General features: G+C 69.6%; 53 protein-coding genes, 3 tRNA genes and 1 pseudogene (2 of these 57 only partly in view). 29 read left to right on the top strand and 28 right to left on the bottom strand.

The genetic code is table 11. From position 1 onward, the window contains the following. Positions 1–606, bottom strand: partial view of a lipoxygenase family protein gene (locus HD594_RS03185; protein WP_184749583.1) — the beginning only. 900 nt of this gene lie to the left of the window's left edge; 606 of the gene's 1,506 nt are visible here — the first part of the coding sequence; the start codon lies at positions 604–606; its stop codon lies off the left edge, out of view. A gap of 228 nt (positions 607–834) precedes the next feature. On the opposite strand from HD594_RS03185, the gene HD594_RS03180 reads away from it, so the two are divergent. After that, positions 835–1,815 carry a hypothetical protein gene (locus tag HD594_RS03180; RefSeq protein ID WP_184749582.1) on the top strand — a complete coding sequence of 327 codons (981 nt, stop codon included), beginning with the start codon at positions 835–837 and terminating at the stop codon, positions 1,813–1,815. 147 nt (positions 1,816–1,962) lie between these two features. Further along, the gene (locus HD594_RS03175; protein ID WP_184749581.1) at positions 1,963–3,348 is read left to right on the top strand and encodes an aspartate aminotransferase family protein; all 1,386 of its coding nucleotides are present in this window, start codon (positions 1,963–1,965) and stop codon (positions 3,346–3,348) included. A gap of 52 nt (positions 3,349–3,400) precedes the next feature. Here HD594_RS03175 and HD594_RS03170 read toward each other — a convergent pair whose 3' ends face one another. Then, positions 3,401–4,828: a CCA tRNA nucleotidyltransferase gene (locus HD594_RS03170; RefSeq protein WP_184749580.1), complete on the bottom strand. Its 1,428-nt coding sequence runs from the start codon at positions 4,826–4,828 to the stop codon at positions 3,401–3,403. Between the two features lie 10 nt (positions 4,829–4,838). Then, positions 4,839–6,383 (bottom strand): DUF7059 domain-containing protein, encoded by a 1,545-nt coding sequence (locus HD594_RS03165; RefSeq protein ID WP_271171283.1) that lies wholly within the window; start codon positions 6,381–6,383, stop codon positions 4,839–4,841. Between the two features lie 108 nt (positions 6,384–6,491). Here HD594_RS03165 and HD594_RS03160 point away from each other — a divergent pair, with 108 nt between their 5' ends. The 4 genes from HD594_RS03160 (at position 6,492) to trxA (ending at position 11,809) form a co-directional block, all read left to right on the top strand. Further along, a complete protein-coding gene (locus HD594_RS03160; protein WP_184749579.1) occupies positions 6,492–8,753 on the top strand; it encodes a DUF6049 family protein in 2,262 nt (753 codons plus the stop codon). After that, complete coding sequence (gene murJ, locus HD594_RS03155) at positions 8,750–10,354, top strand: murein biosynthesis integral membrane protein MurJ (protein ID WP_184749578.1); 1,605 nt, start codon at positions 8,750–8,752, stop codon at positions 10,352–10,354. Before HD594_RS03160 ends, murJ begins: the two co-directional genes overlap by 4 nt. A gap of 70 nt (positions 10,355–10,424) precedes the next feature. Next, the gene (gene trxB, locus HD594_RS03150) at positions 10,425–11,408 is read left to right on the top strand and encodes a thioredoxin-disulfide reductase (protein ID WP_184749577.1); all 984 of its coding nucleotides are present in this window, start codon (positions 10,425–10,427) and stop codon (positions 11,406–11,408) included. Between the two features lie 77 nt (positions 11,409–11,485). Next, entirely contained in the window at positions 11,486–11,809 is a 324-nt protein-coding gene (trxA, locus tag HD594_RS03145) for a thioredoxin (RefSeq protein ID WP_184749576.1), read from the top strand. Between the two features lie 87 nt (positions 11,810–11,896). Here the strand turns inward: trxA and HD594_RS03140 are convergent, their stop codons facing one another. From HD594_RS03140 to rpmH, 9 genes are all read right to left on the bottom strand, one after another. Beyond that, the gene (locus HD594_RS03140; protein ID WP_184749575.1) at positions 11,897–12,241 is read right to left on the bottom strand and encodes a tryptophan synthase subunit alpha; all 345 of its coding nucleotides are present in this window, start codon (positions 12,239–12,241) and stop codon (positions 11,897–11,899) included. Between the two features lie 30 nt (positions 12,242–12,271). After that, on the bottom strand, positions 12,272–13,258 hold the full coding sequence (locus tag HD594_RS03135) for a ParB/RepB/Spo0J family partition protein (protein WP_184749574.1): 987 nt from the start codon (positions 13,256–13,258) through the stop codon (positions 12,272–12,274). After that, positions 13,258–14,190 (bottom strand): ParA family protein, encoded by a 933-nt coding sequence (locus HD594_RS03130; RefSeq protein WP_373877202.1) that lies wholly within the window; start codon positions 14,188–14,190, stop codon positions 13,258–13,260. The genes HD594_RS03135 and HD594_RS03130 overlap by 1 nt, the downstream gene beginning before the upstream one ends. 2,649 nt (positions 14,191–16,839) lie before the next feature. Next, on the bottom strand, positions 16,840–17,463 hold the full coding sequence (gene rsmG, locus HD594_RS03125) for a 16S rRNA (guanine(527)-N(7))-methyltransferase RsmG (RefSeq protein ID WP_184749572.1): 624 nt from the start codon (positions 17,461–17,463) through the stop codon (positions 16,840–16,842). A gap of 28 nt (positions 17,464–17,491) precedes the next feature. Continuing rightward, positions 17,492–18,007 carry a Jag family protein gene (locus tag HD594_RS03120; protein ID WP_184749571.1) on the bottom strand — a complete coding sequence of 172 codons (516 nt, stop codon included), beginning with the start codon at positions 18,005–18,007 and terminating at the stop codon, positions 17,492–17,494. A gap of 25 nt (positions 18,008–18,032) precedes the next feature. Beyond that, positions 18,033–19,139, bottom strand: a complete 1,107-nt coding sequence (gene yidC, locus HD594_RS03115; RefSeq protein ID WP_184749570.1) for a membrane protein insertase YidC — start codon at positions 19,137–19,139, stop codon at positions 18,033–18,035. 8 nt (positions 19,140–19,147) lie between these two features. After that, positions 19,148–19,504 (bottom strand): membrane protein insertion efficiency factor YidD, encoded by a 357-nt coding sequence (yidD, locus tag HD594_RS03110; protein WP_184749569.1) that lies wholly within the window; start codon positions 19,502–19,504, stop codon positions 19,148–19,150. After that, positions 19,501–19,836, bottom strand: coding sequence for a ribonuclease P protein component (rnpA, locus tag HD594_RS03105; RefSeq protein WP_184749568.1), 336 nt, complete (start codon positions 19,834–19,836; stop codon positions 19,501–19,503). Before rnpA ends, yidD begins: the two co-directional genes overlap by 4 nt. An 8-nt stretch (positions 19,837–19,844) precedes the next feature. After that, complete coding sequence (rpmH, locus tag HD594_RS03100; protein ID WP_005054680.1) at positions 19,845–19,982, bottom strand: 50S ribosomal protein L34; 138 nt, start codon at positions 19,980–19,982, stop codon at positions 19,845–19,847. Between the two features lie 311 nt (positions 19,983–20,293). Between rpmH and dnaA the strand changes: the two genes are divergently transcribed. From dnaA to HD594_RS03065, 7 genes are all read left to right on the top strand, one after another. Continuing rightward, complete coding sequence (gene dnaA, locus HD594_RS03095; RefSeq protein WP_184749567.1) at positions 20,294–21,757, top strand: chromosomal replication initiator protein DnaA; 1,464 nt, start codon at positions 20,294–20,296, stop codon at positions 21,755–21,757. Between the two features lie 424 nt (positions 21,758–22,181). Then, a complete protein-coding gene (dnaN, locus tag HD594_RS03090) occupies positions 22,182–23,330 on the top strand; it encodes a DNA polymerase III subunit beta (protein ID WP_184749566.1) in 1,149 nt (382 codons plus the stop codon). A 44-nt stretch (positions 23,331–23,374) separates the two neighbouring features. Beyond that, positions 23,375–24,532, top strand: a complete 1,158-nt coding sequence (gene recF / locus HD594_RS03085) for a DNA replication/repair protein RecF (RefSeq protein WP_184749565.1) — start codon at positions 23,375–23,377, stop codon at positions 24,530–24,532. Then, positions 24,525–25,049 (top strand): DciA family protein, encoded by a 525-nt coding sequence (locus HD594_RS03080; protein WP_184749564.1) that lies wholly within the window; start codon positions 24,525–24,527, stop codon positions 25,047–25,049. The genes recF and HD594_RS03080 overlap by 8 nt, the downstream gene beginning before the upstream one ends. Before the next feature lie 121 nt (positions 25,050–25,170). Further along, the gene (gyrB, locus tag HD594_RS03075; protein ID WP_184749563.1) at positions 25,171–27,204 is read left to right on the top strand and encodes a DNA topoisomerase (ATP-hydrolyzing) subunit B; all 2,034 of its coding nucleotides are present in this window, start codon (positions 25,171–25,173) and stop codon (positions 27,202–27,204) included. A gap of 32 nt (positions 27,205–27,236) precedes the next feature. Then, the gene (gene gyrA, locus HD594_RS03070) at positions 27,237–29,792 is read left to right on the top strand and encodes a DNA gyrase subunit A (RefSeq protein WP_184749562.1); all 2,556 of its coding nucleotides are present in this window, start codon (positions 27,237–27,239) and stop codon (positions 29,790–29,792) included. Beyond that, positions 29,789–30,190 carry a DUF3566 domain-containing protein gene (locus HD594_RS03065; protein ID WP_184749561.1) on the top strand — a complete coding sequence of 134 codons (402 nt, stop codon included), beginning with the start codon at positions 29,789–29,791 and terminating at the stop codon, positions 30,188–30,190. Before gyrA ends, HD594_RS03065 begins: the two co-directional genes overlap by 4 nt. A gap of 12 nt (positions 30,191–30,202) precedes the next feature. Here the strand turns inward: HD594_RS03065 and HD594_RS03060 are convergent, their stop codons facing one another. Further along, on the bottom strand, positions 30,203–30,922 hold the full coding sequence (locus HD594_RS03060; RefSeq protein WP_184749560.1) for a VIT1/CCC1 transporter family protein: 720 nt from the start codon (positions 30,920–30,922) through the stop codon (positions 30,203–30,205). 133 nt (positions 30,923–31,055) lie between these two features. Between HD594_RS03060 and HD594_RS03055 the strand changes: the two genes are divergently transcribed. Together HD594_RS03055 and HD594_RS03050 are read left to right on the top strand one after the other, a co-directional pair. Then, a tRNA-Ile gene (locus HD594_RS03055) sits at positions 31,056–31,129 on the top strand. A 12-nt stretch (positions 31,130–31,141) separates the two neighbouring features. Next, a tRNA-Ala gene (locus HD594_RS03050) sits at positions 31,142–31,214 on the top strand. A gap of 70 nt (positions 31,215–31,284) precedes the next feature. On the opposite strand, the pseudogene HD594_RS17900 reads toward HD594_RS03050, so the two are convergent. After that, positions 31,285–31,377 (bottom strand): annotated as a pseudogene (locus tag HD594_RS17900) (hypothetical protein); the annotation flags it as partial. A 74-nt stretch (positions 31,378–31,451) separates the two neighbouring features. Here HD594_RS17900 and HD594_RS03045 point away from each other — a divergent pair. Next, entirely contained in the window at positions 31,452–31,880 is a 429-nt protein-coding gene (locus tag HD594_RS03045; protein ID WP_184749559.1) for an NUDIX hydrolase, read from the top strand. A gap of 7 nt (positions 31,881–31,887) precedes the next feature. On the opposite strand, the gene HD594_RS03040 is transcribed toward HD594_RS03045, so the two are convergent. Both HD594_RS03040 and HD594_RS03035 read right to left on the bottom strand, forming a co-directional pair. Continuing rightward, entirely contained in the window at positions 31,888–32,361 is a 474-nt protein-coding gene (locus HD594_RS03040) for an aminoacyl-tRNA deacylase (RefSeq protein ID WP_184749558.1), read from the bottom strand. Beyond that, complete coding sequence (locus HD594_RS03035) at positions 32,354–32,944, bottom strand: DNA helicase (protein WP_184749557.1); 591 nt, start codon at positions 32,942–32,944, stop codon at positions 32,354–32,356. Before HD594_RS03035 ends, HD594_RS03040 begins: the two co-directional genes overlap by 8 nt. A gap of 96 nt (positions 32,945–33,040) precedes the next feature. Between HD594_RS03035 and HD594_RS03030 the strand changes: the two genes are divergently transcribed. Together HD594_RS03030 and HD594_RS03025 are read left to right on the top strand one after the other, a co-directional pair. Beyond that, positions 33,041–33,613, top strand: coding sequence for a peptidylprolyl isomerase (locus HD594_RS03030; protein ID WP_184749556.1), 573 nt, complete (start codon positions 33,041–33,043; stop codon positions 33,611–33,613). Positions 33,614–33,626: 13 nt separating this feature from the next. Next, entirely contained in the window at positions 33,627–34,505 is an 879-nt protein-coding gene (locus HD594_RS03025; protein WP_184749555.1) for a rhomboid family intramembrane serine protease, read from the top strand. Between the two features lie 143 nt (positions 34,506–34,648). Here HD594_RS03025 and HD594_RS03020 read toward each other — a convergent pair whose 3' ends face one another. Then, positions 34,649–34,885: a cell division protein CrgA gene (locus HD594_RS03020; RefSeq protein ID WP_184749554.1), complete on the bottom strand. Its 237-nt coding sequence runs from the start codon at positions 34,883–34,885 to the stop codon at positions 34,649–34,651. A gap of 101 nt (positions 34,886–34,986) precedes the next feature. On the opposite strand from HD594_RS03020, the gene HD594_RS03015 reads away from it, so the two are divergent. Genes HD594_RS03015 through HD594_RS03005 form a run of 3 tightly spaced genes read left to right on the top strand, consistent with a single transcriptional unit; the run spans position 34,987 to position 36,559 of the window. Continuing rightward, positions 34,987–35,769: a class E sortase gene (locus HD594_RS03015; protein WP_271171282.1), complete on the top strand. Its 783-nt coding sequence runs from the start codon at positions 34,987–34,989 to the stop codon at positions 35,767–35,769. After that, complete coding sequence (locus HD594_RS03010; protein ID WP_184753010.1) at positions 35,766–35,924, top strand: hypothetical protein; 159 nt, start codon at positions 35,766–35,768, stop codon at positions 35,922–35,924. The genes HD594_RS03015 and HD594_RS03010 overlap by 4 nt, the downstream gene beginning before the upstream one ends. After that, positions 35,924–36,559, top strand: a complete 636-nt coding sequence (locus tag HD594_RS03005) for an anthranilate synthase component II (protein ID WP_221446539.1) — start codon at positions 35,924–35,926, stop codon at positions 36,557–36,559. Before HD594_RS03010 ends, HD594_RS03005 begins: the two co-directional genes overlap by 1 nt. 10 nt (positions 36,560–36,569) lie before the next feature. Here the strand turns inward: HD594_RS03005 and pknB are convergent, their stop codons facing one another. From pknB to HD594_RS02970, 7 genes are all read right to left on the bottom strand, one after another. Continuing rightward, positions 36,570–38,267: a Stk1 family PASTA domain-containing Ser/Thr kinase gene (pknB, locus tag HD594_RS03000; RefSeq protein ID WP_184752488.1), complete on the bottom strand. Its 1,698-nt coding sequence runs from the start codon at positions 38,265–38,267 to the stop codon at positions 36,570–36,572. A gap of 73 nt (positions 38,268–38,340) precedes the next feature. After that, positions 38,341–40,074: a serine/threonine protein kinase gene (locus tag HD594_RS02995; protein WP_184749552.1), complete on the bottom strand. Its 1,734-nt coding sequence runs from the start codon at positions 40,072–40,074 to the stop codon at positions 38,341–38,343. Next, entirely contained in the window at positions 40,071–41,528 is a 1,458-nt protein-coding gene (locus HD594_RS02990; protein ID WP_184749551.1) for a peptidoglycan D,D-transpeptidase FtsI family protein, read from the bottom strand. Before HD594_RS02990 ends, HD594_RS02995 begins: the two co-directional genes overlap by 4 nt. Position 41,529: 1 nt before the next feature. Then, entirely contained in the window at positions 41,530–42,915 is a 1,386-nt protein-coding gene (locus HD594_RS02985; RefSeq protein ID WP_184749550.1) for an FtsW/RodA/SpoVE family cell cycle protein, read from the bottom strand. After that, the gene (locus tag HD594_RS02980) at positions 42,915–44,150 is read right to left on the bottom strand and encodes a PP2C family protein-serine/threonine phosphatase (RefSeq protein WP_184749549.1); all 1,236 of its coding nucleotides are present in this window, start codon (positions 44,148–44,150) and stop codon (positions 42,915–42,917) included. Before HD594_RS02980 ends, HD594_RS02985 begins: the two co-directional genes overlap by 1 nt. Positions 44,151–44,167: 17 nt before the next feature. Next, positions 44,168–44,686, bottom strand: a complete 519-nt coding sequence (locus HD594_RS02975) for an FHA domain-containing protein FhaB/FipA (protein ID WP_184749548.1) — start codon at positions 44,684–44,686, stop codon at positions 44,168–44,170. Further along, positions 44,683–45,417, bottom strand: coding sequence for an FhaA domain-containing protein (locus tag HD594_RS02970; protein ID WP_184749547.1), 735 nt, complete (start codon positions 45,415–45,417; stop codon positions 44,683–44,685). Before HD594_RS02970 ends, HD594_RS02975 begins: the two co-directional genes overlap by 4 nt. A gap of 159 nt (positions 45,418–45,576) precedes the next feature. On the opposite strand from HD594_RS02970, the gene HD594_RS02965 reads away from it, so the two are divergent. Beyond that, positions 45,577–45,660 (top strand) — tRNA-Leu (locus HD594_RS02965). Positions 45,661–45,733: 73 nt separating this feature from the next. Here the strand turns inward: HD594_RS02965 and HD594_RS02960 are convergent. Beyond that, entirely contained in the window at positions 45,734–46,225 is a 492-nt protein-coding gene (locus tag HD594_RS02960) for a GNAT family N-acetyltransferase (RefSeq protein ID WP_184749546.1), read from the bottom strand. Between the two features lie 28 nt (positions 46,226–46,253). Then, positions 46,254–46,895 (bottom strand): GntR family transcriptional regulator, encoded by a 642-nt coding sequence (locus HD594_RS17645; protein WP_184749545.1) that lies wholly within the window; start codon positions 46,893–46,895, stop codon positions 46,254–46,256. A 354-nt stretch (positions 46,896–47,249) separates the two neighbouring features. Here HD594_RS17645 and HD594_RS02950 point away from each other — a divergent pair, with 354 nt between their 5' ends. The 7 genes from HD594_RS02950 (at position 47,250) to HD594_RS02920 (ending at position 54,455) form a co-directional block, all read left to right on the top strand. Next, positions 47,250–47,456 carry a cold-shock protein gene (locus HD594_RS02950; RefSeq protein ID WP_184749544.1) on the top strand — a complete coding sequence of 69 codons (207 nt, stop codon included), beginning with the start codon at positions 47,250–47,252 and terminating at the stop codon, positions 47,454–47,456. Between the two features lie 143 nt (positions 47,457–47,599). Beyond that, positions 47,600–48,832, top strand: coding sequence for a hypothetical protein (locus HD594_RS02945; protein ID WP_184749543.1), 1,233 nt, complete (start codon positions 47,600–47,602; stop codon positions 48,830–48,832). 2 nt (positions 48,833–48,834) lie between these two features. Then, positions 48,835–50,067 (top strand): polysaccharide pyruvyl transferase family protein, encoded by a 1,233-nt coding sequence (locus tag HD594_RS02940; protein WP_184749542.1) that lies wholly within the window; start codon positions 48,835–48,837, stop codon positions 50,065–50,067. Beyond that, positions 50,064–50,624 (top strand): acyltransferase, encoded by a 561-nt coding sequence (locus HD594_RS17640; RefSeq protein ID WP_184749541.1) that lies wholly within the window; start codon positions 50,064–50,066, stop codon positions 50,622–50,624. The genes HD594_RS02940 and HD594_RS17640 overlap by 4 nt, the downstream gene beginning before the upstream one ends. Beyond that, positions 50,621–51,802 carry a glycosyltransferase gene (locus HD594_RS02930; protein WP_184749540.1) on the top strand — a complete coding sequence of 394 codons (1,182 nt, stop codon included), beginning with the start codon at positions 50,621–50,623 and terminating at the stop codon, positions 51,800–51,802. Before HD594_RS17640 ends, HD594_RS02930 begins: the two co-directional genes overlap by 4 nt. A gap of 185 nt (positions 51,803–51,987) precedes the next feature. Continuing rightward, on the top strand, positions 51,988–53,496 hold the full coding sequence (locus tag HD594_RS02925) for a sugar transferase (protein ID WP_184749539.1): 1,509 nt from the start codon (positions 51,988–51,990) through the stop codon (positions 53,494–53,496). 11 nt (positions 53,497–53,507) lie between these two features. After that, positions 53,508–54,455, top strand: a complete 948-nt coding sequence (locus HD594_RS02920; RefSeq protein ID WP_184749538.1) for a glycosyltransferase — start codon at positions 53,508–53,510, stop codon at positions 54,453–54,455. A gap of 3 nt (positions 54,456–54,458) precedes the next feature. Here HD594_RS02920 and HD594_RS02915 read toward each other — a convergent pair whose 3' ends face one another. Next, positions 54,459–55,331 carry an SGNH/GDSL hydrolase family protein gene (locus HD594_RS02915; protein ID WP_184749537.1) on the bottom strand — a complete coding sequence of 291 codons (873 nt, stop codon included), beginning with the start codon at positions 55,329–55,331 and terminating at the stop codon, positions 54,459–54,461. Further along, on the bottom strand, positions 55,328–56,781 hold the 3' portion of the coding sequence (locus HD594_RS02910; protein WP_184749536.1) for an oligosaccharide flippase family protein. 205 nt of this gene lie beyond the right edge of the window; only the last 1,454 of its 1,659 coding nucleotides appear in the window; the start codon falls outside the window, past its right edge — the gene reads right to left on this strand; its stop codon occupies positions 55,328–55,330. The genes HD594_RS02915 and HD594_RS02910 overlap by 4 nt, the downstream gene beginning before the upstream one ends.

Genomic DNA, 56,781 nt, shown 5'->3' with positions numbered 1-56,781 from the left:
GCGGTCCCAGTCGGCGTCCTCGGGTGTGACGGTGCCGAGCGCACTGTCGATCTCGACGGCGCGCAGTCGGTCGCCGTCCTGCACGAAGCTCACGTGCACGCCGAGGCGCACGAGACCCGGGTGCACGTCGTACTCGGCGAGCGAGCGCAGATCCCATTCGTACGTGTCGGGCCCCGTCGCGGTGACGTAGTGGGCGTAGGGGCTGGTGGTCGCCAGCAGACCGAGGTCGGGATCGCGGAACTCGTCGGGGAACTCCGGCGCCGGGAACAGCGCGCGGTGCGCCTCGGTGTACGCGCGGTCGAGGGCGGCACCGCGGTCGGCATCGACCGACGGGAGACCCGGGGCATTCGGTCCGAAGATGCGGAACAGTCGCTCCATCACGCTGTAGAAGCGCTGCGCCCGCAGGTCGTGCTCGTCTGTGGGGATGCGGTCGGCCACGAGGATCTCGTTGATCCCGATCCGCGGGAACCGGGTCGACAGCGGGACCCCGCGAACGACGGCCTCATCGCCACCCGGAACCGGGATGTCGACGACCTTCGCTCCGGCGAACTTGAGGGTCGCCAGTCGATTCCACATCCACCGTCGTGCTGTCCACATCTTCACCATGGACGGCATGCTATTGACGCTGTCGCCCGGGCGCCATGGTCAGGGCACACGACGGCAGCTGCGTCGGCCGGGTTGCGCGGTCGAACGACCCGCGAGCGTTCGTACGAGCGAAGGGGACTGTGACAGACTCGGGCGATGGCGACCGACCCGACGCGCGCCGAGCCGAGCCTGCCCCCGACGCGAAGGCGATCCGGCGGGGCTATCGGGCCGGGCGAGCCGGGGTCTGCCATGCGGTTCGCGTTCGCATGGCTTGCGCGTCGCACGACCGTCGCGACGTGGATCTTCGTCGCCGGTGCGATCGCCGGCTATGCATTCGGACTTGCCGTCGCCGCGCTCCAGCCCCCTCTGGCGACGCTCCTCGGGCTCGCCACGGGGGCGGCGGTCGCAGCCGTGTTCGCGGTGTGGGGCTTCGTCGAATCGTGGCGCACGCACCGTCGCTGGCGCCGTCTCGCCGAGTGGGCGGACGATCGCGGGTGGAGGGCCGCCTTCGCCGTCGCCAAGCGGCCGGCATCCGACATCATCGGGCTGCGCGGGGCTCGGGGCCGATCCACGCACCTCGTGGACCCCGACACGGGGATCCGGGTCGGCGATTGGGAGTACGCGCGCGAGTGGTCCACCCGGGGCGGCTGGACGGCTCACACATGGGGGTACATCGAGATCCCGCTCAAGGCGCCTGTGCCTCACATCGTCGTGGATTCCCGCCGCAATCGACGCTCTCTGGCCGTTCGCGCGGGCGCCGACCTGGTACCGGATCAGGTTCTCTCGCTCGAGGGAGACTTCGACGACCACTTCACGGTCTACTGCCCCGCCGGCTATGAGACGGACGCACTCTACTTCCTGAGTCCCGAGGTGATGGCCACGCTCATTGACACGGCGGCCGACTGGGACATCGAGTTCAACGACGACGCCATCGTGTTCTTCCGGCCCGGTTCCGTCCTCGCCGCGTCCGTGCACGGTCTCGACGATCTCGCCGCTCAGGCGGCCTTGTGGGAGCAGCGATCACGCCGGTGGGAGCACTGGCGCGACCACCGGCTCGGTGCTGTCCCGGTCATGGGCACGGACGGCACGCTCTCCCGTCCGCGAACACCTGTCGCCGAACCGGGGCGCACGCTCGAATCCAATCGCTGGTGGTGGGTGCTCCCGCTCGCGTTCGGTGGACTCATCGTCCTGCTCTACGCCTCTGTCGTGTCGGACATGATCACCGAATAGTCCCTGACCGGGGATTCACGGCTCTATCGGACTTGGTAGGATGTCCCCGTCATATTGACCGCCTCCGGCGCCAGGCCGACCGGAGGACCGTGCTTTCCGCAACCCGTCGATGCCAGGCCGATCGGCAGACATCATGCGGGAGGAAGCATGAGCACCCCTACGACAACACGCATCGATCGCGCTCGCATCGCCGAGCTGACCGCCCGCGAGGCCGCCCGCCTCGACGCCCGCACCGGGGCATCCGGTGAGATGTACAAGCGCGCCAGCGCGCACCTCGCCGGCGGTGTCGCGTCCAGCTACCAGCTGCGCGACCCGTGGCCGATCTACATCTCGCGCGGCTCGGGCCCCAAGGTCTGGGACGTCGACGGCAACGAGATGTGGGATTTCCACAACGGCTTCGGCTCGATGGTCCAGGGCCACGCGCACCCGGCCATCGGCGCCGCGATCGCCGAGCGCTACCCGATGGGCACGCACTTCGGGTGCCCGACCGAGGACGACGTCTTCGTCGCCGATGAGCTCGCCCGCCGCTTCGGCCTGCCCAAGTGGCGCTACACCAACTCGGGGTCCGAGGCGACGATGGACGCCATCCGCATCGCCCGCGCCCTCACCGGCCGCGACACCGTCATGAAGATCTTCGGCTCGTACCACGGCCACCACGACACCGTCATGGTGTCGATCGGCGTCGAGTACGACAAGATCGGCGACCGCGAGAACCTCGCGTCGCTCGCCTACGGCGCCGGCATCCCGCAGTCGGTCGTCGACATGACTGTCGCGGTGCCCTTCAACGACGCCGGCGCCATGGAGCGCCGCATCGAGCGCCTCGCCGCCGAGGGCCGCAAGCCCGCGTGCGTCATCATGGAGGCCGCCATGATGAACCTGGGCGTCGTCCTGCCCGAGCCCGGCTATCTCGAGGCCGTCCGCGAGATCACCCGCAAGCACGGCATCGTGCTCATCTTCGACGAGGTCAAGACGGGCCTCGCGATCGCCGCGGGCGGCGCGACCGAGAAGTTCGGCGTCACGCCCGACATGGTCACCATGGCCAAGGTGCTCGGCGGCGGCCTGCCCTCGGGCGCCATCGGCGGCACCGAAGAGGTCATGTCGGTCGTCGAGGACGGCTCGGTCTACCAGGTCGGCACCTACAACGGGAACCCGCTGTCGATGGTCGCCGCGCGGGCTTCGCTCGAGCAGGTGCTCACGCCCGAGGCGTACGCACACCTCGGCCACCTGAACGACCGCATCGTGAGCGGCTGCCAGGACGTCGTCGACCGCTACGAGCTGCCCGGCTACGCGCTCGGCATCGGCTCGAAGGGCTGCGTGACGTTCTCGACCACCAAGGTCGTCGACTACGAGTCGTTCAAGGAGAACCAGGATGCCGACCTCGCGAACCTCGCGTGGCTGTTCAACCTCAACCGCGGCATCTTCATGACGCCCGGTCGCGAGGAGGAGTGGACGCTGTCGGTCACCCACACCGACGAGGCGATCGACGCCTACGTCGCGGTGTTCGAGGAGCTGGCTTCGGAGCTCACGAAGTAGTCGCATCCGAACGGACCGCGGTCGCCCTCCGGGGCGGCCGCGGTTCATCGTCTCAGGCGCGGGCGGCCCACCACTCCCTCAGGCGTCGCTCGGCCTCGTCCGCTCCGACGATGCCTTCGTCGAGGCGGATGTCGAGGAGGAACCGGTAGGCCTCGCCCACCTCGCGGCCGGGAGCGATACCGAGGACCTCCTGGATGCGGTTGCCGTCGAGCTCGGGACGCATGGCGTCGAGCTGCTCCTGGGCGTCGAGCTCGGCGATGCGCGCTTCGATGTCGTCGTACGCCTTGCGCAGCCGGTTCGCCTTGCGCTTGTTGCGCGTGGTGACGTCGGCGCGGGTCAGGATGTGCAGGCGCTCGAGTTCGTCGCCGGCGTCTCGCACGTACCGCCGCACCGCCGAATCCGTCCACGCGCCCTCGGCGTAGCCGAAGAAGCGCAGGTGCAGTTCGATCAGTCGCGCGACGACCTTGGTCGTGTCGGCGTCGAACCGCAGCGCGTTCAGGCGCTTGCGCGCCATGCGGGCGCCCTTGATGTCGTGGTGGTGGAAGGTCACGCCGCCGCCGGGCTCGAGCCGTCGCGTCGCGGGCTTGCCGATGTCGTGCAGCAGCGCCGCGAGCCGAAGCGGAACGTCGGGCGCCTCGCCCGGATGCCGCGAGTGCTCCAGTTCGATGGCCTGGTTCAGGACCGTGAGCGAGTGCTCGTAGACGTCCTTGTGGTGGTGGTGCTCGTCGACTTCGAGCCGGAGCGCGGGAACCTCGGGGAGGAACTCCTCGGCGAGGCCCGTCTCGACGAGGATGCGGATGCCGCGCACCGGGGCGGCGGTCTGCAGCATCCTCACCAGCTCGCCCTGGATCCGCTCGGGGCTCACGATGTCGAGCGTCCTGCGCAGCTCGATCATCGCCGCGAACGTGGCCTCGTCGATTTCGAAGCCCAGCTGCGATGTGAAGCGGGCGGCGCGCAGCATCCGCAGCGGATCGTCGCCGAAGCTCACGTGGGGGTCGGTCGGCGTCCGCAGGCGCCCGGCGAGCAGGTCCTCCACGCCGCCGGTCGGATCCACCAGCGCCTTGCCGGGCACGCGCAGCGCCATGGCGTTGACGGTGAAGTCGCGGCGCACGAGGTCGCCCTCGAGCGTGTCGCCGAACTCGACGGTGGGCTTGCGGGTGACCCCGTCGTAGCTGTCGGCCCGGTACGTCGTGATCTCCACCGTCTCGCCGGCCACCTTGGCGCCGATCGTGCCGAACGCGCGGCCGATGTCCCAGTGCGCCGAGGCGATCGGCTTCACGACCCGCAGGATGTCATCGGGCTGGGCGTCCGTGGTGAAGTCGAGGTCGTGCACGTCGCGACCCAGCAGAGCGTCGCGGACCGGACCGCCCACGATCGCGAGGTCGAAACCGGCGTCGGCGAAGGCGCGTGCGAGGGTCGAGACGACGGGAGACTCGGCGAGCGCGCCGAGGCGCGCGACGCCCTCGGCCATGTTGAGCATGGCGTCAAGCCTAATCGGGCGCCTCCCCGGACGTGATGGCGCCGAACGTGAGGAATCCCGTGAAGAGCAGCTCGCGCACGCGCGGCATCAGGTCGGCGCGCAGCTTGTCGACGCCGACGTCCAGCAGCTCGGCGATCGCGGCGATGAGCGCGCCGACGGTCAGATCGCCGTCGCTCGCGCCGACGAGTGCGGCCAGCGCCGGGTCGACCGACATCGATCGCGCGAATCCTGCGCCCTGACGCAGTTCGATCACGGACGGGTCCTCGTGGCCGGGCACGTGGTGCCGGGCCTCGGTGACATCGGGCGCGACGACGAGGACGGATGCGGCCAGGGCTTCGTCGTCGAGCTCACGCAGGCGGTCGTGGGCGTCGAGCGCGTCGGCGACGTGCGCGCCGAGACAGCCCGCGATGGCGTGCGTGAGGATCTCGTACCGCGCAAGCGTGGGAGCTCCCGCGGCCGGCCGCCGCAGCAGGATGTACCCGAACCCGATCGACGACACGTCGCGCGCGTCGAAGTCCTCCAGCCAGGCGTCGACGAGTGCGGTGTAGTCGGCTGAACCGGGGGCGGTGCCGCCATCGCGCACCCACAGCTCGGCGTACGCCAGGGGGTCGAGGGACTCGCGCTCCACGATCCATGCGTCCAGCGGAATATCCGCTGCCTCCACCCATTCGCGCACGCGGTCCAGCCCGGCACGCGCACCCTGCGTCTCCCAATTCCCGAGGAGCTGCGCCACGCCGCCCGGCTCGAGATGCGCTCCCACGCCGCGCACGAACGCCGCCACCAGGTCGTCTCCGGCCATGCCGCCGTCGCGGTACTCGTACGCCGGGACGCCGTCGATCCGCGGCGTGATGACGAACGGCGGGTTGGACACGATTCGGTCGAACCGCTCCCCGGCCACCGGGCCGAACAGGCTCCCCGCGCGCGTGTCGATGCCGTCGACGCCGTTGATCAGCGCGTTCATGCGCGTGAAGCGCAGCGCGTGCTCCGAGATGTCGGTCGCGACCACCTCACCGGCATCGTGCCGCGCACGGAGGGCCTGGATGCCGCAGCCCGTCCCCACATCGAGAGCTCGGCGCGCGGGCCGGGGCAGCTGGAGTCCGGCGAGGGTCAGTGATGCGCCGCCGACGCCCAGCACATGGTCTTCGGGCAGCTGTCCGCCCAGCGCCGCCTCGTCCAGGTCGCTCGCGATCCACCACATGCCGGCGCCGCGCTCGTCGGCGAACGACTGCGGCCGGATCAGGGCCGTGGGGACGAAGATGCCGTCGTCGATCTGCCCGAGTCCGAGAGCACCGAGCCCTGCCGCTGCAGTCCTCGGCAGCGCGGCGTCGACGCGCGCGACCGACTGCGGCAGTCCCAGGACGAGCAGGCGTGCGAGGACGGCGAGAGGATCATCGCGGCCCTCCAGTGCGCGCACCGCCGGGCTCCTCAGTCCGCGGCCGACCGCGTCATCGGCGATCGCACCCCACGCCTCGCGCACCGCCTCGGCCTGGAACCCCGCGTCGGTGAAGTCCGCCGCGAGGGATCGGCACAGCTCTGCATCCGGTTCTGGCAGCACGGATCCATTCAACCGCGGCGGCCGCTCGGCGTACACGCCGGTTCGGTTCCGTAGAATCGCACCTGATCGTGCGGTCCGGACATCGCACAAGAAGCGAACCCCCCTCCCATGACCGTGACCCCCTCGCCCCCGCGTGCCGCGCGTCGCCGCGCGCTCGCGGCGGCTGTGGTCTCGGCGGTGCTCGCCCTGTCGCCGCTGTCGGCCCTGTCCGCCTCGGCGGCGACCGCGACACCCGAACCCACGGATCCCGCCTCCGACGCGTCCGGTTCCATCGACCTCACGCTCGCCCCGGTCAGCAGCGGCATCCTCGAACCCGGCGACAGCCTGACCGTCACGATGAAGCTCGACAACGGCACGCCGAACGAGATCGCGAGTTCGCCGGTGGACCTCGCCATCGGCACGCGCCCGCTGTCGTCGCGCACCGCCCTGTCGTCGTGGCTCGCCGGCACCGCCGCGGCAGTTGCGACGACCGAGCTCGCCGGCACGACGCTGTCGGCCGCCGAGCCGCTGACATCGTCTGTCCGGAGCCTCACGGTCCCGGCCTCGGCCGTCGGCCTCCAGGACCTCGAACCCGGCGTGTACCCGCTCGTCGCGACGATCTCGACCGGCGACGTCGACGTGTCGTCGACGAGTGCGATCGTCGTTCCCGATCCCGACGCCGACGAGGTGGCGACCACGCTCGTGGTCCCGGTCACTGCCGGTCCCCGCTCGACGGGCCTGCTCTCCGCCGCCGACCTGACGTCCCTCACGGCGTTCGACGGTGCGCTGACGGCCCAGCTCACCGCGGTCCGCGGGACGACCGCCGTGCTCGCCATCGATCCCGCGATCCCCGCGTCGATCCGCGTTCTCGGGAATCAGGCGCCCGCGTCGGCGCTGGAGTGGCTCACGGAGCTTCTGGCCCTCCCGAACGAGCGCTTCGCTCTGCAGTTCGGCGACGCGGATCCGGGTGTTCAGCTCGCGGCGGGGCTGGCGGAGCCCCTCGCACCCCGCGCGCTCACCGCGTATCTGAACCCGGAGGACTTCGACGGCTTCATCGACGGGACCCAGCCCACCGCGATCCCGACACCTGAGCCGACCGAGACGGATGCCGCCGAGGCGGAGGAGACCGAAGCGGACCTGCCGTCCCTCGATGAGCTCCTCTCCATCGGCGACTCCCTCACCGACGTGTACTGGCCGGCCACGGACTCCGTCACCGGTGACACGGTCGCGGCCCTCGGCGCCCTCGGATCCGACGGGTCCGCCCTCACGATCGTGTCATCGCGCACCACGGCGGCCGGTTCGTCCGGCGGCGTGGTCGCCGCGCGGTCGGCGGCAGGTGAGGCTTCCGTCCTGGTGTACGACGCCGAATCCTCGGCGGAACTCAGCGCCGCGGCCGCCGCCGATGAGCCGATCGCCCGCAGCGCCTCCGTCGCGGCGGCGACGGCGCAGCTCGCCTTCGCCGCGGCCGGATCGAGCGCCCGGCCCATCGCGATCGCCCTCGACCGCGGCGCCCTGCCCACGCGCACCGGGGCGAGCATCGTGATGACCGCGATCGACGACGCTCCCGGAATCGCGCTGACGACGCTCGACGAGCTCTCGGCGTCCGCCGAACGCAGCGTCACGATCGCCCAGGCCGAGGTCGACCCGGTCCGCGTGGGCGACACCGAGCGTCTCCGCGACGGCGAGGCCGACGTCGCCCGGTTCGCCACCATCCTGGAGGACCGCAGCCTGCTGACCGGGCCCGAGCGCGCCGAGATCCTCCAGCTGCTGGGCACCGCGTGGACCGCTGACCCGGCTGCGGCGCACCTCGCCGTGACCGCCCACGGTGCAGAGGTCGCCGACACTCTCGACTCCGTGGGGCTCCTGCCGACAAGCGACATCACGCTCGCCGGGTCGACGGCGTCGCTGCGGTTCTGGGTGCGCAATGACCTGCCGTACCCGGTCGATGTGGTGCTGCTCACCTCGTCCGACAACCTGCGCCTCTCGGTGGATTCCGCGATCCCGGTCGCGGCGACGGCCAGCAGCAACACGCGCGTCGTCGTTCCGGTTCAGGCGCGCATCGGCAACGGCCAGGTCGCCCTGGAGCTCGAGCTGCGCAGCCCGTCGGGGATCTCGATCGGAACGGCGCAGACGGTCGAGGTCAACGTCCGCGCCGAGTGGGAAGGCGTCGGAATCGCCGTGCTCAGCGTCCTCGTCGCCGGGCTCGTGGTGATCGGCGCCGTGCGCACGGTGCTCCGCCTGCGCTCCCGGCGACGTCCCGCTGACGGTGAGCCGGATGCCGCCGGCGCGCACGCGCCCGAGGAAGCGGATGCCGCCGACGCGGGTGATCCGCAGGCATCGGATGCCGCGCCGGCGGGCTCCGCCGAGGATGGTCCGGGAGGCAGCGGATGAGCGGCATCGGGCGGGCGAGCGTCCTCATCGGCGCCGGCACGGTCGTCTCGCGGGTGACGGGACTGCTTCGCTCGGTCGTGCTCGTCGCGGCCATCGGGTCGGTCGGCAGCCGCGCGGGCGACGCGTTCGGCCTGGCGAATCAGCTGCCCAACATCGTCTACGCGATCATCTCGGCGGGTCTGCTCAGTGCCGTGGTGGTTCCGCAGATCGTCAAGGCGGCCGCACATTCGGACGGCGGCAGCGCCTTCGTGTCGAAGCTGTTCACCCTGGGCACGGTGGTGCTGCTGGCCACCGCCACCCTCGCGACGATCGGCGCACCCTGGCTCGTCCAGCTCTACGGCCCCGAGTTCGCCCCCGACCAGATCGCCCTGGCGACGGCCTTCGCTTACTGGTGTCTGCCGCAGATCCTGTTCTACGGGCTGTACGCGCTCGTCGGCGAGGCGCTGAACGCCCGTCGCGTGTACGGGCCGTTCACCTGGGCGCCGATCGTGAACAACATCGTCTCGATCGCGGGCTTCGTCGTGTTCATCGTCGTCTTCGGCGGCCCCGTCACCGAGGTGGCGGATTGGACACCCGGCATGATCGCCCTGCTCGCCGGCACCGCGACGGGCGGCATCGTGCTCCAGGCGATCGTGCTGCTGCTGTTCTGGCGCCGCGCGGACCTTCCGGTCCGCCCCGATTTCCGGTGGCGGGGCGTGGGACTCAACCACATCGGCCAGCTGGCGGGCTGGACCTTCCTCATGGTCATCGCCGGGCAGATCGCGGGACTCGTCCAGTCGCGCGTCCTGTCGGGCGCGTCCGGCAGCGGACCGGCGACGCTGGCGTCGCAGAACGCGTGGCTGCTGTTCATGCTCCCGTATTCGATCATCGTGCTCTCGATCGGAACGCCCTACTTCACACAGCTCAGCGAGCACGCGTCCGCCGGCCGCGACGACGAGGTTCGCGGCGACATCGCCCGCAGCATCCGCACGCTCGGCCTGTTCATCGTGGTCGCGACCGCGGCCCTCGCCGCGGCGGCGGTGCCGGCATCCCGCATCTTCACCAATTCGGCCGAGCAGGCGCACCAGGCGGCTCCGGTGCTGCTGTGCTTCCTCGTCTCGCTCATCCCCCTGTCGGTGCTGTTCGTGATCCAGCGCACGTTCTACGCCTACGACGACACGCGAACGCCCTTCTACTTCACCCTCGTCCAGGCCGCGCTGGTCATCGTCACCGCCCTCATCGCCTCGGCTGTCGCGCCGGTGGAGCAGCTCGCGGCGGCCATCGCCCTGGGCCAGTCCATCTCGAGCACCGTGCAGGTCGTCATCGCGACGTGGCTGCTCGACCGCCGCCTCGGCGGCATCGGCACCGCATCGTGGACGCTGGCGCTGGGACGTTTCGCCCTCGCAGCGATCCCCGCGGGCCTCGCGGGCTACGGCGGCTATCTGCTGCTCGGCGGTGACACCGGCTGGACCGTCTCGGGACCGCTGCTGGGCGCGGTCGGAGCGGGCATCATCGGGCTCGTCGTCCTCGCCGTGTACATCGGTCTTCTCGCCCTTCTGCGCGCACCCGAGCTGGGGCCGGCGTTGACGCTGGCTCGTCGTGTGCTTCCGCCTCGCGGCTGACTCGGAGAATCGCGGAATCTTCCGCGGTTACCATGTGTTCTGCACTGGGAACCAATCGAAAGGGGCGCTCGTGCGTCAGGTCATCATCATCGGATCCGGTCCCGCGGGCTACACGGCTGCCATCTACGCGGCGCGCGCGAACCTCAGCCCGCTCGTCGTCGCGAGCTCGGTCGAGGCCGGCGGCGAGCTGATGAACACCACCGAGGTCGAGAACTTCCCGGGCTTCCCCGAAGGCATCATGGGCCCCGAGCTCATGGCGAAGATGCAGGAGCAGGCCGAGAAGTTCGGCGCCGAGGTCCTCTACGACGATGTCGTCGAACTCGACGTGGACGGTCCGGTGAAGACCGTCAAGCTCGGCAGCGGTGACAGCCACTCCGCGGATGCGGTGGTCTTCGCCACGGGTTCCGCGCCGCGCAAGATCGGCATCGAGGGCGAACAGCGCCTGTCGGGCCGCGGCGTCTCGTACTGCGCGACGTGCGACGGCTTCTTCTTCCGCGAGAAGGTCATCGCGGTCGTGGGCGGCGGCGACTCGGCGATGGAAGAGGCGACGTTCCTGACCAAGTTCGCCTCGAAGGTGTACATCATCCACCGCCGCGACGAGCTGCGCGCCTCGAAGATCATGCAGGAGCGCGCGTTCAAGAACGACAAGATCGAGTTCGTGTGGAACAGCGCGGTCGTGGACGTGCTCGGCGACGACGCCGTCACCGGCGTCGTGCTCGAGAACACCGTCGACGGCACGCGTTCCGAGCTCGCGCTCGACGGCGTCTTCGTCGCGATCGGCAACGACCCGCGCACGCACCTCGTCCACGACAAGCTCGACCTGACCGCGGACGGCACGGTGTGGGTCGAGGGCCGCTCCTCTCGCACGTCGGTCGCCGGGGTCTTCGCTGCCGGCGACGTCGTCGACCCGACGTACCGCCAGGCCGTCACCGCCGCCGGCAGCGGCACGGTGGCCGCTCTCGACGTCGAGCACTACCTCGCATCTCTCGGCGAGGCGGGCGCGCCCGACCCGGAGGGCGACCAGATCGCGGATGCCGCCGCCGTCGTCGCGTGACGGCGTGACCCGGAACAAGCCGCTGCCAGCACACGTTCTCTCCCCGTACCGACTTCCCACTTCCTGAAGGAGACACCATGACCGCGAAGGACACCACCTCCGCCACCTGGACCGAAGACGTCCTGAACGCCGACGGGCCCGTCCTCGTCGACTTCTGGGCCGAGTGGTGCGGCCCGTGCCGTATGGTCTCGCCCGTGCTCGACCAGATCCAGACCGAGCACCCCGACAAGATCACGGTGTTCAAGCTCAACGTGGACGAGAACCCCGATCTCGCGCTCAAGTACCAGATCACGTCGATTCCGGCGATGAAGGTCTTCAACAAGGGCGAGGTCGAGACGACCATCATCGGCGCGAAGCCGAAGTTCGCCCTCGAGAAGGATCTCGCCGCCTACATCGGCTGATCCCTCGGTCTTCCGGAGCCCCGGTCGACGGTCCCCGCGCTCCGCGGGCGGCGGTCACCGGGGCTTCGTCGTCGGTCTGCCCGACGATCAGGACGCGTCGGCGCGGACCGTCGCGTCCCAGCGCCGATGCGTGTTCGGCTCGCCGAGCAGCCGCCACACCGCCGGCGTCAGGGGCGGGTAGTCGAGCGCGATCTGGCGAAGGACCCGGTAATGGCGGGCGCGGCTCGGCCGAACGCCGCCGTCGGCTTCGATGTTCTCGGCCCTCAGCAGGAATACGACGAGCTCGTCGACGCTCGGCAGATCGTCCATGAACTCCCACGGGTCCTCGCCCGCGCGCAGCCGCTCGGCGATCAGCGCGGCCAGCTCATCGCCGGCCTCGGCGCGCAGCAGTTCGAGGCTCGCTCGCCGCTGCGGCCGATCGTCGTTCGTCACCCATCAAGGGTACGACGCCGCGAGTTCCGCTCAGGCCGATCCGTAGCCGTTCTCCCCGACCTCCTCGAGGATCCGGTTGAGATCCTGAATGCTCGCGAAATCAATGCTGATCTGGCCTTTTCGTGCTCCGAGAGAGATCCGGACGCGCGTGTTGAGGCGGTCCCCCAAACGCGTCGCCACCTCGTCGAGGTACGCGCGCCGCGCTCCGGCCTGCGGCTTCACGCCGCTCGGCGTCTCAGCGTCCACGCTCTTCGCCGCGGCCTCGGCGGCACGCACCGACAAGTCCTCGTTGACGATCTTGTCGGCAAGCTTCTGCATCGCCTCGGCGGTGGGAAGCGACAGGATCGCGCGCGCGTGGCCCGCGGACAGGACGCCGGCGGCGACGCGCTGCTGAACAGGTACGGGGAGCTTCAGCAGGCGGATCGTGTTGCTGATCTGAGGACGCGAACGTCCGATCCGCCCGGCGAGCTCCTCCTGGGTGATGCCGAAGTCCTCGAGGAGCTGCTGATACGCCGATGCCTCTTCGAGCGGATTCAACTCCGAACGGTGGAGGTTCTCGAGCAGGGCGTCTCGCAGCAGGTGCTCGTCGGACGTGTCACGGACGATCGCCGGGATCGAGGTGAGCCCGGCCTCGCGAGCCGCGCGGGTGCGCCGCTCGCCCATGATGAGCTCATACTCGTCGCCGCCCTTCGCCCGAACGACGACGGGCTGCAGCACGCCGAACTCGCGCACGCTGTGGACGAGCTCCGCGAGATCGTCGGGATCGAAGTTGGTGCGCGGCTGACGGGGGTTCGGCACGATCGCGTGGGGGTCGATGTGCGCGAGTCGTGCGCCGGGGACCGCGACGAGTTCCTCGTGGACCTCATCCGCTGCTTCGACGACGGCGGTGCCCGCGGACGCCCCTGTCGCTTCTTCGGAGCCCCGGGGGAAGAAGACGTCCGCGGGGCGTCCCTCCGCCTGCTCGGTCGTCGGGATCAGCGCCCCGATCCCTCGTCCCAGACCTGTGCGCTTGGCCATCAGGACTCCTCTTCGCTCGTGTTCTCGTGGGAGCGGCGGACCATCTCGACCGCCGCCTCCTTGTATGCGATCGCGCCGGCCGAGTGGCCATCGTAGGAGATGACCGTCTGCCCGAAGCTCGGAGCCTCGGAGACACGCACCGATCGCGGGATGATCGTTTCGAGCACCTGGCTCGGGAAGTGTTCACGCACCTCATCGGCGACCTGCTGCGCGAGACGCGTGCGACCGTCGTACATGGTGAGCATGATCGTCGACAGCTCGAGTCCGTGGTTCAGGTGCTGCTGGATCATCGTCACCGTGCCGAGCAGCTGGCTCAGCCCCTCGAGGGCGTAGTACTCGCACTGGATGGGGATCAGAAGCTCGTTCGCGGCGGTGAACGCGTTGATCGTGAGCAGGCCCAGCGACGGCGGGCAGTCGATGAGGATGAAGTCGAGCCGCTCGTCCAGACCCTGCAGGTAGTTCTCCAGCGCGGTGCGCAGTCGGTGCTCACGCGCGACCTGAGACACGAGCTCGATCTCGGCGCCGGCGAGGTGGATCGTGCTCGGCGCGCACAGCAGGTTCTCCGACTCGGGACTGGTCTGGATGATCTCGCTGATCGGCATCCCATCGATCAGCACGTCGTAGATGCTGGCGGTGTCGGCGCTGTGCGGCACCCCGAGGGCGGTCGACGCGTTCCCCTGCGGATCCAGATCGATCACGAGCACGCGAGCACCGAGTGCCGCCAACGCGGCCGCGATGTTGACGGTCGTGGTGGTCTTGCCCACGCCGCCCTTCTGGTTCGAGATGGTCAGGATGCGCGTACGCCCCGTGAACTCCACGTCGACACTGTCCAGAGCGCTGCGCCGAGCGGAAAGATCGGCGAGTTCGCGTGCAAGAGGGGTGTCGTCGAACGAGAAGGAGGTCGTCGCGTCCGTCTCGTCGGGTTGTTTCACGTGAAACACTCTCCCATTCGCACGGCGAAGAACAACGTGTTCCAGTTTAGTCGGCGCGGCCGACAGCCACCCCTCCGAAGCGGCGTTCCGGACCTTCCCGGAACCGGATCCGCCAGCGTCCCGCGCAAGCCAGACATTCCGCGGTCGTGCCCCGCCCACACGGGTGACGTCGGCCCCTGCATCGGCGGTCCTCCCGGGAACGTCCCTCCACAAGGCGGGGCCCGCTCGGGCAGCCGCCCCGGCATCCCGTGTTCAACGCTCCCCCTCGTCGACCCCGTGCGAGCGCGCTGCCGAAATTGTCGGTGTGCTCTTGGAGAATCTCCACCGGCGACCGCCCGGCTTCTCCGGGTGCCCCACGCCGCCCTCCCAACGCTCCGCCCACTCCCGTCCGGTGCACGCTGCATTCGCCTGGACCCTCGCGCCACGCGTTCGCCCGACCGCCCACGAGCATCCCTGCGCGCTCCGGCCGACCTCCGTTGCTCTGGCCGATGGTGTGCCCTCACGCTCACAGCCCGTTTCACGTGAAACACCCCCATCCATCGACGTTTCACGTGAAACAGCGTCGCTTTGGCACGTGCTGCGCACGCCCGAGGGTGCGCCGGTGCGTCCGCGCCAGAGCGTCCGAGTCCCTCAGCGCCTGTACCCCCCTGCGCGTGCGCGGGTATCTCGGCGACCCGGCACGACGTGCCCGCGCGCTTCTGGTGGTGGCGCGGGATGCATGCCCCCCCTTTCAGCAGTGCCGAGGTCGGCACGTCGCCCCGAACTCCCCCTCGGCGCGATGACCAGCAGCGCGGCGGATCGCATCAGATCCGCCAACGACACGCGAAGGGCTGGGCGCCCGTCGGATCCTCACGATCGAACCGTGCGGATCGCGGCGATGGTCATCGCGGCTCTGGACTCGCTGGTCACACCCCCGCCCCCTCTCCGTCGCCGCCGGCGGCGACCAGCTCCGGTACTCCCCGGAGGCGCAGTCAGACGACGCCGATCGCGGATCGGAGCGCTCGCGACGTCGCCGCTATCGGGATTCAAGCGACACCGATTCCTCGTCTGCCCTCCATCGACGAACTCGCCCCGGACGGCTCCCGTCGTCCCTGTGTTCATGTTTCACGTGAAACATCTGTGACGACGAGATTGACCCCCAACTGCCGCCACACACGCGCGCCCCGGTCGCCGGCGGCAGCACCCATCGACGATCGGGACGACCACGTCATCGGCTTCTCTTCCCCACTCCCACGTCAGCCGCCGACCCCGCGCGCACCGGGGTCTATCCCACCGCACATCGGGATGGGAGCCGCGTGCGTGGGCTCGACCTGCTCCCGCCTCGCCACCGGCGCGCCTGGGTGAGAGGACGCACACGCCATCGCACCGCAGACACGCGGGAGCTCCGCGCACTCCGCGTCTCAACCGTCCCCGACGCACCAGACCCCCAGAGCCCGGATCGCGGCCCCGGCCCACGCGTCGCGCTCGAATCACGCGATGTGGAGGCGACGCCTTCCGTGCTCGACCGCGCCCGCGACGGATGCCCAGGCGCAGCTCGCGACGCAGCTCCGCCGCTCGTTCGAATGCGCACGGCATGACCGGTCATGGACCGCGGGCGAATGTGAGGACGCGGGCGGACGTGCCGGCTTCTCGTGCTCTCTCTCACGCTGCCTTCGATGCGCAGGCGTGCGCCGCCTTTCGTCTCGAAGGACTCTCCAGGTGGATGGCGGGGCCTCACTGCTCACTCCTGATGACCCTGGTGGCGTCTGAAACAACCTCGCGCAACGAACGCGTGCCTGGCTCCCACTTCCCGCCGTACCGCCTGCGCTGCGCGGGTTCTCCGTGCGGGCACCGGGTCGCCTTCCAGGCACCGACCGTTTCACGTGAAACATCGCTGCACCGGTGGGCAGTCCCGCATTCTCCGCATGACAGGGATGCGGCATCACTCGTGAAGCTGCGGCTACGGATCAAGGAAGCGTGTCCTGCCCCCCGTATGCGAGCGCCGGCGCAGCCTCGGGTGCGTACCCCCCCTCACTACTGTCGAGTGCATGCCCACCGTGCCGTCGGCTACGTGGCGAGCAGCGGGGGTTGTCCGGACGTCCGACCCGGCCGGTGAGCGGACGCGGGCATACGATCCGTCACACCGCGATCCGTCACACCGCGATCCGCCGACCGGCAATCAGCCGGCATCGACCAGAACCGATGCCCGCCGCACGCTCATCGACGAGCGAACGTCGGTATCCCATGGCAACCGATCACATCGGTGCCCGCGCCGACGATGAACGGCGACGCGAGGCCCTCCACGTGTCGGTCCCCGCCCGAGCCGCACACCCGTTGTGACCATTGCGGGACGCACCACGCCATCGTGACGTACCGAGGGCTCGCATGCCTCGATGGAGTGATCGGCCGCATAGGTTTCACGTGAAACATCCCCTGCTGCCGGGCCGCGGCACAACAGGTCGCAGTTGCAGGAGCGACACGCGCACCACTCCGCTGGTACGACCGTCACCCTCGCTCACCGCGGACGACGCAGCGAAAGACCTGGACGATACGTCCGCGTTTCACGTGAAACGCGGTCCTAGGCCACACCCGGCGAACGCGCCCAGGCCGAGTCACCCGGACACCGGCGGGACAGAAGCCCGCACGGGACACGAGACGGGCGGTGGGACGTCAGTGGACGGTTGCGCGGAGCACCCGCGTCGGCTCGGCCAGCAGATCCTCGCCGACGATCTCGACACGGACGTCCGACAGACCGAACGTGCGGATCTGCTTCTGCGCCGATTCGATCTCGTTCGCGACCGAGACGCCCTTGAGCAGGATCAGCTCACCGCCGTCGCGAACCAGCGGCGCCGTGATCGGGATCAGCGTGCGCAGCGCACTGACCGCACGCGCGGTGACCGCGTCGAGGACCGGCCCCTCGGACCAGTCCTCCGCACGAGCGCGGAGGACCTCCACGTTCGACAGGCCGAGCTCGTCGACCTGCTCTGACAGCCACGCCACACGGCGCTCCATCGGCTCGATCAGCACGAACTCGACATCCGGGCGGGCGATGGCCAGCACCAGCCCCGGCAGGCCGGCACCCGAACCCACGTCTCCGACGCGGCCCGAGAAGAGCGGCGCGACCACCGCGCTGTTGAGAATGTGCCGCGACCACAGCCGCGGCGGCTCGAGCGGGCCGATGAGGCCGCGCTCTTCACCCTGCTCACCGAGCGCAGCCGCGAATGCGCGCGCTACCTCGATGCGATCGCCGAACACCTGCGCGGCGGCAGACGGCTCCTGCTCGATCTCGATCATCGGCGTTTCACGTGAAACATCGCGCGGGTCAACCGCGGCGGATCACCGTGTGTCGATCGGCGCCTTCGCCGTAGGACTCCGAGACGAAGCCTCGGCGGGAGACGACATCGTGAACCAGCTTGCGCTCATAGCTCGACATGGCCGGCAGCGATGCCTGCGAAGCACCGGCGTCCAGGCGCGCGATGGCTCGATCGACCAGTGCCTCGAGCTCCCGCTCGCGGGTGTCGCGCGAGCCGCCGATGTCGAGGATCAGCCGCGAGAATCGTCCGGTCTTGTTCTGGACGGCGATGCGGGTGAGCTCCTGCAGCGCCTGCACCGTCGTGGGATCCGACAGCGCGGCCACCGAGCTCTCGTCCTCGGCCTCGACCGACACATAGGCGCGACCTGCACGGACATCGAGGGCGAGGTCGCCGTCGATGTCTGCGATGTCGAGAAGGCCCTCGATGAAGTCCGCGGCGATGTCGCCTTCTTCCTCGAGCTGCTCGACGGTGGCCGGAACGCGGACCTCGCCGACGGCGCCGGCGCGAGCGGTTTCAGAAGTCATCGTGTCTCCGATTCGGGCGTACGGGTCAGGACGAGGCGCCAGAGGCGTCGCCGGCATCCGCGGGGTTCTTCGGGCCCTTCTGGGCCTGCTTCTTCGCGCGCTGCTTGCTCATCGGCTGCTGACGCTTGGGCTGGGCGGCCTTCGCCTTCTCGGCCTCCTCCAGCAGACGCTGCTGCTCGGCGACGTACTTCTCCATCGGCACGATCTTGCCCTGGGCGTCGAGCGCCTTGCCCTTGCGCGCCAGGCGCTCTTCGCGCGCCTTCGCGGCGTCCGAACCGGGCGTGGGCATCTCGCGGATGACGAGGAACTGCTGGCCCATGGTCCACAGGTTCGAGACGAACCAGTAGATGACGACACCGAGCGGGAAGAACACTCCCGAGAACACGAACGCGAACGGCAGGACGTACAGCATGATCTTCTGCATCTGGTACGCCTGGCCGGTCTTGGCCTCGGGGGACAGGTTCTTCGAGATGATCTGCAGCTGGGTGAAGAACTGCGACGCGATCATCAGCACCACCAGGGTGACAAGGATGACGATCGCCGCGGTGTTCTGACTGTTGACCGCGTCGATGAGCGTCTCGTGCAGCGACGCGACGCCGAAGAGCTTCGCGTCGTAGAACTCCTGCGTCAGCTCGGCGTTGAGGAGGCCGACACCGCCGATTCCCGCAGCGGCGTGCTTGCTGACGTCGTTCAGCACGCTGAACAGCGCGAAGAAGATCGGCATCTGCACGAGCAGCGGCAGGCAGCTCGAGACCGGCGTCGTACCGTGCTTCTTGTACAGCGCCATCGTCTCGCGGCTCATCGCCTCGCGGGAGAGCTGATCGCGCTTGCCCTTGTACTTCTCCTGGATTTTCCGCAGTTCAGGAGCGATTTCCATCATCTTGCGCTGGCTCTTGATCTGGCGCACGAAGAGGGGGATCAGAGCAGCGCGGACGACCACGACGAGGCCGACGATCGACAGCACCCAGGTGAGTCCCTCGGCCGGCGGCATCCCGATCGCCGTCAGCAGCCAGTGCCACGCGACGAGAACGGCTTCGACCGCCCACTTGAGCGGCCACAGGATGAAGCCGAACAGATCGAAGCCACCCGACGCGTCCGCGGCGGGGGTGGTGGAAGCGAGGAAGAGATCCATGTGGAGGATCAGTCCTTTCCGGGGGGAACGGGGACGACGAACCCGTGGCGGGTGAGTCCATGGCGGAACGACGGGTGGAGCGCGACATCGTCGACGCCGCCCTCCGCCCAGGGGTGACAGCGGGCGAGACGCGCGGCGGTCAGCGCCACGCCCTTCGTGAGGCCGTGCTGCTGCACCGCGCCGACGGCGTAGGCAGAGCACGATGGATAGTACTTGCACACGTCCCCATACGTGTGCGAGATGGTGGCGCGGTAGGCGTGCAGCAGCAGCAGTCCGGCGTTCCGGGGGAGAAGGGGAACGGCACGGACGACGCCGGCGGGATCCAGACGCGCGTCACCGAGCGCGTACGCGGGCAGGACGCTCACGCCGCCCTCCGGGCCAGACACCGCGAGACCTCGTCGCGGAGATCGTGGAAGGAGGCGGTGGCCGCCGCGGGCAGAGCGCGGATGACGATGTCGCCGCCCGGACGGATGTCCGTCAGCGACTCGGCGCAGACAGCCTTCAGCCGTCGGCGCACAGTGTTGCGCACGACGGCTGAACCGACTTGACGACTCACGATGAAGCCGAACCTCGAAGGTCGATCCGACTCGCCCGCCACCACATACGTGACCGTGTGCGCGCCCGCGCAACGACGGCCCCGACGGACGACGGCCTTGTAATCCGCACCGCGGGTGAGCCGGTTCGGCCTCGAGAGCACCGCTCGGGTCAGGCCGAGAGCTCGGTGCGGCCCTTGGCGCGGCGAGCCGACAGGATCGAGCGGCCGGCACGCGTGCGCATGCGGGCGCGGAAACCGTGCTTCTTGGCGCGACGGCGGTTGTTGGGCTGGAAAGTGCGCTTGCTCATGGGGAAATCACTTCCGGGTCAGGTGTCCTCGGGACGCTCAGACCGGGGACGACGAATACAGGGACCGCCCGAAACGGGCATAAGTCAACCGATTAAGGCTACGTCGAGACGCGCCAGAACTCAAACCGAGCGAGCGCAACGCGGCATCCTCTCATCTTCGGACGGATCCCACACGGATCGACACACCTGACACACAGAGTGGAGTTGCCCCCGCACGGGGACGTGACTAGCGTGGCTCCGGCAGTTATCCACAGGTTCATGAGGAGTTTCCCTCACAGCCCTGTGGCGCATCATCGACCCGGGGGGGGTTCATGTCATCTCACGAAGCTCCGGACGTCCCGGTGTGGTCCGCCGTGCTCGGCCGGCTCACCGACGACGACCGCATCACGCCGCAGCTCCACGGCTTCCTCAATCTGGCCGTGGCACAGGGCGTGATGGGCGGAACCCTCTATCTCGACGTCCCGAACGATCTCACGGCGGCGCAGTTCACCAAGCGCATGCGCACGCCGATCATGGAGGCGCTCACGCACGTCGAGGCGGACGTCCCCGAGCCGGCTTCGAACTTCCGTGTGGTGGTCAACCCCGAGCTCGCCGACATGCACTTCACGGCGCCGATCACCATCACGTCCACAGATCCATCCACCGATTCATCCACAGGTACGGCCGCGCCCGACATCGCGCCCGTGATCGGTCGCCCCGCAATGGAGGACGCCGCGGATCCGGCGCCGGCGCCGTTCCGCACCGACACGAGACTGAATCCCAAGTACACGTTCGACAACTTCGTCATCGGGCAGTCGAACCGATTCGCCCACGCGGCCGCCGTCGCCGTCGCGGAGGCTCCGGCCAAGGCGTACAACCCGCTCTTCATCTACGGCGACTCGGGTCTGGGTAAGACGCACCTGCTGCACGCGATCGGCGACTACGCCCTGAGCCTCTACGCGGGGATCCGCGTGCGATACGTGTCGAGCGAGGAGTTCACCAACGACTTCATCAACTCGATCGCCAACAACCGCGGCTCCGCCTTCCAGGCGCGGTACCGCGATGTCGACATCCTCCTGATCGACGACATCCAGTTCCTGCAGGGACGTGCCGAGACGCAGGAGGCGTTCTTCCACACGTTCAACACGCTCCACGACCACGACAAGCAGGTCGTGATCACCAGCGACGTGCCGCCCAAGCACCTCACGGGCTTCGAGGACCGCATGCGCAGCCGGTTCGAGTGGGGCCTCATCACCGACGTGCAGGCGCCCGACCTCGAGACCCGCATCGCGATCCTCCGCAAGAAGGCCCAGAGCGAGCGCCTCCACATCCCCGACGAGGTTCTCGAGTACATCGCCGGCGCCGTGTCGAGCAACATCCGCGAGCTCGAAGGCGCGCTCATCCGCGTCTCGGCGTTCGCGAGTCTGAACCGTTCCAACCTCGATATGTCCCTCGCGCAGACGGTGCTCCGCGACATCGTCGACCAGGACGACGCGAACGTCATCTCGCCGACGGACATCATCAGCGCGACCGCGCAGTACTTCAAGCTCACGGTCGACGATCTGTACGGCTCGAGCAGGTCGCAGTCGGTCGCGACGGCGCGTCAGATCGCGATGTACCTGTGCCGAGAGCGCACGAGCCTGTCGCTGCCGAAGATCGGCCAGCTGTTCGGCAACCGCGATCACACGACGGTCATGTACGCGTACAAGAAGATCAGCGACCTCATGAAGGAGCGCCGCTCGATCTACAACCAGGTCTCGGAGATCACCGCCCAGCTCGGTCGCAACGGGCGCTGACGACCGGCTCATTCCCGAACGCGCACTTGACACAGCCTTCGCGCGGGGCCATCATTCTCGTTCTTCACAGTGTGGAAAACCTGTGGATAACTTTCGGCCCCTGGGCAAACCTGTGAGCGGACGACCCGAAACCTGTGGAATCCGACGGACAGCGCGCGATCCGCATCCTGACGCTCCACGACGCCATCCGCAGCCCGTCCACAAATCACACCGATGTGGTTCCCGGTCCCCGACAGGGATCGCTCGAGTTGTCCACAGTTTCCACAGCTGTTAACAACATGACAGAGAGAAAGAGATTCAGGGCCGGACGATCACCTCGGAGCCGAGGGAACCGACGGACGGACCCTCGCGACGCCCGGGCACTGGCGCCGAGCGCGCGGACCACTAGCATGAGAGAGCCCAACCCGCGCAAGAGGGAGCGTTCGTGAAGTTCCACGTCAACCGCGATGTGTTCAGCGAAGCAGTGTCGTTCGTCGTCAAGCTTCTGCCCCAGCGGAACCCGCAGCCCATCCTGGCGGGCGTGCTCATCCAGGCGACGGACGAAGGTCTGTCGCTCGCAGCGTTCGACTACGAGGCGTCGGCACGCACCACGATCGACGCCACGGTCGACGATCCGGGCACGATCCTCGTGCACGGACGCCTGCTGTCCGAGATCGCCAGCCGCCTGCCCAACGCCCCCATCCAGATCGAGGTCGATGAGGACGGCGGCATCCTGCTCACGTGCGGGTCGGCCCGCTTCACGCTGGCGTCGATGCCGGTGCAGGAGTACCCGGCCATCCCCGAGGTGACCGGCGAGTCCGGCCTCGTGCCGGCGGAGGACTTCGCGACGGCGATCGCCCAGGTCGCGTTCGCCGCCTCGCGCGACGACGTCACCCCGGTCCTGACGGGTGTGCAGCTCGAGGTGACCGGCACGAGCCTCAGCCTGGTGGCCACCGACCGCTACCGTGTCGCGCTGCGCGAGATCCCGTGGGACGGCGGCGACGGGGCCGGCGAGGCGACGACGGCGCTCGTCCCCGCGCGCACGCTCACCGAGGTCGGCAAGACGTTCGCCCATTCGGGGGACATCTCGATCTCGTTCTCGGGATCCGGCGACCGCGAGATCATCGCGTTCACCGCGGGCAACAAGACCGTGACGTCGCTGCTGATCAAGGGCAACTTCCCGCCCGTCCGCCGGCTGTTCCCCGAGCAGACGGATCACCACGCGGTCGTGGGCACCGCCGACCTCATCGAGGCCGTCCGCCGCGTTGCGCTCGTCCTCGACCGATCGGCGCCGCTGCGGTTCACCTTCGCGCTGGACAGCGTGTCGATGGACGCGTCGGGCTCGGAGCAGGCGCGCGCGACGGAATCCGTCGAGGCGCACCTCACCGGCGAAGACGTCACCCTCGGCCTCAATCCGCAGTACCTGCTCGAGTCGCTCGGCGCCGTCCGCAGCGAGTTCGTCCGGATCACGTTCACCTCGAGCGACAACGCGAACAAGCTCAGCCCGGTGCTCATCACGCCGCAGACCTCGGCCGACACCGCCGGCGAGCAGTCGTTCAAGTACCTGCTGCAGCCCAACCTGCTGCTGCGCTGACGTCGTACGCGGCCGACGTCCGCAGCCGTCACTAGGCTTGATCGGTGATCGTGGAGCACCTGAGTCTCGTCGACTTCCGCAACTATGCGGGGGCCGAGGTGACCCTCGGCCCCGGTCCCAATGTCTTCGTCGGACGAAACGGCCAGGGGAAGACCAACCTCGCCGAGGCGATCGGGTACTTCGCGACGCTCGGCTCTCACCGCGTCACGGCTGATGCCCCGATGGTGCGTGACGGGGCGGATGCCGCGATCGTGCGGGAGCGCCTCGCCCACGGCGACCGGCGCATCCAGCTCGAGGTGCAGATCAACCGGCAGGGCTCGAACAAGGCGCGCGTCAACGGCGCGGCCGTGAAGCCGGCTGAGCTGCCGCGCTACGCCCAGGTCGTGCTGTTCGCCCCCGAGGACCTTCAGATCGTGCGCGGCGACCCGTCCGCGCGGAGGCGCTTCGCCGATCAGCTGCTGATCCAGCGCTCTCCCCGGATGGCGGGTGTGCTCGCCGACTACGACCGCGTGCTGAAGCAGCGCACGGCCCTGCTGAAATCCGCGCGGGCACGGGGCCTGCGCGCGGACGCCCTGCCGACGCTCGATGTGTGGGACGACAAGCTGGTGGCGCTGGGCACCGAGGTGATCCAGGCGCGGCTGCAGCTCGCCTCGGAGCTCGCCGGCCCGCTGGCGGCGGCGTACGAGGCGATCGCCGGCGCCGACCACGATCCCCGCATCACGTGGGCGCTGTCGGTCGCGGGAGGAGACCCCGAGGAGAACCCGGAGGAGCCGGTGGCCGAGGCCGAGACCGCGCGGCTGGCCGACGCCTTCCGTGCGGCGCTCGCCGATCGGCGAGCGAGCGAGCTCGAGCGCGGCCTGACGCTCGTCGGCCCGCACCGCGACGACCTCCGCCTGATGCTGCGCGGGCTGCCGGTCAAGGGATACGCATCGCACGGCGAGTCGTGGTCGGTCGCCCTCGGCCTGCGGCTCGCATCCGCCGAGCTCCTGCGGGCCCAGTCGCGGCTGGGCGACCCGGTGCTGATCCTCGACGACGTCTTCGCCGAGCTCGATGCCGGCCGCCGAGCGCGCCTGGCGGAGCTCGTGTCCGACTACGAGCAGGTGATCGTCACGGCGGCCGTCGACTCCGACGTCCCGCAGGCGCTGCGCTCGCGCATGGTGCGCGTCGAGGCGGGGACGATCGCGGAGGCCGCCGATGACTGACGACGAGCGGGATGCCGAGTCCTCCGCGGACGCCGGAACGGTCCCCGAGACGATCGCGACGTACCTGCGGCTGCGGGGACTCGAGCCGTCTCCCCGCGCCTACCGTCGCCGTCGCCGCCGGCGCGGCGCCGACGACGACGAGAATCAGCCCTTCACCGGCGGCCGCGATCCGCACGGGCTCGGCGATGTCATCTCGAACCTCACCCGGGAGTCCGGCTGGGACCCGCAGCTGGCCCGCGAGGACGTCGTGCGCGCGTGGGACGAGGTGGCCGGCGAGGACACCGCGCGGCGCACGCGACCGGTCGCGTTCCACGACGGCGTCCTGACCGTCCAGGCCGACTCCACGGCGTGGGCGAAGCAGCTCCAGCTGATGCGCGCGCACATCCTCACGGAGATCATGCGGCGCTTCCCGGAGGCGGGCGTCGAGACGATACGTTTCATCGGACCGGACGTCCCCTCCTGGAAATGGGGTCCCAGAGCCATTCCAGGCCGCGGCCCGCGCGATACCTACGGTTGAGGCACGTCCGTACCTGCCCGAACAGATTTCATCGCCTCACAGGGCCGCAGAACCGCGTACAGCGGCATCCGCTTGATAGACTGTCGGCAACGCCGCCGACAGATGTGGAGCGCTCGAGAATATGACGTCCGTGAACCCCGACAGCGTTCCCGAGGACCCCGAAAAGCGATCCGCCGGAAGCGCACCCACCGAATACGGGGCAGACGCCATCCAGGTGCTCGAGGGCCTCGAGGCGGTCCGCAAGCGTCCCGGCATGTACATCGGCTCGACTGGCGAGCGGGGCCTTCACCACCTCGTGTACGAGATCGTCGACAACTCGGTCGACGAGGCGCTGGCGGGCTACTGCGACGCCATCGTGGTGACGATCCTCGCGGACGGCGGCGTGCGCGTGGTCGACAACGGCCGCGGGATCCCGGTCGACATGCACCGCACCGAGGGCAAGTCGACCGTCGAGGTCGTGCTGACCGTGCTGCACGCCGGCGGCAAGTTCGGCGGCGGCGGCTACGCCGTCTCGGGCGGTCTGCACGGCGTCGGATCATCGGTCGTCAATGCGCTCTCGTCGCGCCTCGAGGTCGAGGTCCGCCGCCAGGGTCACGTGTGGCGTCAGTCCTATCAGGGCGGCGGGATTCCGATCGCGCCGCTCGCGCAGGGCGAGACCAGCTCCGACACCGGAACGACGATCACCTTCTGGCCGGACGAGGGGATCTTCGACACCGTCGACTTCGACTACGACACCCTCCGCACGCGCTTCCAGCAGATGGCGTTCCTCAACAAGGGGCTGCGCATCGATCTGCGCGACGAGCGTGCCCTCGAGGTCCTCGACGCCGTCGAAGAGGCCGCCGAGCCCGAGGTCCGGCACGACAGCTTCCTGTACGAGCGGGGCCTGGTCGACTACGTCGGGTACCTCAACAAGGTGCGCCACGCGGATGCCGTCAACGACGAGATCATCGACTTCGAGTCCGAGGACACCGAGCGCAAGATCGCCATGGAGATGGCGATGCAGTGGACGACCTCGTACACCGAGAACGTCTTCACCTTCGCCAACACGATCAACACGCACGAGGGCGGCACGCACGAGGAGGGCTTCCGCGCCGCGCTCACGGCGCTCGTGAACCGCTACGCCCGCGCCAACAACCTGCTCAAGGACAAGGACGACAACCTCACCGGCGAGGACATCCGCGAGGGGCTCACCGCCGTCATCTCGGTGAAGCTGTCCGAGCCGCAGTTCGAGGGTCAGACCAAGACGAAGCTCGGAAACACCGAGGCCAAGGCGTTCGTGCAGAAGGTGGTCGGCGACCAGCTCGGCGACTGGTTCGACCGCAATCCCGCCCAGGCGAAGAACATCATCCGCAAGGCGATCGATGCGGCCTCGGCTCGTCTCGCCGCGCGCAAGGCGCGCGAGACCGCGCGACGCAAGAGCGTGTTCGAGTCGGCCGCGATGCCCGACAAGCTCAAGGACTGCACGAGCAAGGACCCCTCGATCAGCGAGATCTTCCTCGTCGAGGGCGACTCCGCCGGCGGTTCGGCCGTGCAGGGGCGCGATCCGCACACGCAGGCGATCCTGGCGCTGCGCGGCAAGATCCTCAACGTCGAGCGCGCGCGCCTGGACAAGGCGCTGTCGAACAAGGAAGTCCAGGCGATGATCCAGGCCTTCGGCACGGGGATCGGCGAGGACTTCGACATCGCGAAGGCCCGCTATCACAAGATCGTGCTGATGGCGGATGCCGACGTCGACGGCCAGCACATCACGACGCTGCTGCTGACGCTGCTGTTCCGCTACATGCGCGGGCTCATCGAGGCCGGCTTCGTGTACCTCGCACAGCCGCCCCTGTACCGCCTGAAGTGGTCGAACGCCCCGCACGAGTACGTCTTCAGCGATCGTGAGCGCGACGCGCTGCTCGCCGACGGCACCGCGAACGGCAAGCGCCTGCCCAAGGACTCCGGCGTGCAGCGCTACAAGGGTCTCGGCGAGATGAACGCCAAGGAGCTGTGGGAGACGACCATGGACGTCACCACGCGCACCCTCAAGCAGGTGACCATCGACGATGCCGCGGCGGCCGACGAGATCTTCTCGGTCCTCATGGGCGAAGACGTCGAGTCGCGGCGCGGCTTCATCCAGCGCAACGCGAAGGACGTGCGCTTCCTCGACATCTGAGCGGGCGCTGAAAGAACTGAGAACGAGAGCACATGGCTGACGAAGAACGTCCCGTCCCCGAGCACGACCACGGCCGCATCGACCAGGTCGACCTGCAGCTGGAGATGCAGCGCAGCTACCTCGATTACGCGATGGCGGTCATCATCGGCCGCGCGCTGCCGGACGTGCGCGACGGGCTCAAGCCCGTGCACCGCCGCGTCATCTACGGCATGTACGACGGCGGGTTCCGTCCCGACAAGTCGTTCTCGAAGTGCGCCCGCGTCGTCGGCGAGGTGATGGGGCAGTACCACCCGCACGGCGACACCGCGATCTACGACGCGCTCGTCCGCCTCGTGCAGCCGTGGTCGATGCGCTATCCGCTGGCCCTCGGCCAGGGCAACTTCGGCTCGCCCGGCAACATGGGCGCCGCCGCCCCCCGCTACACCGAGACGAAGATGGCTCCTCTCGCGCTCGAGATGGTGCGCGACATCGAAGAGGAGACCGTCGACTTCCAGGACAACTACGACGGTCAGACCCAGGAGCCGTCGGTCCTCCCCGCGCGCTTCCCGAACCTGCTCGTCAACGGCTCGGTTGGCATCGCCGTCGGCATGGCCACCAACATCCCCCCGCACAACCTCCGCGAGGTGTCGGCGGGTGCGCTGTGGGCGCTCGAGAACCCGGATGCGCCGCGCGACGAGCTCCTCGACGCGCTCATGGAGCGCATTCCGGGACCCGACTTCCCGACCGGGGCGCAGATCCTGGGCACCAAGGGCATCCGCGAGGCCTACCGCACCGGACGCGGGTCGATCACGATGCGCGCGGTGGTCTCGATCGAGGAGATCCAGGGCCGCACGTGCCTCGTGATCACCGAGCTGCCCTACCAGGTCAACCCCGACAATCTCGCGGTCAAGATCGGCGACCTCGCACGCGAGGGCAAGATCACCGGGATCGCCGACATCCGCGACGAGACCTCCGACCGCACCGGGCAGCGCCTCGTCGTGGTGCTCAAGCGCGACGCCGTCGCGAAGGTCGTGCTGAACAACCTGTACAAGCACACGCAGCTGCAGGAGAACTTCGGCGCGAACATGCTCGCGATCGTCGACGGCGTGCCGCGCACGCTGCCGCTCGACGCGTTCATCACGAACTGGCTCGACCACCAGATCGACGTCATCGTGCGCCGCACGACCTACCGCCTGCGCGAGGCCGAGAAGCGGATGCACATCCTGCGCGGCTACCTCAAGGCGCTCGACGCGCTCGACGAGGTCATCGCGCTCATCCGTCGTTCACCGACGGTCGACGACGCGCGCGAAGGGCTCAAAGAGCTCCTCGAGATCGACGACACGCAGGCCGATGCGATCCTCGCGATGCAGCTGCGACGCCTGGCGGCGCTCGAGCGTCAGAAGATCATCGACGAGGCCACCGAGCTCGAGGCGAAGATCGCAGACCTGAACGACATCCTCGCGACCCCTGCGCGTCAGCGCGGCATCGTGCGCGACGAGCTCACGGCGATCGTCGACCGGTACGGCGACGACCGGCGCACCCACATCCTGCACGGCTTCGACGGCGACGTGTCGATGGAGGACCTCATCGCCGAAGAAGAGGTCGTCGTCACCGTCACGCGGGACGGCTACATCAAGCGGACCCGCAGCGACAACTATCGCTCGCAGCACCGCGGCGGCAAGGGCGTCAAGGGCGCGCAGCTGCGCGCCGACGACGTCGTCGAGCACTTCTTCGTCACGACGACCCACCACTGGCTGCTCTACTTCACGACCAAGGGCCGCGTCTACCGCACGAAGGCGTACGAACTGCCCGAGGCCGGACGCGACGCCAAGGGTCAGCACGTCGCGAACCTCCTCGCGCTGCAGCCCGACGAGGAGATCGCCCAGGTCCTCGACATCCGCGACTACGACGTGGCGACCTACCTCGTCCTCGCCACCCGCGGCGGCCTGGTCAAGAAGACGCGCCTGACCGAGTACGACACCAACCGTCAGGGCGGCGTCATCGCGATCAAGCTCCGTGAGGGCGACGAGGTCGTCTCGGCGATGCTCGTCGACGAAGGCGACGACATCCTGCTGATCAGCCGGCTGGGCATGTCGCTGCGCTTCGAGGCGACCGACGAGGCGCTGCGTCCGATGGGCCGCTCGACCGAGGGCGTCAAGGGCATGTCGTTCCGAGACGGCGACAGCCTGCTGTCGGCGTCGGTCGCCGAGGACGATGCGTTCGTGTTCGTCGTGACCGAGGGCGGGTACGCCAAGCGCACCGAGGTGAGTCAGTACCGGATGCAGGGACGCGGCGGTCTGGGCATCAAGGTCGCCCGGCTCAACGACGATCGAGGCAGCCTCGCGGGGGGTCTGATCGTCGGCGAGGACGACGAGGTCCTGGTGGTTCTTGCCAGCGGCAAGGTGGTACGCTCTGCCGTGGCCGAGGTCCCCGCCAAGGGTCGAGACACCATGGGTGTCGTGTTCGCCCGTGCAGGAGACGATGATCGGATCATCGCGATCGCGCGCAACGGCGAGCGGAGCCTGGCCGACGCAGGCGACGATGCCGAGGCCCCGAGCGGTGCCCCCGACGCCGCCCCCGAGACCCCCGAAGAGAGTACTGACGCATGAGCACGGTAGCCGACAAGCTCGCGAAGAAGTCCAGTGCGCGCACGAACGCGAAGCAGGTTCGCCTGCGACTGGTCTACATCGACTTCTGGTCCGCCGTGAAGCTGTCCTTCCTCGCGGCGATCGCCATCGCCATCGTCACGGTCGTCTCGATCGTCATGGTGTTCCTCGTCATCCAGACGACCGGCCTCATCGATCAGGCGGACGAGTTCATCGGAAGCCTCACCGACGGCATCCTGGTCTCGGACTTCATCAGCTTCCCGCAGGTCGTGGCGTTCTCGGCGATCATGGCGATCCTCAACCTCATCGTCGTCACCGTCCTCGGTGCCGTCGTCGCCGGGATCTACAACCTCGCGGTCAAGGTGACCGGCGGTCTGCTGGTCGGATTCACGTCCAACTGACCCGTTCGACCGTCAGGCGACGGTCGTCCCGAGCAGCGTGCCGATGAGCCACGTGACTGCGAGGGCGAGCGCACCCCCGACCACGAGCCGGATCGCCGAGCGCCGGCGCCCCGAGCCGCCCACCTGGGCCGAGATCGTGCCCGTCAGAGCGAGGGCGACGATGACGGCGACGAAGGTGATCGGAACGCGCCACTCCGGCGGCGGCAGCAGGATCGCGAGCAGCGGCAGAAGCGCACCCAGCGTGAACGCGAGCGCCGAGGACAGCGCAGCGTGCCACGGATTGACCAGATCGTCCTGATCGATGTGCAACTCGACCTCGAGGTGCGCCGCGAGCGCGTCGTGCGCGGTCAGCTCCTCGGCCACCTGCCGGGCGGTATCGTGCGACAGTCCGCGCTGCCGGTACAGCTCGGTGAGCTCGTCGAGCTCCTCCGCGGGCATCTCCTCGAGCTCGCGCTTCTCCTTCGCGATGAGCGCGCGCTCGGAGTCGCGCTGGCTGCTCACCGACACGTACTCGCCGAGCGCCATCGAGATGGCGCCGCCGACGAGTCCGGCGATGCCGGCGAGCAGCAGCGCGGTGGAATCGGTCGTCGCGCCCGCGACGCCGACGACGAGAGCGGCGACCGAGACGATCCCGTCATTGGCGCCGAGGACGCCCGCACGCAGCCAGTTCAGCCGCTGGCTGACGTCGGTGCGATGCGGCTCGGCTTCGTGGAACGGCGCGGGTTCGGTCATGGGCTCAGTCAAGCAACGGCGTGTCTGCGCGGCAACGAAGGATCGCCTCCCCTCAGCCCTGCCCCGATTCGTGAATTCGGGAGAAGTCGGGTAAAGTCTTGGAGGTTGCAAGCGAACAGCGAGGCAACATCACGGGGCTATAGCTCAGGCGGTTAGAGCGCTTCACTGATAATGAAGAGGTCCCAGGTTCAAGTCCTGGTAGCCCCACTCCTTCGCCCCGGGGCCTTAGCTCAGTTGGTAGAGCGCCTGCTTTGCAAGCAGGATGTCAGGAGTTCGAATCTCCTAGGCTCCACATCAGGAAGACCTGCCCGACGGGCGGGTCTTCTGTCGTCTCACCGGTGTGCTCGCGATCCCGAGAGCGCTCACGCGCCGAAGCCGGGATCGCCGGCCTGTTCGACGAGGAAATGCCAGCCGAGCCACCACCTCCACACGGTCACAGCGATCCGCACCGAGCGATCCCCTCAATGCCCTCGGGTGAGCTTCGCGTTTCCGCGGCATCGCCGTCGGCGCTGCTCGATATGGTGAGCGCATGGATCTTCGCGTGGCGGCCTACGCCGTGATCGTCGACGCCGAAGACCGCCTCCTGCTGGCGCACTGGAACCAGAGCGGACGCAGCGGCTGGACGATGCCCGGCGGCGGACTCGAAGAAGGCGAGGACCCGGCGCGCGCCGTCATCCGCGAGGTGCGCGAAGAGACGGGCTACAAGGTGGCCGTCGACGATCTGCTCGGCATCCACTCCCGCGTGATCCCGGCCGGGCGCCGCATCACGGCGGGGACAGGGCGGCCGCTCCACACCCTGCGCATCGTGTATCGCGCACGCGTGACGGGCGGCAAGCTGCGTCACGAGATCGACGGCTCGACCGATCGTGCGGCATGGTTCGACATGGCGCACGTGCGCGGGCTGCAGAGGGTCAAGCTCGTCGACATCGCCCTCGAGATGGCGGGCTACGGAGCCTGACGACGGCTCAGCGAGCCGGCTCGGTGATGTCGGCGACCACGGCTCCGTATGACGCGATGAGGGCGTCGGCGTCGACGAAGAGGCTGTAGCCGTGCGCACCGGCGCCCATCGCGATCCGCTCGCCGACGATCTGCTCGTCCGCGTAGACCGGCCAGTCGGTCGAGCTGCCGATCGGCACGATCGTCCCCCGCTCGTAGCCGGTCGCCGCGAGGGCGCGATCGGGATCGGGCATCTGCAGCCGGTTGACTCCGACGACGGCGCGCAGCTTCGGCCACGAGATGACGCGATCACCGGGCACGAGCGCGAACAGGTACGTGTCGTCGGCGCGTTTGACCACGAGGGTCTTCACGATGCCGGACGGCGGGATGCCGAGCAGCTCGGCGGCCTCGGGCAGGCTCTTCGCCGCGGGGCGCTCGTGGAAGGCTACCTCGAGGCCCCGGTCGGCGGCGGCGGTTCTGACGCGATCGAGGGGATCAGGCATCCGGGGCGCGCAGCGGGTCGTCCGCGACCCACAGCTCGTCGTCGGCGCGCAGCGTCTGCCATGCCGCGTAGAGCACGCCGATCGCGGCGGCCGCGCCGAGGATGATGGCGATGACGCCTCCGGCGCCGATGCCCTTCTTCTTCGGGGCGGGCTCGATGACGCTCAGCTTGGCCGCGATCTTCTTGGCGGCATCCTTGGAGTACTTGTCGGCCTTCTTGGCATAGACCGCGCCCTCGGGCAGGGCGAAGCCCTTGCCGGCGGACAGGCGGTTGCGCGTGTCGTTCGCGGCGTCCCAGACCGACAGCGCGCTGCCGACGACGGCGCCCGCCGTCGGGACGATCTTGTCCTCGAGGACGTGCTTGGAGTACTTGGCGCTCTTGTCGACGTACGGCGCCGCATACTTGGCGTACCCGGCCTGCACCGAGGGAACGATCTGCTCACGGTTGTAGTTGCCGATCTGGCGACGGGCTTCGCGAGCAAGGTCTGCGGCCTCACCGGCCAGCACCTGCTGCGACTCCCACAGGTTGTTGGCCTGCTTCTGGAGCTTGTCGAGTTCCTTCTTGCGCTTGCGGCTGAGGCTCACGGTGCCCTCCCGGTAGATGGGGATGTCGTTGTCTTCATCTTGCCAGACCCTGCCCGCTCCGGGAGGGGTTGCGGGGAACTCTGCGAGAATGTATCCATGCCGATTCATACTGCTGTCGCCACATTCCACACCAACCACGGCGACATCGTCGTCAACCTCTTCGGTGATCACGCCCCCCGCACGGTCCAGAACTTCATCGGGCTCGCCGACGGCACAGGCACCTGGACCGACCCCGCCACCGGCAAGCCGGGCGAGGGCCCCCTCTACACCGACGTCATCTTCCACCGCATCATCTCGGGCTTCATGATCCAGGGCGGCGACCCGCTCGGTCAAGGCACGGGTGGCCCCGGCTACACGTTCGACGACGAGATCAACCCCGAGCTGACCTTCACAGAGCCCTACAAGCTCGCCATGGCGAACGCGGGCCTGCGTCGCAACGCGATCACGGGCAAGCCGGCCGGTACGAACGGATCCCAGTTCTTCATCACGGTCCCCGGGCAGGGCGGGCGCGGTCCCGAGTGGCTGCAGGGCAAGCACACGATCTTCGGCGAGGTCGCCGACGACGCCTCGAAGGCCGTCGTCGACGCCATCTGCGCGGTCCCGACCGCGGCGGGCGACCGCCCCGTCGAGCCGGTCGTGATCAGCTCGATCGACATCGCCGCGGTCTGATCCTCGCCGCCGCGTGACCACGGACGCCCCGCGCCGCAACAGCGACGACTTCTGCTACCGGCATCCGGACCGGCAGAGCTTCGTGCTGTGCCAGCGCTGCCTGCGCACGATCTGCACGGAGTGCCAGACCCCGGCGCCGGTGGGGGTCATCTGCCCCGAGTGCCTCCGCAATCAGCAGGCGGGAAGATCACCTGCTCAGCGCAAGGCCGAGCGCCGGTGGTCACGGCCCCGCGTGCTGTCGCCGGCCACCGGGCGTCCGATCGTCACCCAGGTGATCGTCGCCGTCACCACCCTGTTCTGGCTGGTGGGGCTCATCCCGGGCTTCGGATCGGCGGTGCAGGACTGGCTGCTGTTCTGGGCGCCGTACCTGTACCCCGATCTGACCGGGACGTTCCAGCCGTGGCGACTGCTCACGGTCGCGCTCGTCCACGCCGGGTTCTGGCACGTCGGGCTCAACATGCTGGCCCTGTGGATGATCGGCCGGATCCTCGAGCCCATGCTGGGGCGCTGGCGGTTCCTCACGCTGTACCTGATGAGCGCCTTCGGCGGATCGGTGGCGGTGACGCTCCTCGCGTTCACGACCCCGGTGGTGGGCGCATCGGGCGCCATCTTCGGACTGTTCGGGGCCCTGCTGGTGATCGGCCGCCACATCGGCGCCGACATCACCGGCATCGCGATCATCCTGGGGCTGAACCTCGTGATCGGGTTCATCCCCGGCTTCAACGTGTCGTGGCAGGCCCACGTGGGCGGGCTGGTCGCCGGCGCTCTGGTCGGCCTCATCTTCGCGCGCACCCGATCGGTGCGCCGGCGCGGTCTGCAGATCGGGCTGCTCGCCGGGCTCGGGGCGGTGCTCATCGCACTGCTCCTGGTGCCTCCGGTGTTCATATTCTGAGGAATCCCGTGACAGGAATTACACCTGTGTGATTCATCCCCAGCTGTGGAAGAACCTGTGGATAACTCCTCCCGACCCGCACATGCGACGAGCGCAGGACCGATGAGGTCCTGCGCTCGCTCTGGAGGAGTGGGTGCTGTGCGCTAGCGCCAGCGGGTGGTCATGAGGAAGCCGAGGAAGGCGATGCCGAAGCCGATCACGAGGTTCCATGCGTCGATGCCCGGAATCGGGTACTGCATGCCGCTGAGATAGAAGACGATCACCCAGACCAGGCCCACGAGCATGAGTCCGATCATGATGGGCTTGAACCACACGGGATTGGGTGCCGCGTCACCTTCTGCGCGCTCGACGAGTTCGTCGTCGTTGCCGGGTCGTGCCATGTCCACCATTCTAACCGGCGGGCGGAGCCCTGCCCGACGCTGACTAGAATCCCGATGTGGAGGAGGACCGGACATCGTCGCGCGCCGAGAGGCGGGGCTCCGTGAGCATATCGACGCGTCACCGTCCGGCGACGGTCATCGGCGTGATCGGCGAGCTCCTGATGACCGTCGGCGTCATCCTCCTTCTCTACGTCGCTTGGCAGCTGTGGCTCGGCGACGTCATCTACGGGGCCCAGGCCAACGCGCAGGGGAACGAACTCTCCGAGACGTGGGCGGACGGCTTCGCCGAGACGGATGCCGCGACGCCAACCCCGATCACGGTACCGACCCCGACCGCCGCACCGATCCCGACGCCGGCACCGGAGGACACCGAAGATGTCGAACCGATCATCCTCGCCGAGCCGTCGGGCACCGAAGACTTCGCCGTCCTCCACGTCCCGAGATTCGGCAGCGACTACGCGGTCCCGATGGCCGGCGGCGTGACGCGAGCGGGAACGCTCGATCGCCAGCGGATCGGACACTACCCCGGCACGCAGATGCCGGGTGAGATCGGGAACTTCGCCGTCGCGGGACACCGCACCACGTATGGAGCGCCCTTCAACCGCATCGCCGAGCTGCGCGTGGGAGACCCCCTCGTCATCGAGACCGCTGTCGGGTGGTACACGTACCGGTTCCGTACGCTCGAGTACGTGCGCCCCGATGCCACCGACGTGCTTCTGCCCGTGCCGCAGGCACCCGACACTCCGGCGGGTACGAGATACATGACGATGACCAGCTGCAGTCCGCTCTACTCCGCGGCAGAGCGGATCATCGCGTACAGCGTGTTCGAGTCGTTCACGCCGCGCGCCGGCGGCCCGCCCGCTTCGCTCGCAGGAGGTGCATGATGTACGCCGCCCTGTGGCGTGTGCTGCCGGGTCCGTGGTGGGTCCGGGTGCTCATCCTGGTCGTCCTCGTAGCCGCCGTGCTGTACGGGCTCTTCTTCTACGCCTTCCCCTGGATCAGCGACATCGTCGCACCCCAGGACGTCACGGTCGAATGATGACCGCGCACCCCGCACCCGTGCTCGTCGTGGACAACCACGACAGCTTCGTCCACACTCTCGTCGGCTATCTGCACGAACTCGGCGCAGAGACCGACATGGTCGAGGCGGATGCCGTCGACGACCCGGCGGCCCTCGTCCGCGGGCGTCGCGGCGTGCTCGTCTCGCCCGGACCCGGCACTCCGCAGCGCGCGGGGGCATCCACCGCGATCGTGCGCGCGGCCGCGGACGCCGGCATCCCGGTGCTGGGTGTTTGCCTCGGGCACCAGGCGATCGCCGAGGCCTTCGGGGCGAGGGTCGATCACGCCCCCGAGCTGATGCACGGGATGACATCGCCGGTGCACCACGACGGGTCGTCGCTCTACGAGGGTGTGCCCGAGCCCTTCACCGCCAACCGCTATCACTCCCTCGCCGTGCTGCCCGAGACGGTGCCGGACGAACTGGTGATCACCAGCCGCACCGACAGCGGCGTGATCATGGGCCTGCGACATCGGACGCTGCCGATCGAGGGCGTGCAGTTCCATCCCGAGAGCGTGCTGACCGATTCCGGCTACCGGCTGCTCGGCAACTGGCTCGCCCGCGTCGGCTACGCCGAGGCGCCCGGGATCGGCGCGCGGCTGCATCCGCAGCGGTGAGCCGCCGCGCTCAGGATGTGCCGGTGCAGTACGTGAGCGTGATCGCGGAGCGGATCGGCACGTCGCCGGGTGTCAGCGACTGGTTCGAGACGGTCGGCGGAGTCGTCGCGGCGCAGCCGGGGTCCTCGGAGGTGGAGACCTCGAGTCCGATGGCCTCGAGATCGCGCTGGGCCGCGTCGAGCGTGTACCCCGTGACGTCGACGAGGGTCACGCGACCGGACGCGACGACGACGTTGACCACCGTGCCGACCGGGACCGAAGCTCCGGCGTTCTTGTCGGAGGAGATCACCGTGTTCTCGGCGAGGTCCGGGTCGTTCTGGGAACTCGCCGAACCGAGCGTGAGTCCGGCATCGCCGAGCGCCTGCTCGGCGGCTGCGAGGCCAAGACCCTGGATGTCGGGGACGGTCGCCATCTCCTGTCCCTCGGAGACGTAGACGCGGATCTCCTGGCCGGGGTTGACCGACTCGCCCGCCATCGGCTCGGTGCGGATGACGTTCCCGTCCGCGACGTCCGAATTCGGCTCATCGACGCGGAACGCCACCAGATCCTCGGCTCCGAGCTCGCCGGTGGCGCGCTCGTACGTCATGCCGCTCACGTCCGGCACGATGCGGGCGCTGGACGGCACCTCGGTCCCCGGCTGGATCGAGAGGACCCAGAACAGGAGTGAGATCAGCAGGACCGCGAGCAGGGCCACGCCGGTCCAGATCCAGGCGACGGGCGGCCCGGACTGCGTCCGCTTCATCGTGGTGTCGGTGCTCAGCTGACGCAGGGAGCGGGCCGTCTCGGCCGCCTGGCGGGGGTTCTCGCCGTACAGCTCGCTGGTGAGCGCACCCATCTGACGCTTCGACGGCGCCTTGCTGTCGACGGTGGCGTCCAGCGCCGAGCGGAACGCGGCGGCGTCCTGGTACCGCTGGAACGGATCCTTGGCGAGAGCACGCATCGCGACGGCGTCGAGGCTCCGCGGGACGCTCGGGTTGATCTCGGACGGCGCCACCGGCGGCTCGGAGACGTGCTGGTAGGCGACGGCGACGGGAGTCTCGCCGCGGAAGGGCTGGCGTCCCGCCAGCATCTCGTACAGCACCACGCCGGTGGAGTACAGATCCGCGCGCGCGTCGACGGGCTCGCCCTTGGCCTGCTCGGGCGAGAAGTACGCGGCGGTGCCGATGATCGCCGTGGTCTCCGCGACGGTCGACGAGCTGTCGGACACCGCGCGGGCGATCCCGAAGTCCATGACCTTGATCTGGCCCGCGGCGGTGATCATGACGTTGCCCGGCTTGATGTCGCGGTGCACCACGCCGGCGCGGTGGGAGTACTCGAGCGCCTCGAGGATGCCGTCGACGTAGCGCACGGCATCCCCGACGGGAACCGGCCCGTCGGCGATGACGTCCTTCAGCAGCCGGCCGCGGACGAGTTCCATGACGATGAACGGCACAGCGCGGGTCGTGCCGTCCGTCAGCGTCTCGGAGTCCTCGCCGGCGTCGTACACGCGCACGATCGTCGGGTGCGACATGCGCGACGCCGCCTGCGCCTCGAGCCGGAACCGGGTTCGGAAGGCGTTGTCGCCGGCGAGCTCACGGTCGAGGACCTTGATCGCGACCTCGCGGCCGAGCGTGAGGTCGTAGCCGCGGAAGACGCTCGCCATCCCGCCGCGCCCGATGGGCTCATCGACCCGATAGCGGCCGGCAAGCACGCGCGTCGCAGCTGTCAACGTCACTCCCCTGTCAGAACCTTCCGCAAGACTAGCCGAGGCCCGACGGGGCGAGCGTCGGGCTGTGGACGCGTCAGGGGGTGCCGGTGGGCGAGGTCGTCGGCGCGGCGACGATCGTCGCGGTCGCCTCCGGCGAGGCGTCCGACGTGCGCGTTCCCGACGAGCCGCCCGAGCAGGTCACCGTGTACGTGACGATGAGCGTGCCGGACGCACCGGACGGGATCGTGATCATCGCGTTGCGATCGGTGGGCAGGAACGACGCGGTCGAGCTGCCGTTCACGTCGAACGTGCCGTTGGTAGCGGGGGTGGCGGTGAAGTCGTATCGGCTCACGGAGCCCGCCCCGGTGATGCAGGAGTACCCTTCCCAGGACACCTCGATCGTCGCATCCGGTGCCACGGTCGCCGCGTTCAGGATCGGTGCCGCGGGCTGCGTCATCGCCTGCTGTGCAGAGTAGTACGTCAGCGTGATCGTGGTGCCCGGCTCCACACGGCCGGTCGGATCGACGCTGTAGACGACGTTCTCCTGGTCGGCCGACGGCGCCGCGTCGCCGGAGACGCAGCTGGCGACCAGGTCCGCGTCCTCGACGACCGAGCGCGCGGAATCGCAGGTCTTGCCCACGAGGTCGAGCTCGCTGACGTTGACGCGGCCGTCCTCGGTCGGCGTCGGCGTCTTCGTCGGGGTCGGCGTGGGCGACTCGCTGCTCGCGCTCGGCGACGGCGTCGGCGAGCCCTGGCCCGCTGCCACGAGCGCCCAGATCGTGCCGCCGAGCACGAGGAGCAGCAGCACGATGAGCGCGATCAGCGGCCACGTCCACGGGCTGCGCTTCTTGGGCTCGGCCAGTTCCTCTTCGCCCTCGAGCGGCACCGGGGCGGCCATGAGCTGGGTCGCGGCGGCGGTGTCCTCGCTCGACATCAGCTTGGTCGTGTCGTCGGCGAACGCGGCTGCGCCGACCGCGAGGGCGGGCACGGCGGCGGCAGCGGCCGCGAGGTCGCCGCGGCGGAGGGCCGTCGCCGCGCGTGCGACGGCGGCGGTGGAGGCCGGCCGGTCCTCGGGCTTCTTGGCGATCATCGCCATCACGAGGTTCTGCACGGGCTCGGCGACCGTGGGCGGCAGCGGCGGGGGCTGCTCGTTGATCTGCGCCATGGCGATCGCGACCTGCGACTCGCCCGTGAACGGGCGCTTGCCGGCGAGTGACTCGTACGCCACGATGCCGAGCGAGTAGATGTCGGTCGCAGGGGACGCCGGGTGACCCGACGCCTGCTCGGGCGACAGGTACTGCACCGTGCCCATCACCTGGCCGGTCGCGGTCAGCGGCACCTGATCGGCGATGCGCGCGATGCCGAAGTCCGTGATCTTGACGCGGCCGTCGGGCGTGATCAGCAGGTTGCCGGGCTTGATGTCTCGGTGCACCAGACCCGCGGCGTGCGCGGCCTGGAGCGCCGCGGCCGTCTGCGCGACGACGTCGAGCGTCTTGTCGGTCGACAGCGTGCTGTCGCGCTCGAGGATCGTCGAGAGGGCCTCGCCGGGCACGAGCTCCATGACCAGGAACGCGCTGCCGTTCTCCTCGCCGTAGTCGAAGACGCTCGCGATGCCCTCGTGGTTGACGAGGGCGGCGTGCCGGGCCTCGGCGCGGAAGCGCTCGAGGAAGCCCGGATCCCCCATGTACTCGTCCTTGAGGATCTTGATCGCGACCGTGCGGCCGATGACGTGGTCGGTCGCCTCCCACACCTCGCCCATGCCGCCGATGGCGATCCGAGAGTCCAGCTCGTAGCGGCCGCCGAAGGTCACACCCTGCGTCGGTCTCATCGTCCCAGCACCGCCTCCATGACCTTCTTAGCAATGGGCGCGGCGATCGTGTTGCCGCTTCCCGACTGTCCCAGACCTCCGCCGTCTTCGACGACTACGGCTACGGCGACGGCGGGATCGTCAGCCGGGGCGAATCCGGTGAACCACAGCGTGTACGGTTCACCGTCTCCGTTCTCCGCGGTGCCGGTCTTCCCGGCCACCTCGACCCCGTCTATTCTTGCACCCGATGCGACGCCCTCACTGACATTGGCGACCATCATCGCAACCATCTCGGAAGCGAGGTTCCCATCGAGGGCGCGACCGTACTCGGTGTCCTCGAATGTCTCCTGCACCGACAGGTCCGCCGCGATGACGCGGTCGACCATGCGCGGCGCCATCACCACGCCGCCGTTGGCGATCCCGGCCGACACCATCGCCATCTGCAGCGGCGTGGCCGTCACCTGTCCCTGGCCGAAGCCGGTGAGCGCGGTCTGGGCGTCGTCGAGTGCGCGCGGGTAGCTCGACGGGGTCGAGACCAGCGGCAGCTCGAACGACTGGTTGAACCCGTACTTCTCGGCCTCTTCGCGGATGGCGGCGTCGCCGAGTTCGACGGCGAGCTCCGCCATCGGGATGTTGCAGCTCAGGCGCAGCGCGTCGGCGATCGTGACCTCGGAGCCGCCACCGCACGTCCCCCCGCCCGCGTTGCGGATGGCGGTCGTCGAACCGGGGAGCGTGTAGGTCGCGGGATTCGGCAGCGTCGACTCCGGCGTGTACTCGCCCGACGCCAGGGCGGCCGACGCGGTGACCAGCTTGAAGGTGGAACCGGGCGGATTCAGGTCGCCGGCGATCGCGCGGTTGTAGAGCGGATCGTTCGCGTTGGCGAGGAGCTCGTCGTACGACGCGTTGACCGCCGCGGAGTCGTGGGAGGCCAGCACGTTGGTGTCGTAGCTGGGGCTGGTCGCCATCGCCAGCACGCGTCCGGTCGACGGCTCGATCGCGATCACCGCTCCCTGCAGACCCTCCAGTGCCTCGTAGGCCGCTCGCTGCACCGCGGTGTCGAGCGACAGCACGACGTTCGAGCCCCGCGGGGGCTGGCCCGTGAAGATCCGCTCGAGCCGTGCGAAGAACTGGGAGTCGTCCTGGCCCGACAGGACGGCGTTCATCGCGCGCTCGATGCCGGTCGACGAGCCCAGGGCGGGATTGATGAAGCCGGTGACGGGCGCCCACATGTCGGCATCGGTGTACACCCGCTGCCAGCTGTAGACGTCGCCGGAGGGGATCGAGGTCGCGATCGCCGACCCGCTGGCGATGATCGAGCCGCGCTGGACCTCGTACGAGTCGTAGAGGGCGCGGGTGTTGCGCGGGTTCTCGGCGAGGGTCTCGGCCTGTACGACCTGGATCACGCTGGTCGCGGCGAACAGGGCGAGGAACATCAGCAGCATGATGATGCTGAGCCGTCGAAGCTCCTTGGTCATGTCAGCCGATCACCACCCGCGGGCGCGAGCGCACGGCATCCGAGATGCGCAGCAGCAGCGCGACGATGATCCAGTTCGCCACGAGCGACGAGCCTCCGGCGGCGAGGAACGGCGTCGTCAGTCCCGTCAGCGGGATGACGCGCGTGACGCCGCCGACCATGATGAACACCTGCAGCGCGAGCGTGAAGGACAGTCCCGTCGCCAGGAGCTTGCCGAAGTCGTCCTGCCCCGCCAGGCCGATGCGCACACCGCGGCTGGCGAACACCATGTACAGGCACAGGATCGCGAACACGCCGATCAGCCCCAGCTCCTCGCCGAGGCTCGCGAAGATGTAGTCGCTCTCGGCGACCGGCGTGAGGTATGGCCGGCCCTGTCCGAGGCCGGTGCCCAGCAGCCCGCCGTGGGCGAGGCCGAAGATGCCCTGGACGAGCTGATAGCTGCCGCCGGTCGCGTCGATGACCTCGGGGTCGAAGGCGTTCAGCCAGTTGTTGAAGCGCCAGCCGACGTACGTGAGCACCTGCGCGGCGAGCACCGCCCCGACGATCGCGAGCGAGACGCCGATGAGCACCCAGCTGGTCTTGCCGGTCGCGACGTAGAGCATCGCGACGAACATGCCGAAGATGAGGAGCCCGGTGCCGAGGTCGCGCTGCATCACGATGATGCCGACCGAGACGAGCCAGATCACCAGCAGCGGGCCGAGCTCGCGAGCGCGGGGCCAGGTCATCCACAGGAAGCGCGTGCCGACCGACGACAGGCTCTCGCGGGTGCGCACGAGATAGCCCGCGAAGAAGATGGCCAGCAGGATCTTCGCGATCTCGCCGGGCTGGAACGAGAAGATCCCGAACGACACCCACACGTCCGCGTTCGCGTCGGTGCCGAGGCCCGGGACCAGCGGCAGCAGCAGGAGCAGAATCGCGGCCAGGCCCGAGATGTACGTGTAGCGGAACAGCACGCGGTAGTTGCGCAGCGCGATGACCACCGCGATCGTCAGCACGAGGGCGATCGCCGCCCACGCGAGCTGGCGGGTCGAGAAGGCGTCCCACCCGTGCCGGTCGCCGGCGATGTCGATCCGGTAGATCATCGCCAGCCCGATTCCGGTCAGCAGCGTCGCGATGGGCACGACGAACGGATCCGCGTCCCGGGCGACGAGCCGCAGCACGATGTGCAGCGCCAGGATCAGCGCCGTCGGGCCGCCGCAGTAGACGAGGAACGTCCAGTCGATGGCGCCGAGCGCCCCCAGCTGCACGAGCGCGACGGCGGCGGCGTTGACCGCGAAGGCGAAGATCAGCAGGAACAGCTCGCGGTTGCGCTGCGTCTGGGGGACGTGGATGCGCTTGAGGGCGCGGACCACCGCGGTGTCGGTGCTCAGCTGGTCCGTGGCGGTCATCAGTCACCTCCCGAGACGGCGCGTAGTCGGTCGACCACAGCGTGTGCGTTCTCGAGGGAGTCCGCGCTGATGGTGTTCTCCACCGTAGCCCGCGTGAACGGCGACAGATCATCGAGCAGGATGCCGGTGTCCTCATAGACGGTCGAGAGGGGGAAGGGGCCGAGATCCTGCTGGATTCCGCGGTAGATGACGACCGAGTCGGCATCCGCTCCGATGAAGTACCGGGTCTGCGACCACTGGTAGGCGCCGAACAGCGCGGCCGTCAGCAGCAGGAGCACGAGGACGAGGCCCGCGATCCACCCCAGCCGGCGGCGGCGCGCGCGGCGGCGGTCCTCCTCGATGAGCTCCTCGAGGAACTCCGCGGCCGGCTCGAAGTGCGTCGGCTCGTTGGCGGCCTGCCGTCCGGGGTGCAGCCAGCTCGTGCGTCCGGGACGGGCGGCGGGCACCTCGACGCCCTCGGGCGTGGACGCCGATCCGACGATCGACGGCGTGCCCGAGAACACCGGGTGCGCTCCCCCGACGTCCACCAGCACGATCGTCACGTTGTCCGGTGCGCCGCCGTCCAGCGCCTGCTTGAGGAGCATGTCGGCCGTGCGTCCGGGAGCAAGGCCCAGCGCGAGCGCCTTGGAGGTGTGGGCGTCGTCGACGACGCCCGACAGCCCGTCGGAGCACAGCAGCCACCGGTCGCCGGGCTCGGTGGGCATGATGAACGTGTCGACCTCGGGGTCGGGGTCCATGTCGCCGAGCACGCGCATGAGCACCGACCGGCGGGGGTGGTAGCGCGCCTCCTCGGGCGTGATCCGGCCGGAGTCCACCAGCCGCTGGACGAACGTGTGGTCCGTCGTGATCTGGGTGAGCGCGCCGTCGCGGTAGAGGTAGATGCGCGAATCGCCGATGTGCGCGATGACCGCGTACTCGTCGACCATCATCAGCGCGCTGACCGTCGTGCCCATGCCCGCGAGCTCCGGACGGCGCACCACGGTGTCGATCAGCTCGGTGGCGCAGTCGACGATCGAGTCGCGCAGCTCCCGCTCGGCCGCCGCGGTGCCGTCGTACGGATGGTCGATCTGCTCCAGCCGGTGGACCGCGACGCTCGAGGCGACGTCGCCGCCGGCGTGACCGCCCATGCCGTCGGCGACGACGAACAGGTTCGAGCCCGCATAGCCCGAGTCCTGGTTGTTGGAGCGCACCCGCCCGGTGTGCGAGATCGCCGCGCTCGAACCCTGGAAGACCATGGAGGAGGGACCGCTCGTTACTTCCGCAGCTCGAACGTGGTCGCGCCCACCTTGATGGGTGCGCCCACGATGACGGGGACGGGAGTGCTGACGCGGACGCCGTCGTGCGACGTGCCGTTGGTCGAGTCGAGGTCCTGGATCATCCACTGCTCGCCCCACAGCAGAAGGCGGGCGTGGTGGCTCGAGGTGTAGTCGTCGCGGATGACGAGTCCGGATTCGCTGGATCGCCCGATCGTGAGCGGCTCGTCGCCCAGCGGCAGCTCGAGTCCGGCCTTGGGGCCGCTCGTGATGACGATGCGCGAGACGGCGTCCACGGTCGCCTTGCCGCCCTTCTGCGGGGCCGGCGCGCTCGCCGGGCGCGACGTCGCGGTCGCCGCGGCCGCGGCCGCCGGTGCCGCCGCGGGCGCGGCGTCCGGCATCTTCCTCACCTTCACGCCGAACAGGTCGGCGCGCAGCGAGTACACGACCGAGAACACGAAGAACCACAGCAGCAGCAGAAAGCCGATCTGGAGCAGCAGGTAGGTCAGTTCGCTCACGTCAGGGGCCCTTGCTCGCGGATGTCGTAGGCGCGGGTGGCATCGGGAAGCGGCGGCTTGGGGGGAGCCGCCTGCGCCACCACGCGGAACACGATATCGGTGCGGCCGATCGTGATGGTCGAATCCGCCGCCAGCGGCGCCTCGCTGATCTTCTGGCCGTCGAGCTTGGTCCCGTTGGTCGAGTTCATGTCGCGCACCATGCCGCGCTCGCCGTCCCACAGCACCTCGGCGTGCTTGCGGCTGGCTCCCGAGTCGGCGATGGTCACGTCGGCGTCGGAGCCGCGGCCGATCACCGTGCGCGACTTCACGAGCGGATGCCGCGTCCCGTCGATCTCGAGCACGCCGCGCCACGATACGCGGCCGACGGCTGTGGAGCTGTCGACGCGGAGCGTTCCGGTGGAGAGCTGGTCGTCTCGCTGCAGCGTGATCGAGACCGGGCCGGCGAACGTGTAGCCCTGCGCCTTCGCATGCTTGGTGACGAGCGTGTGAAGCTCGTCGCTCAGCGCGCTGCCGAGCCCGGACATGTGGGTCTCGTCGGTCGGCGACAGGCGGACGGTGAAGGTGTTGGGCGCGAGAATGCGGTCGCGAGAGACCACGGCGGCCTGCTTGTCGAGCTCGCTGCGCAGGGCCGAGGCGATCTCGACCGGCTGGATGCCGCTGCGGAAGGTCTTGGCGAACGCGCTGTTCACAGCGCGCTCGAGACCCTTCTCGAAGCTGTCAAGTAGTCCCACGAGGCTCCTCGGGCTGGGGTGCCGGTTTGAATCATGCTAATTGCACAGTCCGCGCGGAGCGGAGTCCCAGGCCGGGACCGGCCCTCGGTTCGGAGCATATGCGACGCCGTGATACGATCGGGAGGTTGAGTTCGCGGGGATCCCCGGATCCCGCGACTCGCGCGAGTGGCGGAATAGGCAGACGCGCTGGCTTCAGGTGCCAGTGCCCGAAAGGGCGTGGGGGTTCAACTCCCCCCTCGCGCACAGAAGGTCGAAAGGGCTCCCGGACGGGGGCCCTTTCGCCGTTTCCGGGCGGACGGATGCTTCCCGTGGAACGTCAGGCGCCGTCGAGGTTCGGCACGAGGGTGAAGACGATCTCCTCGACGTCCTCCCCGACGCCGGGAGCGTACGCGGTGCTGCGCGAGACCTCGGTGAACCCGGCCTTGCGCAGGACCGCGATGGATGCCGCGTTCCGCGCGGCGACGCGCGCGAAGAGCGGCCGCACCGGCTCGTGGGCGACCAGCTGGTGCAGCGCCTCGCCGGCCACACCGCGTCCCCACGCGTGGCGGGCGATCCAGTAGGTGACCTCGCGGTCGTCCCCGACGGTGAAGGTCGCCGCGGTGCCGGCGAAGCCGCCGTCCTCGGTGACGACGACGTAGGTCACGTCGGGTGAGGAGGTCACCCGCGCGAACCATGCGTCGAAGGCCGCGCGGTCGTCGGGGTCCGAGGCCGTGAACGCGGCCATCGCGATCGCCTCGGGGTCGCGCATCATCTCGAAGATGGCGTCGACGTCGTCTTCGTCGACGTCGCGGAGCTCGATGTGGGCCACGTGGCCCACGCTAGCGAGCCGCGCGGCGTCAGGCCAGGCCGTGCAGCCGTCGCAGCACGGCCTCGGCGCGCGTGCCGTCATGGGTCACGATCGCCTCGCGCAGGTCGATGTAGAGGCCGGTGCGCGCGACGGGGTCGTCGATGCAGGGCTGCCACCGCTGCAGGTGGCGCCGCAGCGCGAACTCGGAGGCCTGCATGAAGCGCAGGATCGCGATGTTGCCGGCGGCGCGCGTGAGCTGCTCGAAGAAGGCGAAGCTGGAGACCGCGAGAGCCCGGTGGTCGTCGGCGCGGGAGGCGGCGATCATGTCGTCGGCGTCGTCGAGAGCATCTGTCACCACGTCGGGCGAGCAGCCGGTCGTGCACAGGATGTGCACGACGTTGCCCATCAGATAGGCGATGAGGGCGAAGGTGTCGGCCTGGGCCTTGTCGTTCGGGATCGACACACGCGTGTAGCGGTGCGGGATGACCTCGACGAGGCCGCTGACCTCGAGGCGCTGCAGCGCCTCACGCACCGGCGTCCGCGAGACCCCCAGCCGCTCGGCCAGGTCGTGATCGCGCAGCCGCTCGCCGGGCGCGAGCTCGCCGCCGAGGATCGCCTCGCCCAGGCGGCGGTAGACCTCGTCTCCGAGGACGGTGCCCGTGGGGTCGAGGCGTGAGAGCGAGGGCGACATGAGTGCGACAAGTGTACGCCCCGCGCCGATGGCGGGCGGTCTGCGGCCGCCGGCCCGGAAAGAGGACGGCGACCGGTGCGGAAAACATACGCGAACTGCGTTTTTTCGCCCGACGGGAAGGCCCCTCGGGCGGTAGAGTCGACATGTCACGCTTACGGCGTGACCTATCCGGGGGGATCCGTCGGCGCCCGGGCTTCGAGCATCGCTCAGCCCGGGCGCGCGATGGGCCCGTCATCGTTGTGCAACGTTTGTGTCACTGAATTCCACAGGGGTTGCCGAGACGCGGGGCGAATTGGCTAGCGTGGAATCGATCTCGCGCCGTCGGCGTGGGGCGATCGCACAGGACGGCGTTGGATGAGCACGCAGGGCACAGTGAAGTGGTTCAACTCGGAGAAGGGCTTCGGGTTCATCGCACCCGATGACGGCGGTGCCGACGTGTTCGCGCACTTCTCGGCCATCCAGGCCAAGGGGTACCGCTCGCTCGAGGAGAACCAGCGCGTCGAGTTCGACATCGCGCAGGGTCCGAAGGGCCTGCAGGCGGAGAACATCCGCGCCATCTGAGCGCACGCCGATCGGTGCGCGGAGTTTGCCTCCGCGTAACCTGCGCGAATCACTCGCTCCGTAAGTTGGAGGCGTCGCGGTGCTCTGCACGTGCGACCAGGCCGATGGGGTCCAACACGGAATTCGAGTGATTGGACGGGCGAATGGGCGATATCTCCCGTCGCGCCGTCGTGGTCGCGATCCTCGCGTCGGCGCCGGCCGCCCTCGTCGCGTGCGCGCCACGATCTGAGACCGCAGCGACACCCCGCCCGACGGCGACCAAGCCCGCGGCCGCGACCGCTAGTCCGACGGCTGATCCCGACGGCCCGCTGGCCGCCGCCGCGTACGGCCCGACCGGGCGGCACTGGCCGAGCCGGACGCCGGTCCCCGGCGACGAGTTCGACCTGCTCGTCGAGGCCGAGTGCGACTGGCAGGAGATCTCGAACGCGATCCAGTACGTCGCCGAGCGGACCCAGGACGGCCGCGGATGCGTGCTGGTCAAGCCCGGGGAGCTTCCCGGCTACGGGGCGGGGTCCTCGAAGCCGCCGGTCATCCACGGGGTCGGGACCGCCGACCGGTCGTCCCGCGTGCTGGTCATGCCGCGCGACGGCGCCGCGAGCATCGAGATCACCGATTCGATCCGGATCGACGGCGTCACCGGCGTCTCGTTCGTCGGATTCTGGCTCTACCCCGGCAGCGTCGTGCTGACGTCGGTGCAGGATGTGGCCTGGGCCTGGTCGAAGGGCCGTGCGTTCAACGTGTCGGCCGGATCCTCGGGGCCGGTGAGCGACGTCGAGCTCGTGGAGTGCGTGTCGCCCGAGGCCCAGCTGATCGAGTCCGACGCCTGGGCGTTCCGCACCGGCGAGAACGAGATCGACGGCATCTCGGTGGTCGGCTGCTACATCGCGCCGTCCTACAAGCCCGATGGATCCCAGGCGCACTGCGACTCCCTGCAGCTGTCGGGCAACCCCACCCAGAACCGGATCTCGATCGTCGACTCCGTCATTTTCGCGTCGACCAACGCGGCGTTCATCCCGTCCAGCAACGCGGCGAACGTCGTGTTCCAGAACTCGCTCGTGGTCGCCGGGGACCGCATGCTCCAGCGGTATCCGCTGCCCGGCGAGGCGAACGCCTTCACCTCGGGCCTGCCGACCGCGGTCAACGGCGTCGGGACGGTCGGCATCCTGTCCGCCGAGGGCTCGACGTTCATCGGCGGTGTGCGCGGCGAGTGGAAGTCGGTGGTCGACTCCGTGGTCTCGGGCGACGCCGCCCGCGTCCGCAGCGCCTCGGGCTCGTTCCGCAGCGACGAATCCCTCAGCTCCATCGATGCGGACTGGCTCGAAGCCCGCACCCCCATGCCGTCGGACGACCGCCTCGCACGTATCTGGAGCGTATGAGCATGAGACCTCCCGCCTGGCTTCTGGCACCGCTGCGCAGCCCCGCTGCGCTGAGGGCGGTGGACCGCGTGGCGCTGCACGCCGCACCGTCGGCCGGGGGCGACGGCCATGTCGTCCTGGCCCCGCCCGGACGGGGGAACATCGGCGATCAGGCGCTCGTGGAGGCGTTCGTCGAGGCGGTGGAGGGCCCCGTGACGGTCATCGTCCGCGCGCCGGACGACATCGACATCCCGGAGCGGCTCGCCCCGCGCATGCGCACCGTGGCACTGCCCGCGCTCGTGTACGGGTCGGCCGTCGGCCGAGCCCGCGACCTGCGGCGCTTGAACTCCGCGGTCGCCGGGGCGGCGACCTTCGCGATCCTCGGAGCCGACATCATGGACGGCGCGTACGTCGCCCGGGCATCGGTCGGCCGCGCACTCCTGGCGCGTCGCTTCGCCGAGCTCGGATGGGACTGCCGTGTCATCGGCTTCAGCTGGAACGCGGCGCCGGCCGCTGTCGCGCTGGACGCGCTGCGGTCGGCCGATCGAGCGGGTTCCGTCCTCTACGTGCGGGACCCGCGATCGGCCGAGCGTGCGCGGGGCGACGGACTGCGCGCGCAGGACAGTGCGGACATCGTCTTCACCGCCGCGTCCCGCGATCCCGGGGTGGTCGACCGGCTTCTCCCCGACCTGGCGCCGGAGGAGCCGCTGGCGCTGGTGAACGCGTCGGGACTGGTCGGCGCCAGGCTCGGCGGCTACGCCGACGCGATCCGGCGACTGCGCGAGAGCGGGCGACGGGTCCTGATCGTCCCGCACGTCTCGCGGCACGGAGCGGATGACATCCCGCTGTGCACGGCGCTGGCCGACGTTTTCGCCGCGGATGCGGGCGTGGTCCTGGTGCCTGAGCTGCTGACGCCGCCCGAGATCCGCTCCCTCGGAGCCCGGGCCTCGGTCGTCGTGACCGGGCGGATGCATCTGGCGGTCATGTCGCTCACCGCCGGGACGCCGGCGCTGACGGTCGCGACGCAGGGGAAGGTGGAGGGGCTGATGGATCTGTTCGGCACGCCGGAGCTGTGCATCGCCCCGGGCGACGACTTCGACCACGACCTCCCCGCGGCGGTTCAGGCCGTCATCGCCCAGGAGGACTCGCTGCGATCGAGGATCCTCGCCGCCCGCGACGAGGTCGTCTCGCGCGCGTGGCGGAACGTGGACGGCATGGCGGCGGCGATCCCGGACTCGGACGAGGTGGCGGCATGAACGGCATGACGATCGTGCAGAACGCGATGCGGCTGCGCGACGCGGCCTACACCGGCTTCGTCCGGGGCGGATTCGCGGGGCTCGGGTCGGGGAGCCGCATCATGCTCCCCTTCCGCGCGGGCAATCCGCACAAGGTGTGGATCGGGGACAACGTGCTGATCGGCCCCTCGTCGTGGTTCATGGTCCCGCGACTGGACGCGGATGGTCCGGTGATCTTCATCCACGACCGCGTCCGGATGAACCAGACCTCGATCGCCGCCGTCACCAGCGTCGTCATCGAGGAGGCGGTGGGACTCGCGCGCGGTGTCTACATCGCCGACCACATGCACGGCTTCGACGAGCCGGGCGTGCCGGTGCGGGACCAGCCCCTCGAGCGGATCGCGCCCGTGCGGATCGGGCGCGGCGCCTGGCTCGGGCAGAACGTCGTCGTCATGCCGGGCGTGACGATCGGGGCGGGCGCCGTCATCGGGGCCAACTCGGTCGTCACCCGCGACGTGCCTGCGCGCACGGTCGCCGCCGGATCCCCGGCGCGCGTGATCCGGGAGCTGGTCGGATGAGCGCCCGCGATGTCGTCTTCACCTTCTCCTACGAGACGTACGCGGATGCCGTGCACCGCGGGATGATGCGTCCGCCGGACCGCATCCTGCAGACGCTCATGGCGTCCGACGACGTCGACGGCCTGCTGGTGGCGAACCCCTTCCGCTCGCACTTCAGCGTGCTCGGCCGGCGCCTGCGTCGCGACGGGCCGGCCTTCCCCGAGTCGCCCCGTCGCCGTCTGGTGACGCCCACGCGATTCCGGCGCGCCGATCCCATCGGCAAGAGCATCGTGCGCACCTACCGCGGTTACGATGCCGCGCTGCGCCGCGAGGCCGAGCGCATGGGGCTGCGCAGCCCGGCCGTGATCACGACGAATCCCCTCGTCGCCGCCTTCTGCCCGTTCGCGTGGGCGTCGTCGGTGACGTACTTCGGACGCGACGACTGGCCGAGCTCGACAGGACGGCAGCGATACTGGCCGGCCTACCTCGCCGCGTACCGCCAGATTCGGGAATCCGAGATCGCCGTCGCCGCGGTGTCGCAGCAGATCATCGACCGGATCGACCCCCTCGGGCCGCGCGCGGTCGTGCCCAACGGCGTCGAACCGGAGGAATGGGCAGGGCCGGTGCCGCCCGCTCCGCGGTGGCTCGAGGCCATCCCGACCCCCCGGGCGGTGTACGCCGGGACACTGGACCAGCGCCTGGACGTCGAGGGCATCGCACAGCTCGCCGCCACGCGCCCCGATCTGCACATCGTGCTGCTCGGACCGGCGCCCGACCCCGACTACGTGCGCCCCCTCGACCGCCTTCCCAACGTGCACGTGCATCCGGGCGTCGGGCGGACCGAGCTGGTGTCGGTCCTGCGCAACTGCCAGCTCTCGCTCCTGGCGCACCGGCGGACGCCGCTCACCGAGGCGATGAGCCCGCTGAAGGTGTACGAGTATCTCGCCGCCGGGCTCCCGGTGGTCTCGATCGACCTGCCGCCGATCCGGGGCATCGACGACCGGGTCCTGGTCGCACCCAGCACAGGTGAGATGGGGGCGACGGTCGACCGCGCCCTCGAGATCGGGGCGATGGGCGAGGATGAGCGCTCGGCGTTCATCGCGCAGCACAGCTGGGCGGCGCGACACCGGGCGATCCTCGCGCTGACCCACCGATCCGAATTGTTACCGAGATGTGAAGAAATGCCGTCGCTGACGTGAAACCCGGCTCAGGCTCTGGACCGCCCGGTGCGGGCGTCCTAACCTGAGACCGACGCAAGCAAGCCGCTCTGGCCGTCGCGTCGCACGCACCACTCGCGCTATCCACGTCACACCCGCCACACGCCGTGCGGCGGTCACCGCTGGGCCGATGTCGTCCCTCCTGATTCTCATGTCGGGGGGTCTACATGAGTTTCCTGAGCCAGTCCGTGCCGCCGTCGGCGGAACGGCGGCCGCGCACCGGCGCGATCGCGATCGTCCCGGCGCAGCCGCGCGCGGCAGCCTGGTACCCGCGTCTGGTCGGCGGAATGCTCGCCGGCGACGTCGTCGCCGTGACGCTGTCGCTCGTGGTCGCGTCGTTCGTGCGCTTCGGGTCCGTGTCTCAGTGGAGCGCGTCCACGGCACTCGGCTACGTGCTGGCGGGCCTGTCGATCGCCACGGTGTGGATCCTGTCGCTGTGGGCGGTCAAGAGCCGCGCCAAGCGCATCGTGGGCGAGGGCCTCACCGAGTACCAGCGGGTGCTGAACGCGACGCTGTTCGCCTTCGGCGCGGTCGCGATCGTGTGCTACGTCGCGCAGATCGACTTCGCGCGCGGGTACGTCGCGGTCGCGATGCCGCTCGGACTCGCGCTCCTGATGGGCAACCGCCTGGTGTGGCGCCGAGTGCTGCTCGCGCTCCGGCGCGACGGGCGGTGCCTCACGGGCGCGATGGTGGTCGGAGCGGCGGTCGACGTCGACCGCACGGTGCGCGAGCTGCGCGGCAGTGTGCGTGCGGGGTACCGGCCGGTGGCGGTGTCGCTGACCGACCGGCTGGACGCCGCGCCCGCCCCGGTCCGCGAGGCGCTGTCCAGCCTGCCGCGCGTGCCCTTCGACGGCGTCGTGGCGGCGACCAGAGGCTCGCGCGTGAAGGCGCTGATGGTCGCCGGCGACCTGCCCGGCGGGCGCGACCGCATCCGCGAGCTGGGCTGGGCGCTGGAGAACTCGCGGGCTGAGCTCATCCTCGTGTCGCGACTGACCGATGTGGCCGGACCGCGGATCCACCTGCGACCCGTCTCGGGCCTTCCGATGGTGCACGTCCAGCTCCCCCAGTACTCGGGATTCGCACACTCGCTGAAGAGGGCTTTCGACATGGTGGCCGCCGGCGCCGGCCTCCTGGTTCTCTCTCCCGTCTTCGCCGTGATCGCGCTGCTGATCCGGTTCGACGACGGCGGGCCGGTGATCTTCCGCCAGGAGCGTGTCGGGGTCGGCGGCTCGACGTTCACGATGCTCAAGTTCCGCTCGATGGTGGTCGATGCCGAGGCGCGCCTGGCGTCGCTCGCCGACCGCTCCGAGGGCAACGGCGTCCTGTTCAAGATGCGGCACGATCCGCGGATCACCCGCGTCGGCCGTGTTCTGCGCCGCTTCTCGCTGGATGAGCTGCCGCAGCTGTGGAACGTGCTCCGAGGCGACATGAGCCTGGTCGGGCCGCGGCCGCCGCTGCCGAGCGAGGTCGAGTCGTACGAGGGGCACGAGACTCGACGCCTCATCTCCAAGCCCGGCATCACCGGGCTGTGGCAGGTGAGCGGGCGAAGCGATCTCAGCTGGGAAGAGAGCGTGCGCCTGGACCTCTACTACGTCGAGAACTGGTCGTTCACCGGCGATCTGCTGCTGGTGATGAGAACCGTGGTCCAGCTGTTCCGGCACGACGGCGCCTACTGAGAGGAATCGACATGTCCAAGGCGATGATGGTCTGCTCGGGCGGCGGACACCTCAAGCAGCTCTTCACGCTGGCCGAACGGCTCGGCGTCGATCCCGACGACCAGGTGTGGATCACGTTCGAGAACGGGCTGTCCAGCTCGCTGCTGGCCGATCGCGAAGTCCACTACGCTCCGTTCGTGGCGCCGCGCGACGTCGGGAACCTCGCACGACTGAGCATGCTCGCGCTCCGTGTGATGTCGCAGCACCGCTACGACCGTGCGTTCAGCACGGGGTCGAGCCCGGCCGTGGCGGTGCTGCCGATGGCGGTCGCCCGCGGAGCGAGCGCGCACTACATCGAGAGCGCGGCGCGTGCGGACGGCCCCAGCATGTCGGGCCGCATCCTCGAGCGCATCCGAGGGATCCGCACGTACACCCAGTACCCGGCGTGGGAGAGCGGGCGGTGGTCGTACGCCGGATCGATCTACGACGGGTTCGGCGAAGGCCCGCGGACGGATCCGCCCGAGCGCATCCGACGCGCTGTGGTCACGGTCGGCACGCAGGAGGGCTACGGGTTCGATCGCCTGTACGACGCGGTCGTCCCGCTGCTGACGGACTGCGACGAGGTCCTGTGGCAGTCCGGTCCGCAGGATCTGTCGCCCTGGGGTCTCCAGGGCCGCTCCCGCGTCTCGCACGACGAGCTGAACGCCGCGGTGCGGGACGCCGACGTCGTCATCGCCCACGCAGGCACGGGCTCGGCGATCACCGCGTTCGAGCAGGGGAAGTTCCCCATCCTCGTGCCGCGCCGCGCAGCCCACGGCGAGCACGTCGACGACCACCAGGTCCAGATCGCGCGCGAGATGCAGGCGCGCGGACTGGCGTTCATGAGCTCCCCCGAGGAGCTCGACGCCACGGTGATCCGCGAGGCGGCCCGGCGTTCGGTCGTGCCGCGCGATGCGCCGGCGATGCGTCTGGCCGCCTGAGCCCTACGGCGAGATCGCGCTCGCCACGACGGGCCAGGCGGCGTCCGCGAGCGCGGCCTGGCCGGCGATCGACGGATGGAAGCTGTCGATCGCCGACACGTGCTCCACCTCGAACCGCACGGCATGGACGGCGCCGTCGTCCGACGTGCACTGCTCGACGGCATCGCACGCGGCGATGATCGCGGCGTCGTAGGCGTCCACGGTCTCCTCGATCGCCGCGCGTCGCTCGACGTCCGCGGTCGCGTCCGAGTCCGCCTCGGCGAGCAGGGACCGGCACGACGGGCTCGCCCCCCACATCGCCACCGTCTCGGGATCGGTGCGACCCAGCTCCCACAGGCGCAGGACGTCGGGAACGGACAGCGCGACGATCCGGGTGTCGGGGAGCGCCTCGGCGATGCCGGTGAGCATCGCCGAATACTGGGCGGCGAATTCGGCGGGGGGTGTCACCTCGTCCACGGTCGGCTTGCAGGCGTCGTTCGCGCCGAGCAGGATCAGCACCAGGTCGGCGCCCGTCGAGGCGATGAGATCGACCGAGTCCACGCCGTAGTCGACGCCCGCACCCAGGCGGGCGATGGGCGTCGCGCGCGGATTCGCCCCGAGCTCGTCGTTGATCCGCTGGACGATCGAGTCCACCTCGGGTTCGGAGCCGACCGCCCACGATGCCTGCGGGCAGGCCTCCTGCGAGCCGCAGGCCGAGACGCCCAGCGTGATGGAATCGCCGACGACCGCCATCGCCCCGACCGCGGGCGCGCTCCGCGGGGTCTCGGTGACCGCGACCGGCGTCGTCGTGGGCTCGGGAGCGGTCGCGGCGCACCCGCCTGCGACGAGGGCGGATGCCGCCAGCGCGGTAGCGGCGAGTGCGCGGTGTCGTCTCATCGTCGTTCCTCCTCGTGGCGCGACTCGTTCTCACGCGCGACGCTCTCAGCCGTCTCGATCTCGGCCTGCGACGGCTCGTCGACCCCGAGGGCGGCCGCCGGCGCGTCGACCGGGAGGTCGGAGCCAGGAGCCTTGGCGGGTTCGCCGCCGCGCGGCTTGCGCGCCTTGCGGACGAAGTCGAGCATCATCGCGTAGTCGCGCCGGTAGACCGGGAGGATCGCCGCGGCGGCGAGCACCGCGGCGCCGGCGAGGCCGCCGGCGATCACCTGGACCAGCTCGGGGAGCCCCGCGGTCCACAGGGCCGTGGCGTAGGCCGCCCCGAACGACAGGGCGGCGACCAGCGCGGGACGAACCAGCGGCGCGGCGATGTCGGTCCAGCCGCGCAGGAACGTCCCGCGGATCGCGACGGCGAAGCCGGGCACGAGCAGCGTCGCGGTGACCAGACCGTAGAGCAGGGCGAGCCCGTTCATGCCGTTCCAGGCGATGCCCACGAAGAACGACGCGATGACGATGGGCCTGGTCACGAGGTAGTAGACGAGCTGGCGGTGAGCGCGGCCCAGGCTGATGTACAGCCACCCCTGCACGTTCCCGACCGCCTGCGCGACGCCGGCGATGGCCAGCAGCGCGAAGACGTCCGCCGCCGCGCTCCATCCGGGCCCGAGGAGGACGAACATGAGCGGCTGCGCGACGGCGGCGGCGATGGCATACGCCGGCAGGGCCAGGTAGCCGATCACGGCGAGGGCGTTGCGCACGTAGCGGCGGTATCGCTCGCCGTCGTCCTGCAGCCGGGACAGGACGGGGAGCGCGACGCGTCCGAGCGGCGCGGTCAGCTGCTGCTGCGGCAGCAGGAACAGCGCATAGGCGCGGGAGTACTGACCCAGGGCGGCGGAACCGAGCTGCTGACCGATGATGACGTTGTCGAGATTGCGCGCGGCGTAGTTGAGAAGCTGGACGCCGAAGATGCTGCCGCCGGTGCTGACGAACGGGCGGATGTCGCGGCTGATGCGCGGCGGTCCGAAGCGCGGCTTCGCGGCGATCCAGAGCGCGATCAGCCGGTACACCTGCCCGGCGCCGGCCAGCACGACGAGCGACCAGACCCCCCAGCCGATCCACGCCGTGACGATCGAGAGCACCACGCCGACGCCCATCGCGACGACGTCGATCATCGCGAGCGTGCCGAACTCGAGGCGGCGCTGGACGGCTGCCTGCATGGGCATGGCGAGACCGTTGGCCAGAAGCGTCGGCGCGATGGCGAGCGTGAGGACGACCAGCCGGGGCTCGCCGTAGAGCACGGCGATGAGCGGCGCGGCGGCGGCGACCGCGATCATGAGCACCGTGCCGAGCAGTGTCGAGAACCACAGCAGGCTCGACCACTGCCGGTCGCTGAGGTTGCGCGACTGGACGATCGCGCCGGTCAGTCCGAAGTCGCGCACGAGGTCGGCGACGCCGA

Source organism: Microbacterium thalassium (assembly GCF_014208045.1).
Lineage (GTDB): Bacteria > Actinomycetota > Actinomycetes > Actinomycetales > Microbacteriaceae > Microbacterium > Microbacterium thalassium.
This window is presented reverse-complemented; position numbering and strand designations above follow the sequence as displayed.

Excerpts from the sequence above, each read along its gene's own strand:
- HD594_RS03180 (WP_184749582.1), top strand. The coding sequence starts at position 835 with ATGCGGTTCGCGTTCGCATGGCTTGCGCGTCGCACGACCGTCGCGACG.
- HD594_RS03175 (WP_184749581.1), top strand. The coding sequence starts at position 1,963 with ATGAGCACCCCTACGACAACACGCATCGATCGCGCTCGCATCGCCGAG.
- HD594_RS03170 (WP_184749580.1), bottom strand. The coding sequence starts at position 4,828 with ATGCTCAACATGGCCGAGGGCGTCGCGCGCCTCGGCGCGCTCGCCGAG.
- HD594_RS03160 (WP_184749579.1), top strand. The coding sequence starts at position 6,492 with ATGACCGTGACCCCCTCGCCCCCGCGTGCCGCGCGTCGCCGCGCGCTC.
- murJ (WP_184749578.1), top strand. The coding sequence starts at position 8,750 with ATGAGCGGCATCGGGCGGGCGAGCGTCCTCATCGGCGCCGGCACGGTC.
- trxA (WP_184749576.1), top strand. The coding sequence starts at position 11,486 with ATGACCGCGAAGGACACCACCTCCGCCACCTGGACCGAAGACGTCCTG.
- HD594_RS03135 (WP_184749574.1), bottom strand. The coding sequence starts at position 13,258 with ATGGCCAAGCGCACAGGTCTGGGACGAGGGATCGGGGCGCTGATCCCG.
- rsmG (WP_184749572.1), bottom strand. The coding sequence starts at position 17,463 with ATGATCGAGATCGAGCAGGAGCCGTCTGCCGCCGCGCAGGTGTTCGGC.
- HD594_RS03120 (WP_184749571.1), bottom strand. The coding sequence starts at position 18,007 with ATGACTTCTGAAACCGCTCGCGCCGGCGCCGTCGGCGAGGTCCGCGTT.
- yidC (WP_184749570.1), bottom strand. The coding sequence starts at position 19,139 with ATGGATCTCTTCCTCGCTTCCACCACCCCCGCCGCGGACGCGTCGGGT.
- rpmH (WP_005054680.1), bottom strand. The coding sequence starts at position 19,982 with ATGAGCAAGCGCACTTTCCAGCCCAACAACCGCCGTCGCGCCAAGAAG.
- dnaA (WP_184749567.1), top strand. The coding sequence starts at position 20,294 with ATGTCATCTCACGAAGCTCCGGACGTCCCGGTGTGGTCCGCCGTGCTC.
- HD594_RS03080 (WP_184749564.1), top strand. The coding sequence starts at position 24,525 with ATGACTGACGACGAGCGGGATGCCGAGTCCTCCGCGGACGCCGGAACG.
- gyrB (WP_184749563.1), top strand. The coding sequence starts at position 25,171 with ATGACGTCCGTGAACCCCGACAGCGTTCCCGAGGACCCCGAAAAGCGA.
- gyrA (WP_184749562.1), top strand. The coding sequence starts at position 27,237 with ATGGCTGACGAAGAACGTCCCGTCCCCGAGCACGACCACGGCCGCATC.
- HD594_RS03065 (WP_184749561.1), top strand. The coding sequence starts at position 29,789 with ATGAGCACGGTAGCCGACAAGCTCGCGAAGAAGTCCAGTGCGCGCACG.
- HD594_RS03060 (WP_184749560.1), bottom strand. The coding sequence starts at position 30,922 with ATGACCGAACCCGCGCCGTTCCACGAAGCCGAGCCGCATCGCACCGAC.
- HD594_RS03045 (WP_184749559.1), top strand. The coding sequence starts at position 31,452 with ATGGATCTTCGCGTGGCGGCCTACGCCGTGATCGTCGACGCCGAAGAC.
- HD594_RS03040 (WP_184749558.1), bottom strand. The coding sequence starts at position 32,361 with ATGCCTGATCCCCTCGATCGCGTCAGAACCGCCGCCGCCGACCGGGGC.
- HD594_RS03030 (WP_184749556.1), top strand. The coding sequence starts at position 33,041 with ATGCCGATTCATACTGCTGTCGCCACATTCCACACCAACCACGGCGAC.
- HD594_RS03020 (WP_184749554.1), bottom strand. The coding sequence starts at position 34,885 with ATGGCACGACCCGGCAACGACGACGAACTCGTCGAGCGCGCAGAAGGT.
- HD594_RS03010 (WP_184753010.1), top strand. The coding sequence starts at position 35,766 with ATGATGTACGCCGCCCTGTGGCGTGTGCTGCCGGGTCCGTGGTGGGTC.
- HD594_RS03005 (WP_221446539.1), top strand. The coding sequence starts at position 35,924 with ATGACCGCGCACCCCGCACCCGTGCTCGTCGTGGACAACCACGACAGC.
- HD594_RS02995 (WP_184749552.1), bottom strand. The coding sequence starts at position 40,074 with ATGAGACCGACGCAGGGTGTGACCTTCGGCGGCCGCTACGAGCTGGAC.
- HD594_RS02990 (WP_184749551.1), bottom strand. The coding sequence starts at position 41,528 with ATGACCAAGGAGCTTCGACGGCTCAGCATCATCATGCTGCTGATGTTC.
- HD594_RS02985 (WP_184749550.1), bottom strand. The coding sequence starts at position 42,915 with ATGACCGCCACGGACCAGCTGAGCACCGACACCGCGGTGGTCCGCGCC.
- HD594_RS02980 (WP_184749549.1), bottom strand. The coding sequence starts at position 44,150 with ATGGTCTTCCAGGGTTCGAGCGCGGCGATCTCGCACACCGGGCGGGTG.
- HD594_RS17645 (WP_184749545.1), bottom strand. The coding sequence starts at position 46,895 with ATGTCGCCCTCGCTCTCACGCCTCGACCCCACGGGCACCGTCCTCGGA.
- HD594_RS02950 (WP_184749544.1), top strand. The coding sequence starts at position 47,250 with ATGAGCACGCAGGGCACAGTGAAGTGGTTCAACTCGGAGAAGGGCTTC.
- HD594_RS02945 (WP_184749543.1), top strand. The coding sequence starts at position 47,600 with ATGGGCGATATCTCCCGTCGCGCCGTCGTGGTCGCGATCCTCGCGTCG.
- HD594_RS02940 (WP_184749542.1), top strand. The coding sequence starts at position 48,835 with ATGAGACCTCCCGCCTGGCTTCTGGCACCGCTGCGCAGCCCCGCTGCG.
- HD594_RS17640 (WP_184749541.1), top strand. The coding sequence starts at position 50,064 with ATGAACGGCATGACGATCGTGCAGAACGCGATGCGGCTGCGCGACGCG.
- HD594_RS02930 (WP_184749540.1), top strand. The coding sequence starts at position 50,621 with ATGAGCGCCCGCGATGTCGTCTTCACCTTCTCCTACGAGACGTACGCG.
- HD594_RS02925 (WP_184749539.1), top strand. The coding sequence starts at position 51,988 with ATGAGTTTCCTGAGCCAGTCCGTGCCGCCGTCGGCGGAACGGCGGCCG.
- HD594_RS02920 (WP_184749538.1), top strand. The coding sequence starts at position 53,508 with ATGTCCAAGGCGATGATGGTCTGCTCGGGCGGCGGACACCTCAAGCAG.
- HD594_RS02915 (WP_184749537.1), bottom strand. The coding sequence starts at position 55,331 with ATGAGACGACACCGCGCACTCGCCGCTACCGCGCTGGCGGCATCCGCC.